Here is a 57,296-nt window from a genome sequence, read left to right on the forward strand (position 1 = left end):
TTTTTTGACTTTGTCAAAGTTCGCTAAAAAAGTTTTGTTTTGGTGAACCCCCTGCCCTTGGGTTCATGGACTGGGCATACATATGTATGGAGTGGCGCTCCCAGCAGGAGCCCCTGCATGGGAGCGCCATCTACCCAATGATGCATCACCTCATGCGCAGGGATAATCTGCGTCACTTCTGACTCTCACCTTCCCATGGCACTTATCACTCTGTTGAATGCGCAACTGGCTTATGGCCATGTTGCGCTGCTTGATCACACCGACTTTGCGCTCGAGGTCCAGGAACGCGTGGGGTTGATCGGGCGCAACGGCACCGGCAAGTCCTCGCTGCTGAAGATACTTGCCGGCCTTGAGAAGCCTGATGACGGCACCCTGCAAATCCAGACCGGGCTGCGGGTGGCCTATGTGCCCCAGGAACCCATTCTGGATCTGCAAAGCTCGGTGTTCGAAGCCGCCAGCCTGGGCTTGGCCGATGCCCAGGCCGCGCGCGATCTCTATCTGAGTGGTGCCGACGGCCTGGATCTGGACGCCCTGCAAAACCGCATTGAGGCGCTGGACGCCTGGAACTGGGAACAACGGGTGGAGGAAACGCTGCACCGGCTGCATCTGGAGCCCGATGTGCGGGTGGGCGAACTCTCCGGTGGCAACAAAAAGCGCGTGGCACTGGCCCAGGCGCTGGTGAGCCGCCCGGATGTGCTGCTGCTGGACGAGCCGACCAACCACCTGGATCTGGACAGCATCACCTGGCTGGAGGATCTGCTGCTGGAATACCCCGGCAGTGTGGTGACCATCAGCCATGACCGCGCCTTTCTGGACCGGGTGGCCACGCGCATGGTGGAACTGGACCGCGGGCGCCTGCTGAGCTACCCCGGCAATTTCGCGCAATACCAACTGCTCAAGGAAGAACAGCTGGCGCAGGAAGCGGTGATCAACGCGCGCGCCGACAAGCTGCTGGCCCAGGAAGAGGTGTGGATCCGCAAGGGCGTGGAAGCGCGCCGCACCCGTGCGCAAGGCCGGATCACCCGCCTGGAGCGGCTGCGTGCCCAGCGCGAGCAGCGCCGCAACACCCTGGGCAGCGTGAAGCTGGAGGTGGCCAGCGGCAACGCCAGCGGCAAGATCGTCGCCGAGCTCGACCGCATCAGCAAGTCGTTCCCGGGCGCGGACGGCGGGCAACGCACCGTGATCCGCGATTTCACGGCCACCATCCTGCGCGGCGACAAGATCGGTCTGATCGGGCCCAACGGCGCGGGCAAGACCACTTTGCTGAAGATCATCCTGGGGGAACTGGCGCCCGACAGCGGCACCGTGCGCCAGGGCAGCAAACAGACGGTGGCGTACTTTGACCAGATGCGCGACCAGATCGACCTCGACGCCACGCTGGAGGATTTCATCAGCCCCGGCAGCGAGTGGATCGAGATCGGCAACAAGCGCACCCACGTCAAGAGCTATCTGAGCGACTTCCTCTTTTCCCCGGCCCGCGCCAACGCGCCAGTGCGCACCCTCTCGGGTGGCGAACGCAATCGATTGCTGCTGGCCCGACTGTTCGCGCGCCCGGCCAACGTGCTGGTGCTGGACGAACCGACCAACGATCTGGACATCGATACCCTGGAGCTGCTGGAGGACCTGCTGCAGCAGTACGAGGGCACGGTGTTCCTGGTCAGCCACGACCGGCGCTTTCTCGACAACGTGGTCACCAGCACACTGGTGTCCGAGGGCGAGGGGCGCTGGCGCGAATACGTGGGCGACGTGCAGGACTGGTTGACCCAGTCGGCCCGTGCCGAGGCCTTGCAGCGCGATCGCACGCCGGCGGCCACCACGTCCGGTCCTCCTGCAACGCCCGCACCCGCCAAAACGCCCAGCGTTACGGCCAAACCGAAGCTGAGTTACAAGGAGCAGCGCGAATTCGATGCGCTGCCCGCGCGCATCGCCGCGCTCGAAGCCGAGCAAGGTGACATCGACCGCGCTCTCGCCGACGGTCAACTTTTTGCCACGGACCCCGCACGCGCCGCTCAACTTGGCGCCCGGCATGCCGATATCGAGACGGAGTGGCTGCAGGCTCTGGAGCGCTGGGAGGCGCTCGGCGGCAGCTGACGCCTTTCGTGCCAGGACCGCACGCAGCCCGTCTTTCATGCCCACGACGCCCCAACGCATCGCTCAGGATCTGCAGCGCGCACGCCAGGAACTGCTCGCTGAGCGCGAGCGCACCCAGCAGCTGTTGGCCGAGGTGGAACGCCAGAACCACGAGCTGGACCAGTTGCGCAGCTCGGTGCACTGGGAGTCCAACAGCCGTCTGCTGGCCGAAGAAGCACTGGACGCCACCAAGTACCGCCTGCAGCTGGCCGTGGACGCGGCCGGCCTCGCCTTGTGGGACTGGCAACTGCGCTCGCCCCAGGTGTACCTGACCGCGCGCTGGGGCGAGATGCTGGGCAACGTGGCCATGGACGGCTACTGGGACACCACCGCCTTGCTTGAACTCGTGCACCCGGACGACCGCGGACTGGTGCAGACCGCCGCGCGCCACCTGCGCACCGGGCGGCGGCAGCGCGGCGTGGTGCAGTACCGCGTGCGCACCGCCGGCGGATGGCTCTGGATCGAGAGCCATGGCATGGTCACGGAGCAGGACGCCACGGGGCGGCCGCTGCGCCTCATGGGCACACACGCGGACATTGGCGAGCGCAAGCGGGTGGAAGAAGCGGGCGTGCGCGCCCGCGAGCTGGCCGAGCAAGCCAGCCGGGCCAAGAGCGAGTTCCTGGCCAACATCAGCCACGAGGTGCGCACCCCGCTCAACGCCCTGATCGGTCTGACGCGCCTGCTGATCGACTCCCCGCTCAACCCCGAACAGACGGGCTGGCTCGACCTGATGGACAAGTCGGCCCACGCCCTGCTGGACCTGCTCAACGATGTGCTGGACCTTTCGCGCATCGAAGCAGGCAAGCTGCCCATGGAAAACGTGCACTTCCTGCTGCGCGACACGCTGCAGGAAGTGAGCGCTCTCTACGGTGAACAGGCGCATGCCAAATCGCTGGGCTGGAGCCTGCTGCTGGCACCCGATCTGCCCGAGCGCATGCAGGGCGACCCGGGGCGGCTGCGCCAGGTGCTGGGCAACCTGCTGTCCAACGCGCTGAAGTTCACGCCGCGCGGCGGGCGCATCGCGATCACCGCGCGCGTGCTCGCCGCCAGCGCGACGGCGCCGCAACGCTTGCGGCTGCAGGTGCAAGACAGCGGCGTGGGCATTGCCCGCAAGCACCAGGCCAGCATTTTTGACGCGTTCACCCAGGCCGACGCCTCCACCGCGCGCCGTCACGGGGGCAGCGGGCTCGGTCTGGCCATCTGTTCGCAGCTGGTCAAACTGATGGGCGGCAGCATCGAACTGGTGAGCGAGCTGGGCCAGGGCAGCTGTTTCACCGTGACGCTGCCCATGGGCAACCCGGCCGCAGATGCCGGGCCACAGAGCGCACCGATGGAACTGAGTGGGGTGGCGCAAGCCGGGCGGCGTTTTGCCGGGCTGTGTGTGCTGTTGGCCGAGGACCACCCGGTCAACGAGCTGCTGATGCAACAGTTGCTCACGCGTCTGGGCTGCACAGTGCGACTGGCGCGCGAGGGGGAACAGGCCGTGGCGCAGTGGGAACAGGGCGGCGTGGACCTGGTGCTGATGGACGTGCAGATGCCCGGCACCAACGGTCTGCAGGCTGCCCAGCGCATCCGCGAGCTCGAAGCCAGCCGGCGCGTGCGCCGCACCCCCATCGTCGCGGTGACGGCCAACGCCATGCCGGGCGACCGCGAGGCCTGCCTGGCCGCCGGCATGGACGGCTACATCCCCAAGCCGGTGAGCCCGCAAACCCTGATCCGCACCATGGACGAGGTGCTGATGCGTGTCTCGGGTGTGCTCAGCGACTGGCACGAGGCCGTGGAGCTGGCGCCCGATCCGGCCGCCGCCACCGGTGCGGCGCCCGCAGGGCCGCTCGATCTCGACGCGCTGCGCCGCCGGCTTGACGGCGACGACACCACCCTGTGCCAGCTCGCGCTGGCCATGCGCAGCGACCTCGGCGAACGCCTGCAGCAGCTGCAACAGGCGCTGCAGGCCCGCAACGCCGACCTGGCGGTGGCCCACGCCCACGGGCTCAAGGGTTCGCTGGGCAGCATGACCGCCGAGCGCGGTGCGCGCCTGGCCAAGGGCCTGGAGCTGGCGGCGCGCTCGGGCGACTGGCCGCTGTTTGGCCGCGTGCTGCCGCTGATGCAGGCCGAGGCGGAACGCATCGACGCCACCCTGTCGGCCCTGCTCAGTGCTGAGCCACCAGGCGACTGAAGACGCGCCAGAAGGCCGCGTCCTGCGTGGTCGCGAAATTGATGCGCATGAGCGTGCTGGGCGCGCGCGCGGCGTGGAACAAGGCGCCGGGCGCGAGCAGATAGCCCTCGTCCAGCATGCGCTGCGCCAACACATCGGTGTCCACGCCGGTGTCCACCCAGCCAAACAGGCCCGTGGGTTCGGCCGCGAAACGGCAGCCCGCCGCCAGCGCCAGCTTCACGCTGCGCGCACGCGCCGCATCCAGCCGGGTGCGGATGCGCTCGGCATGGCGCCGCAACTGCCCCTGCTCGATGCACAGCGCCAGGGCCTTCTCCAGCAGGGCCGGCGTGGTCAGCGTGGCCAGCAGCTTGGTGTCCAGCAAAGGCTCCACCAGGGCGGGCGGCGCGGCCAGGAAGCCTATGCGCCAGTTGGGCGCAAGGATCTTGGCGAAGCCGCTGACGTAGATCGTGCGCTGCAGCCCGTCCAGCGCACTCAGGCGCGTGGCGTGTTCGGGCGCGATGTGGCTGTAGGTGTCGTCCTCGACGATGTGGAAGTCGTGCTGGTTGGCCAGCTGCAGCACACGGTGCGCGCTGCCGGGCGAGAGGCAGTAGCCGGTGGGGTTGTGGAACACGCTCACGCTCACATAGAGCTTGGGCTTGTGCACCTCGCAGTACTTTGCCATCACCTCCAGGTCGGGGCCGTCGGCACGGCGCGGCACGGGCAGGATGTGCATGCCCAGCGCCGAGAGCCGCGCGAACTCCACCGCCCAGCCGGGCTCCTCCACCATCACCGGATCGCCCGCGCGCAGCAGCGTGCGGCTGACGATGTCCAGCGCGTGGGTGGCGCCCACGGTGGTGATGATGTGTTCGGGCGCGGTGAGCACGTTCAGCGAGGCCAGTTTCTTGGCCAGCACGCGGCGCAGCCCGCCGTCGCCCAGCGGCTCGCCGTATTGCAGGGAAAAGTCCTGCAGCGCGCGCGTGCCCGTGACCTTGCGCACGGCCGCCGGCATGAAGGTCGATTCGAGCCACTCGGGCGGAAACACGCCCATGCCGGGCTGGGGCTTGTTGCTGATCTTGTGGAACATGCCGCGGATCAGCGCGGTGGCGTTGACCGGAGGCGCATTGGGCCCGGGGCCGCGCATGGCCATCCAGTGGGCGGTGTTCCAGTTGGCCGCCGCGATGCCCGCCTGTCCGGGCTCGAGCCCCGTCTGCGTGGCCTGGTCCGCGCGCTCCGGCGCCGACTCCCGCACGAAAAAGCCGCGGTTCTTGCGCGCCTCCACCAGCCCCTGCGCCAGCAACTGGTCGTAGGCGGCCACCACGGTGGATGGGCTCACGTCGTGCTGCAGCGCGCACTGGCGCACCGAGGGCAGGCGCGCACCGGGCGCCATCAACCGGTTGCGGATGCGCTCGGCGAAACGCGTCGCCAACTGCTCGGTCAGGGACTGCGTGGAAGACTTCATCAACATGGTGGCGCATCCTGGGGGGCGTGTCTGTACTGTCACGACGAACCATACAGTTGGTCGTCTGCACTGGTTAACTGTACTGATTGTGTACTGCTTTGAAAGATTACATTGAACCCCATCGATTGACAAGACCGACCGAACCACCGCCCCACCCCGCCCATGAGCGCCTCCGAGCTGACCGCCCTGCTGCTGTTTTGCACTGCGATGAGTTTTTCGCCGGGGCCGAACACGACGCTGTCCACTGCGCTGGCGGCCAACCTGGGCCTGCGGCGCGCCCTGCGCTTTTGCCTGGCGGTGCCCGCGGGCTGGACCCTGCTGATGCTGGCCACTGGCCTGGGGCTGGGCGCGCTGATCACCGGCGTGCCGGCGCTGCGCTGGGGCGTCACGCTGCTGGGCGTGGTCTACATGCTGTGGCTGGCCTGGAAGCTGGCCGGCGCGGGGCAGCTTTCGCAGGTGGACGCGTCGCGCCTGAACGTGGGCTTCTGGCAGGGCGTGGGCCTGCAGTTCCTGAACATCAAGGCCTGGATGCTGGCGCTCACGCTCACCGCGGGCTGGGTGGTCAACGCGGCCGGGCAGCCCGCGGACAACCCGGGGCAGCGCCTGGCCATCATCTGCGGCGTGATGGTGGGCTTCGCCTTCAGCAGCAACTTCCTCTACGCCCTGGTCGGCTCGCTGCTGCGCCAGTGGCTGGCGCAGGGCCGGCGCCTGCTGTGGTTCAACCGTGTGCTGGCCCTGGTGCTGGTGGTCACGGCCCTGTGGATGCTGATGGTGGGAGCGCAGCAAGGGGGCCGGCCATGAATGCCGCCCAGGAAAAGGAAGCCCTGCTCTGGGGGTTGGTGGGCGTGGCCCTGTTTGCCGCCACGCTGCCGATGACGCGGCTGGCCGTGGGCAGCGCCGAGGCGCCGCAGCTCTCGCCCTGGTTCGTCACCTTCGGGCGCGCGGCGGTGGCGGGCGTGTTGTCCTTGTTGTATCTGTTGTGGCAACGCGCCCAAGGGCAGCTCAAGGTACCGCGAAAGGCCGAGTGGCCGCTGGTGGGCATGACCGCGTTTGGCGTGATCGTGGGCTTCCCGCTGTTTCTGGCGCTGGCGCTGCGGCACGTGCCCAGCACCCATGGCGCGGTGGTCACGGCGCTGCTGCCGCTGTCCACGGCCGTTCTGGGCGCGCTGTGGTTCCGCCAGCGGCCCTCCCCCGGTTTCTGGGCCTGCGCGGTGCTGGGCAGCGGGCTGGTGCTGGCCTACATGGTGTGGCGCGCGGGCGGGCTGTACCTGGGCGCGGCCAACATCTACCTCCTCATCGCCATGACCACGGGCGCCTTTGGCTACATCGGCGGCGCACGCCTCACGCCGCGGCTGGGCGCCGAACAGGTGATCTGCTGGGTGCTCATGAGCAGCCTGCCGCTCACCCTCCCGATGGCCTGGCTGTTTGCGCCGGCCGACGTGGCGGCCATCGCGGCCGTCAGCTGGTGGGGTTTCGTCTATGTGGCGCTGTTCTCCATGTGGATCGGCTTCTTCGCCTGGTACCGCGCGCTGGCGCTTGGCGCGGTGCGCGTGAGCCAGATCCAGCTGGTGCAGCCGTTCCTGAGCCTGCTGTTTGCCGTGCCGCTGGTGGGCGAACGGCTGGACGGGGTGACGCTGGTCTTCGCCCTGGCGGTGATCGCCACCGTCTACGCCGGGAAAAAGATGCCCGTGCACCAGAAGGTTCCCGCATGAACGCCGCCCGGCCGCTCCGAAGTCGCTCAGCGCCGGCCGGGTTCGCGGTGGGTATCGAAACCTGCGTTTCCGTGAGGGACTGAACATGCAGCTGCACCACATCCCTTTTGACACCACCGATTGGTCGTCCCTGCCACGCGAGGAAAAAAGCGCCCAGGCCGGCCAGGCCTTCTGGCGTACCCGGCAGCTGGGCGACGTGCGCGTGCGCATGGTCGAATACACCCCCGGCTACGTGTCGGACCACTGGTGCACCAAGGGCCACATCCTGCTGTGCCTGAGCGGAGAGCTGCACACTGAGCTGGAAGACGGCCGCCGCTTCACGCTGACACCCGGCATGAGCTACCAGGTGGCCGACAGCGCCGAACCGCACCGATCCAGCGCGCCTCAGGGCGCCACCCTTTTCATTGTTGATTGACTGAACGACCGAACGACCGGAGATGCACATGAAACCCAACGATCTGCCCATGGCCAACCCCTGGACCCTCGCGCGCCGCGCCGAGCGCATGAACCCCTCGGTGATCCGCGAAATCCTCAAAGTCACCGAGAAGCCCGGCATCATCAGCTTCGCGGGCGGCCTGCCCTCGCCCAAGACCTTCCCGGTCGACGCCTTCGCCGAGGCCTGCGCCCAGGTGCTGCGCACCGACGGCCGCGCCGCCCTGCAGTACGCCTCGAGCGAAGGCTATGCGCCGCTGCGCGAGATGATCGCGGCCCAGTTGCCCTGGGACGTGGACCCGGCGCAGGTGCTCATCACCACCGGCAGCCAGCAGGGCCTGGACCTGGTGGCCAAGGTGCTGATCGACTCGGGCAGCCGCGTGCTGGTGGAGACGCCGACCTACCTGGGTGCCCTGCAGGCCTTCGCCCCGATGGAGCCGGAGGTGGTAAGCGTGGCCAGCGACGCCGAGGGCGTGGACGTGGACGACCTCGAGCGCAAGACCGGCCACGGCGCCGAGCGCGCCCGCTTCCTCTACGTGCTGCCCAATTTCCAGAACCCCACCGGCCGCACCATGAGCGAGGCGCGGCGCCAGGCGCTGGTGGAGCGCGCAGCGGCCATCGGCCTGCCGCTGGTGGAAGACAACCCCTACGGCGACCTGTGGTTCGACCAGCCGCCCCCGAAGCCACTGACCGCGCGCCACCCCGAAGGCTGCATCTACCTGGGCTCGTTCTCCAAGGTGCTCGCGCCCGGCCTGCGGCTCGGTTATGTGGTCGCGCCCAAGGCCATCATGCCCAAGCTGCTGCAGGCCAAGCAGGCAGCCGATCTGCACAGCCCCAGCTTCAACCAGCGCATGGTGGCCGAGGTGCTGAAAGACGGTTTCCTGGAGCGCCACGTGCCCACCATCCGCGCGCTGTACAAGCGCCAGTGCGCCGCGATGCTCGATGCGCTGAAGACCGAAATGGCCGGCCTGAACGTGCAGTGGAACTCGCCCGATGGCGGCATGTTCCTCTGGGTGCGCCTGCCCGAAGGCATGAGCGCGGTGGAGCTGCTGCCCAAGGCGGTGGATAAGGGCGTGGCCTTCGTGCCGGGCGCCGCGTTCTACGCGAGCGAACCGGACCCGCGCGCGCTGCGCCTGTCGTTCGTCACCGCCAGCGTGGAGCAGATCCACATCGGCGTGGCCGCGCTGGCCCAGGCGATCCGGGAACAACAGCAACCAGGCTGAGCACCATGCTGCGCATCTGGGGTCGCCTGAGTTCGATCAACGTGCGCAAAGTGGTGTTGTGCGCGCAGCTGCTCGGGCTGCCGTTCGAGCGCACCGACGCGGGCCTGAGCTTTGGCGTCGTGGACACGCCGGACTACCGCGCCTGGAACCCCAACGGCCTGGTGCCGCTGCTGCAGGACGGCGACTTCACGCTCTGGGAGTCGAACGTGATCGTGCGCTACCTGTGTTGCCGCGAAGGCTCGGCCCTGTACCCGCAGGACCTGCAACAGCGCTTCAACGCCGAGCGCTGGATGGACTGGCAGCAGACCACGCTGAACCCGGCGGGCAGCCCCGGCTTCAAACAGTGGATTCGCACGCCGGCCGCGCAGCGCGACCCGAAGGTGATCGCCGCCTCGGTGGCCGCCACCGAGCCGCTGTTCCAGCAACTCGACGACCACCTCGCCCTCCACGCCTTCATGGCGGGCGACGCGCTCACCATGGCCGACATCCCCATCGCCTGCGAAGTACACCGCTGGTGGGGCCTGCCCCAGCCGCGCCCGGCCTGGCCCCACCTTCAACGCTGGTACGCGCACTGGCTGGCCCACCCGGCCAGCCGCGGCGTGCTGGACCAGCCTTTGTCCTGACCCTGGAGACACCCCATGCAGCAACGCCCGTTCAAACAGGTGGACGTGTTCACCACCACCCCCTACCGCGGCAACCCGCTGGGCGTGGTGCTCGATGGCACCGGCCTGTCGGCCGCCGAGATGCAGCATTTCACCAACTGGACCAATCTCTCGGAATGCAGCTTCCTGCTGCCGCCCACACCCGAGGGCGCGGCCGCCGGCGCGGACTATCGCGTGCGCATCTTCTGCCCGGGCCGCGAGCTGCCGTTCGCCGGCCACCCCACGCTGGGCAGTTGCCACGCCTGGCTGGAAGCGGGCGGTGTGCCGCGCGCTGAACACGTGGTGCAGGAATGTGGTGTGGGCCTGGTGCGGCTGCGGCGCGATGGTCAACGGCTGGCGTTTGCGGCGCCGCCGCTGATCAAGAGCGGTCCACTGCCCGAAGAAGACGTGGCGCTGATCGCGCGCGGCCTGGGTGTGGCGCGCGGCGACATCACCGCCCACGCCTGGTGCGACAACGGACCGAACTGGCGCGGCGTGATGCTGCGAAGCGCCGAGCAGGTGCTGGCCCTCCAGCCCGACGGCGCGGTGCTGGCGGGGCTGGACATCGGCGTGGTGGGGCCGCGCGGCAAGGTCGGCGTGGTCGGAGCCCACGACGAACACGACACGCAGTTCGAAGTGCGCGCCTTCTTCCCCGGCAACAACGGCCTGTGTGAAGACCCGGTGACCGGCAGTCTGAACGCCGCGCTCGCGCAATGGCTGATCGGCGCCGGCCTGGCGCCCGAGCGCTACGTGGCCGCGCAGGGCACGGCGATGGCGCGCGAAGGCCGCGTGCACGTCGAGCGCGAAGCCAGCGGCAGCATCTGGGTCGGCGGCGCCTCCGTCACCTGCATCGCCGGGCACGTGACGCTGTGAGCGCACAGCCACACGCCCAGATCGACCACCTTGTGGTGGCCGCGCGCACGCTGGACGAGGGGGTCGCCTGGTGCGAAGCCACGCTGGGCGTGACGCCCGGCCCGGGCGGGGAACACGCGCTCTTCGGCACGCACAACCGCCTGCTGCGGCTGGCCTGCGCGAGCGCGCCGCGCGCCTACCTGGAGATCATCGCGGTGAACCCGCAGGCCACACCGCCGCGTCTGGCCGGGCGCAAGCGCTGGTTCGACCTGGACGACCCAGCGCTGCAAGAGCGGCTGGCGCAACACGGGCCGCAACTGGTGCACTGGGTGGCCAGCGTGCCCGACATCGAAGCGGCCCACGCCCGTCTGCAGGCGCTCGGCATGGGGCGCGGCCCGGTGATCGGCGCCTCGCGCCCCACACCGCAGGGCCTGCTGCAATGGCGCATCACCGTGCGCGACGACGGCCAGCGCCTGTTCGACGGCGCGCTGCCCACGCTGATCCAGTGGGGCGACACACACCCGGCCGCGTCCATGCCCCACAGCGGCCTGACGCTGCAAGCCCTCACCCTCGCCCACCCCGAAGCGCCGCGGCTGCAGCAAGCGCTGGTCGCGGTCTGCCTGGACGGTGTGGCCGTGGCGCCGGGCCCGGCCGCGCTCACCGCACAGCTTGACACGCCCCAAGGCCCGCGCACCCTCGCCTCGCTGTTCTGACGCCTCCCTTTTTCAATTTATGCCCCATACCCTGCCCACCCTTGCCGACATCGAAGCCGCCACCCGGGTGGTGTACCGCGAATTCCCGGCCACGCCGCAGTACCGCTGGGCCACGCTGAGCCAGCGCCTGGGCGCGGACTGCTGGATCAAACACGAGAACCACACCCCCGTGGGTGCGTTCAAGATCCGCGGTGGCCTGACCTACTTCGACCAGCTCCGCCAGCGCGGCGAACTGCCCCGCGAGGTGGTCAGCGCCACGCGCGGCAACCACGGCCAGAGCATCGGCTGGGCGGCGCGCACGCACGGCGTGGCCTGCAGCATCGTGGTACCGCGCGGCAATTCGCTGGAGAAAAACGCGGCCATGCGCGCGCTGGGGGTGAACCTGATCGAACACGGCGCCGACTTCCAGGAAAGCCGCGAACACGCGATGCGGCTGGCCGCCGAACGCGGCGCGCACATGGTGCCGAGCTTCCACAAGGACCTGCTGCGCGGCGTGAGCACCTACTGGTGGGAGTTCTTCAAGGCCGTGCCGCAGCTCGACGTGGTCTACGTGCCCATCGGCCAGGGCTCGGGCGCGTGTTCGGCCATCGCCGCCAAGCTCGCCCTGGGCCACCAGGCCCGCATCGTCGGCGTGGTCAGCGCGCACGCCACCACGTATGCGGACTCCATCGCGGCCGGTCGCGTGGTCGAAGCGCCCGTGACCACCGAACTGGCCGACGGCATGGCCTGCCGCGTGGCCGACGCCGACGCGCTGGCCGTGCTCGCACCGCACCTGGACCACATCGTGCGGGTGACAGACGACGAAGTGGCCGCCGCCATGCGCACCCTCTTCGCCGACACGCACAACCTCGCCGAAGGCGCCGGCGCGGCGGCTTTCGCGGCCGCGTGGCAGGAAAAGGAAACCCTCCAGGGCCTGAGCGTGGGCGTCAGCCTGAGCGGAGGCAATGTGGACAGTGCCATGTTCGCCAAGGTCCTGGCCAGCACCAACTGAAAACCGGGACCCTCCGGCGCGAAAGGTCCGAACCGGGAACGCGGCGGAACTGGCTTTGCCAGGCCGCTCGCGTTGCCCCCCCGGGGCGGTGACCCGCCCTTAGGCGGGGCGCGGGGGGGACACCAGCCGTGCCACCACCTCGCAGAACGCCTCCACCGCGTCGGTCTTGAACACCACCTCGCGCACACCGGCGGCCACAGCCTCGGCCTGCAGCTCGTCGGTGATGTAGCCCGAGGCCACGGCCACCGGCAGGTTCGGGCTGAGCGCCAGCACCGAGCGCGCCACGTCCAGCCCCGACATGCCGGGCATGTTGTAGTCGGTCATCAGCAGGTCGAAGGCGGCGGGCTGCTCGCGCACCGCGTCGATCGCCAGCTTCTGGTCGGTGAAGGTCGTCACCTTGTAGCCGCGCCGCTCCAGCAGCCGGCGCACCAGGAACACCAGGGTGTCGTCGTCATCCAGGTACAGGATGTGGCGCTGGTCTGAGATGAGGTCGTCGGCCATGGCGGGGATCTCCACTGAAGAGGGTAAGGGCGGCTCGCTGTCGCCACGGTGCTCTGGCGCCATTGTGCCGCCATCCGGGCCCGATCCACCGCTGGCGGCCGGGGTCGTTTGCAAGGCCGGCTCGGTGTGCGGCGCGGCCGGGAAGTACAGCATGAAGGTGGTGCCCTCGCCGGGCACGCTGTCCACCTGGATCGCGCCGCCGTGCGCCTGCACGATGCCCAGCACCACCGGCAGCCCCAGCCCGGTGCCGCTGCCCACCGCCTTGGTGGTGAAGAAGGGTTCAAAGATGCGGTTGCGCGTGGCCGCGTCCATGCCGCAGCCGTCGTCCGACACCATGACGCGCACGGCGCCGACGCCACGGACCGCGCCGCTGCGCACCAGTTCGGCGGGCAGGCTGGGGTCGCCCGGGGGCACGGTGTCGACCCGGAATTCGATGCGCCCGGGCTGGCCCTTCAGGGCGTGCACCGCGTTGGTCCCCAGGTTGAGCAGCACCTGCCCGATCTGGGTCGGGTCGGCCTGGATGTCCGGAGTGCCGGTGGCGAAGCTCTGCACCAGCTGCACCTGCGAGGGTGTGGCCGCCCGCAGCAGGCTGCAGGACTCGGCCAGGATGTCGCCCACGCAGACCGGTTTGCGCTGCATCGGCTGCTGCCGGCTGAAGGCCAGCACCTGGCGCACCAGCTCGCGGCCCCGGCGGGCCGCGGCGCTGATCTCGTGCAGGCTCTCGCGCGCCGGCGCGCCCGGCGGCAGGTCCTGGCGCGCCAGATCGGCGTTGCCCAGGATGGCGGCCAGGATGTTGTTGAAATCGTGCGCCACGCCCCCCGCGAGCGTGCCCAGCGCCTCCATCTTCTGCGACTGGGCCAGTTGCTGTTCGAGCGCCTGCTGGTGCCACTGCGCCCGGCGCAGCGAGGTGATGTCCACGAAGGTGAACATCACGTGCCGCAGGCCGCCGATGGCGTCGTTTTCCGGGTAGGCGTTGCACAGCGCCCACTGCGTCTGCGCGCCATCGCCCGACTGCACGCCCAGGATCACGTCGGCCACCGGCTGCCCGGTGGCGAGCACGCGTTCAAACGGCACCTCATGGCGCGGCATCGGCCGCCCGTCTTCGCGCAACAGCCGCCAGTCGGGCGCCAGCGGATCGGGCATCGCCGAATGGGCCTCGCACTCGCTCCAGCCCAGAAAGCGCCGCGCCGCGGTGTTGACGCTGGCCAGCGTCTGATCGGGCCGGAACACCATCACGCCGGCGCCCAGGTTTTCGATCAGCGCCCGGGAATCGGCCTCGCGGATCTGCAGCACCTGCCGCGCGCGGTCGCCCTGCTGCTGCAGGCGCAGCGTGACCAGCGAGCTGAAGATCACCAGGCGCAACAGCACGTCGATCATGGTGGCCAGCAGGAGCACGGGCACCGCCGGGCTGGTGCGCTCGCCCGTGGGGCTGACGGGCAGGAACCAGACGCCCACCGCCAGCCCGATCAGCGCCACGAGCTTGAACCAGGTGACCCAGCGCAGCACCTGCAGTTCCAGGGTGCGGTGAAAGGGATCGAAGCGGCGGATGTCACGCAAGGCCACACCGGCGATCACGCCCCCCGCCACGGAAAACAGGGCCTGGCGCGCCGCCATCGAGTCCCAGACCGAGGTCAGCAGCAGATTGCCAACGAACACGGCCAGCAGGGCGGCCAGCACCGGCCGCAGCGCGTAGGGCTGCCCCAGGTAGCTGCGAAGTCCGACCCACAGGAACGCCCCGCTGGCGACGAACGCGGTGTTGGCCACGCCAAAGGTGAGCAGCTCAGGCCCGTCGGGTCGCAGCCCCAGCCCCACCGAACCCAGGGCCGAGAACAGCCCGGAAACCGTCCACCAGCCCGGCCCGCCCACGGAAGGGTGGCGACGCGATTGGGCAAAAAATGCGGCGGTTGCCAGCCCATCGACGCATAGCCGAAGTGCCAGGATGGTCAGCAGATCAAGTTGCATGGAGGGTGGGCAGGTTTCTCGTGCTCCCATTGAAGCACAGGGCCTCCGGGTCTAACGCCCGATCTGCCCGGCATCTGCCCTGCTTTTCCGGTGCGACGCCCCGCCCAGGGGTCTGTGCCTGGTGGCGCGGGCCGGCAGTCGCTGCCGGGACAAAGCCCGGGCCCCGGCCTCCACCAGAATGCCGCCATGGGAACGCTATACCTTGTGCGCCACGGCCAGGCCTCCTTTGGCGCCGACGACTACGACCAGCTCAGCGCGCTCGGCCAGCGGCAGAGCCTGCGGCTGGGCCAGTACTGGGCCGAGCGCGGCCTGCGCTTTGACGCGGTGCTCACCGGCACGCTGCGGCGCCACGCGCAGACCTGGGCCGGCATCGCCGACGGCGCCAGGCTGGACGCGCAGGCGCTGAGCTGGCCCGGTCTGAACGAATACGACAGCGAAGCAGTGGTCCGCGCCGTGTTGCCCCATGGCCGGGATGCGATGCTGGGCGACCCGCACACGCCCGAGGGCTATCGCGCCCATTTCCGCCTGCTGCGCGACGGCCTGGCGCAGTGGATGGCCGGCACCGTGAGCCCGCAGGGCATGCCCAGCTACACCGATTTCGTGCGCGGCGTCACCAGCGCGCTCGACCATGTGCGTACCCAGCACCACGGGCAGAAAGTGTTGATCGTCTCCAGCGGCGGGCCGATCGCCACGGCGGTGGGCCATGTGCTGGGCCTGAGCCCCGAGGCCACCATCGACCTGAACATGCGCATCCGCAACAGCGCCGTGACCGAGTTCCAGTTCAGCCCGAAGCGCCACACCCTGCTGACCTACAACACGCTGCCGCATCTGGACGGAAATCTGTACGCGGACTGGATGACGTACGCCTGAACGCTCCCCTTGCGCCGCTTCGCGGCTTCCCCCCCAGGGGGACCACACCGTTGGCCCGGCGAAGCCGGTTCCTCGGTGTGTGCTGGATGAACGCCCGTGCGCCGGATGGCGTCCGGACAACCGTCGAATCAGTTGAACGCAGTCTTTTCGTGCAGCGTGTCGGGCGGCAGGCGGTCGATTTCGCCCAGCAGCTGCGCCAGCGCGCGCCCCGCCGCGTCGAGCACCGCGCGGCCCTTGTCGGCGCTGGCGGCGCCCGCGTTGCCCACGGCACCGCTGGCGTTGTAGTCCTGCATCATCCAGCCGAGCTTGGCGCTCCGGCCATTGCCCAGGATGGGGAACTGCTGGGCGCGGTCCTGCGAGCTGGAGCGGAAATAGCCGGCCTGGTCCATGTGCACCCGAGCGGGCGACAGCGCGAGCATGAGCGCCGTCTCGATCTCGCCGGCGTGCACGCCGAAGCGGTGCTCTTCGGCGCTGAAGAGCGCGTTCACGTCCTGGCCCTGCACATCGGTCAGCGGCAGGTTGAACCAGCTCACGCTGTAGACCAGCATGCCCAGCCGCGCGCGCAGGTCGCGCGCCACCAGGTCCATCGCCCCCACCTGGCCGCCGTGCGCGTTGAAGAGCACCAGCTTCTTCACCCCGCTGGCCGCCACGCATTCGCCGATCTCGGTCCACACGCGCAGCACGGTCTCGGCCTTGAGCGTGAGCGTGCCGGGGAAACGTGTGTGCTCCGGCGAAAAGCCCACGGCCTGGGTGGGCAGGAACAGCGCCGGCAGATGCGGGGCGATGTGCGGCAGCGCGGCGGCGATCACGCCGTTGACAATGTCGGTGTCCACCGACAGCGGCAGGTGCGGGCCGTGCTGCTCGGTCGCGGCCACCGGCAGCACCGCGATGGCGCGCGCCTTGTCGAGCGAGGCGAAGTCGGCGGTGCTCAGGTCGGACCAGTGGCGGGGGTGGGATGTCATGGTCGGCATATTAGAACGTGTTGGCCTTTCTTGGGGCGCGCGCGCCGGGCCCACTGAAAGGCGCTCGGTAAGATGCGCCGCATGACCCAAGACCTCTTCCGCCAGGACGCTTACCTGCAGCACTGCGGCGCCACCATCACCGCCGTGAGCGAACACGGCATCGTGCTCGACCGCAGCGTGTTCTACCCGCTGGGCGGCGGCCAGGCCGGCGACGCCGGTGAACTGCGGCTGGCCGATGGCACAGCCATCACCATCGCCGACACCCGCAAGGGCAAAGATGCCGAAGGCCGGCCCACGGCCGACATCGTGCACGTGCCAGCGCCCGACCAGGAAGCGGCCCTGGCCAAGGCCACCGTGGGCAGCGCGGTCACCGCCCACATCGACTGGGCGCGCCGCCACCGGCTCATGCGCTTTCACACCAGCACCCACCTGCTGTGCCACCTCGTGCCGGTGCCGGTGAACGGCTGCTCCATCACGCCGGACGCCGCGCGCCTCGATTTCCACATGACCGACCCGCTGGACAAGGACGCGCTCACCGCGGGCCTCGCGGCGCTGGTGGCCGCGGCCCACCCGGTGACCATCGGCGCCATCACCGACGAAGAGCTCGACGCCAACCCCGCGCTGGTCAAGAGCATGAGCGTCTCGCCCCCACGCGGCAGCGGCAGCGTGCGCACGGTGCGCATCGGCCACACCGACCTGATCGACCTGCAGCCCTGCGGCGGCACGCACGTGGCCAACACGGCCGAGATCGGCCGGGTCGTGGTCACGAAGATCGAGAAAAAATCGGCCACCACGCGCCGCGTGGTAATAGGACTCGCCGACTGATTTTTCCGGAGAAAGGCCGATCCGCCGCCGGGCCGCCCCAAGGCGGATCAGCCCCCTCGGGGGGCAGCGACCCGTGCAACGGCGGAGCGTGGGGGCCACAGACCCATCGCCGGGCCGCCCCAAGGCGGATGGAATCTACCGGTACATCCACCCCCTGGACCAGGGCAGCGCCTGCGCGCTCTGCCCGGCCGGGCGGCACAAGACCTGGTAGATCGCCACCTCGTCGTGGTCAAACGCCCAGGCGCACCCCGCGAGGTAGATGCGCCAGATGCGCCAGCGCCGCTCGTCCACCAGGGGCTTGATGCGCTCGGTGTTGGCCTCGAAGGCAGCGCTCCAGAGTTCGGTGGTGCGCATGTAGTGGCGGCGCAGGTTCTCCACGTCGAAGGCTTCCAGCCCGCCTTCCTGCAGCGTGCGCAACACGGTGCTGATGTGCGGCAGCTCGCCGCGCGGGAACACATAGCGGTCGATGAAGCGGCCACCGCCAAAGCTCGTTTCGCCGTCCATCGCGTCGGTGCTGGTGATGCCATGGTTCATGGCCCAGCCGTCAGGCTTGAGCAGCGCGCGGATATGGCCGAAATACGCCGCCAGGTTGTCCAGCCCCACATGTTCGAACATGCCCACGCTGGTGATGCGGTCGAAGGGGCCGTCGCTCACGTCGCGGTAGTCCTGCAGCCGGATGTCGATGCGGTCTTCCAGGCCGGCCGCCCGCACCCGCTCGCGCGCCAGTTCGAACTGCTTTGTCGACAGCGTCACACCCACGCACCGCGCGCCAAACTTCTGCGCCGCGCGCAGCACCAGCGCGCCCCAGCCGCAACCGATGTCGAACAGGCGCTGGCCCGGCTGCAGGCGGATCTTGGTGAGGATGTGGTCGATCTTCTTGACCTGCGCCTCATCCAGCGTCTCGTCGCCGTTCTCGAAATAGGCGCACGAATACACCATGCCCTGGCCCAGCCACTGGGCGTAGAACTCGTTGGACACGTCGTAGTGGTACTGGATGGCCTCGGCGTCGCTCTCGCGCGTGTGGCCAAAGCGCCGGCGGATGCGCCCGAGCAGGCCTTTTTCCGGCTCGGCCGTCTCGGCCAGCCGATGCGCCACCGCCAGAATTTCGGACAAGGACCCGTTCACGTCGATCAGGCCTTCCACATAGGCCTGGCCCAGCGTGTCCAGACCGGGGTCGATCAGCAGCGGCAGGGCCGAGGCATCGCGCACGAGGATCTCCACCTGCGGCTCCACGAAGTCGCCCAGCGCCAGCGCCGAACTCCCGGCGTCGCCCCAGCGCAGACGCACCGGCAGGTTGGCCTGAGTCTTCACCCGCTGCGCCCAGGGCTGCAGCGCACGCTCCACGATCGATCCCATGCACGCACCTCCATGCAAGTCAAACCATGTGCCGAAAGCCGTCTTTTACCGAAAGTGACCCTGTCTGTGAACCCTGTCACGAAAATGGCCCTGCCCGAGCGCCGGCCAAACGCCGCCCGCGCGCAACAACAGCGTTGCCTTATATTGGTGCAGATCGGGGCGCCCCATGAACGCACGGCGGTGTGGAACTTGAACGCGCCCGCGCCCTCATACTTCCACGGCCCAGCCGGCCCGCCTGGCCCCCACCCTCACCCGCTCCCCCTCGAATGTTTCCGAAATCCCTGCCATTGGCCGTCGCGGCCACCCGCCGCCTGACGCTGCTCCTGCTGTGGGCGCTGTGCCTGCCGCTGGCGGCCCAGGCCCAAAGCCTGCTCTCGGGAACCCCCGCCCAGACGACGGCGCAGACCGACCAGGTGCGCGCCGAACTGCTGGCCCACGCTCCCGACGGCGCGGGCCCGGGAAAAACCGTCTGGGTCGGGCTGCAGCTCAGCCACACGCCCGAGTGGCACACCTACTGGAAAAACTCGGGCGACTCGGGCCTGCCGACCCAGTTCGAATGGACCCTGCCCCCCGGCGTGACGGCTGGCGACATCGCCTGGCCCACGCCGCGCAAGTTCCCGCTCGGCCCGCTGGCCAACTACGGCTACGACGGCACGGTGCTGCTGCCGGTGCCGCTGACCATCGCCCCCGGCTTCAACGGCAGCCACCTGGAGGTGCAGCTCTACGCCACCTGGCTGGCCTGCCGCAAGGAATGCATTCCCGAAGAAGGCCGGTTCACGCTGCGCATCCCGGTGCAAGGGTCCACCGGCCTGCACGGCGCGGTGTTTGACACCGCCTTCGCCGCCGCCCCCCAAGACCAGCCCGCCGCCGACAGCGCCCTGCAGCCCGAGACCGGCTTCCTCAAGGTGTCGCTCACCGGTCTGCCCGCGGCCTGGCGAGGCCAGACGCTGGAATTCTTCCCCGAGACCGCCGGCCTGATCGAACCTGGCTCCCCCTGGACCCAGGCCTGGGAAGGCGAGCGCTGGAGCGCCCGCCTGCCGCTCTCGCCACAGCGCAGCGAAAGCCCGGACCGGGTGCCCGTGGTGGTGGCCCAGGCCAGCCCGCCCGGTTCGGGCGCAGGCAGCGCCGGCGTGCGGCTCGACGTGCCGGTGCAAGGCGCCTGGCCGGCCGTCGCGGCCCTGCCCGTGGCCGTGCCCGACGCGCTGCAGGCTGCGCTGAACGCCAACGCGGCCCGCGCGGCCGGTGCGCCGCCGCCCGCCAGCGGCTCGCCCATCAGCCTCTGGGCCGCGCTCATCGGCGCGCTCCTGGGCGGCATGATCCTCAACCTCATGCCCTGCGTGTTCCCGGTGCTGGCCATCAAGGTGCTGGCGTTCGCCAAACACGCCGACGACCGCGCCGCCCACCGCTCCCACGGCCTGGCCTACACCGCCGGCGTGGTGCTCTCCTTCCTGGCACTGGGCGGCCTGTTGCTCGGCCTGCGGGCCGCGGGCGAACAGCTCGGCTGGGGCTTCCAGTTGCAGAGCCCCGGCGTGGTGGCCGCGCTGGCCGTGCTCTTTACCCTGATCGGCCTCAACCTCGCCGGCCTGTTCGAGTTCGGCAACGTGCTGCCCAGCCGGCTGGCCAGCCTGCAGGCCAAAAACCCCACCGCCGATGCCTTCCTCACCGGCGTGCTCGCCACCGCCATCGCCTCGCCCTGCACCGCGCCTTTCATGGGCGCCTCGCTCGGCCTGGCCATCGCCCTGCCCGCCTTGCAGGCCCTGGCCGTGTTCGGCATGCTCGGCCTGGGCATGGCCCTGCCCTACCTGACCGCCAGCTGGTGGCCGGCCATCGCGCGTGCGCTGCCGCGCCCCGGCGCCTGGATGGACACCTTCCGCCGCGGCATGGCCTTTCCCATGTTCGGCACCGTGGTCTGGCTGCTCTGGGTGCTGGGCCAACAAAGCGGCATCGACGGCGCCGCCGCCCTGCTCATGCTGCTGGTGGTGCTGGCGCTGCTGGTGTGGGCGCTGGGCCTGCGCGGCAAGAGCCGCGCGGTGCTGGCCGGGCTCTCGCTCGCCGGCCTGCTCTGGCTGAGCTGGGCGGTCGGCCCCAACGTGACGCGCCTGCAAGACGCCAGCCCCGGCGCGGTGGTGGCCACCACCGTGGAGGGCCTGAGCTGGCAGCCCTGGAGCCCCGAGCGCCAGGCCACGCTGCTGGCCGAGGGCCGCCCGGTGTTCGTCGACTTCACCGCCGCCTGGTGCGTGACCTGCCAGTACAACAAGCGCACCACCCTGGCCAACGCCGATGTGCTGGGCGACATGGCCACGAAGAATGTGGCCCTGCTGCGCGCCGACTGGACCCGCCGCGACCCCGCCGTCACCGCCGCGCTCGCCAGCCTGGGCCGCAACGGCGTGCCGGTCTACGCCATCTACAAGAACGGGCAGGCGCCGCAGGTACTGTCCGAAGTGCTGGGGGTGGACGAAGTCCGGGCAACGCTGCAGAGCTTGTGATCCGCGGAACCGGGGGGGCCACCGAGAGCGCCCCGGCCACGAGCTACTTCCGGGCCAAGAACCAGGCGACCAGGGCATTGGCGTGGCCGTGACCCAGCCCATGCCCGGTCTTGAGGTAGCTCACCAGCTCCATGTGCTTGAGCGGACCGGCCTGCGTCAGGACCTCCATCCAGCGGGCGATGGGCTTGCCATACGTCTTCTCGATGGATGGAAAGTAGGACGCAGGGCCCTTCACCACGTCTTGGTTTGCCATGTGGACTCCTTTCAGTTGTTGTGGCGGGGCGAAAGGAGCGCGCCGTTCAGATGCACCTGCGCGGCACCGGCAGGTGGCCTGGGCTGACGGGCTCCGTCACCACGACGAAACTGGGGGCGGAATTTCGACAGACACAGCGAGAGCATCGAAGATCGCCAAACCGGCGATCCGATTGAACTCATCGGCCTTGCAGATGCCGACCGACTGCTCAATGGTGCCAGCGAACGTGACTTGCTCCGAGGTGACGGAGATGGCGAGAACGGCTGTTTGTTCCGGGGGCGACAAACGCTGCCATGGCTTGAGTGCGATAGAGGAAGTCACGAGGGAAACAGATATCAAATTCCGAATGGTTGAGTAGCGGACACATTGGGAATTCGACATCCATTCTCAGAGGGCACGGGGTCAGGTCGGAGGTTTTTCAGGGCTCACCTGAATGCCGTACTCTTCACACCACGCACGCAGCCTGTCCTCCGTGGCTTGGTTCTCAAAGGCATACCATTTTCAAGCACATCACGCGACTCCAGATAGCCCTTGAATCGACCGTAGGCCCCTCTGCGGCGAAAGAAGTCCGCGCACCTGTCGTATTCGCCTGGCAACTCCTGAGCGACAAAGGCCAGCACCAGCTCACGCCCGAGATCGAGTTCGTTCTTGTGGTGGGGCGTGGCGAGATAACGGCTGGATGTCTCGAGGGCGGTAGGCGGTTCGTCTTCCAGCTCGATCATGCTCGACTCCAAATGAAGGGGCTTCCAACATGTGCAACAAGCCGTCTATACTGAAAAAAATAGCTGGGGGGAAGCATGGGTCAGTCCGTCAGTGTCCACACTTTTTTGAGGGGAATAGGCATGAAGAAGGCTCGTTTCAATCCAGCAATTCTTATCCTCGCGATTTTCGCGTCGACAGCCGGCTCGATGGCGCAAGCGCAGGCGACCCGCACTTGGGTGTCCGGTGTGGGTGACGATGTCAACCCCTGTTCCCGCACGGCCCCGTGCAAGACCTTTGCGGGGGCCATCTCAAAGACCGCCACGAATGGCGAAATTTCGGTTCTGGATCCGGGTGGATATGGCGCCGTGACGATCACCAAGTCCATCACGATTGATGGGAGCAAAGGCGCCGGATTTGGTTCGATCCTGGCTGCGTCGACCAACGGCATCAATATCAACATCACGGATGTGGCTGACACCCGAAAAACCGTGATTCTGCGCAACCTATCAATTAACGGCGGCGGCAACGGGCTGAAGGGCATCAATATCCTGGCGGCGGCAAAAGTGATCATCGCGGATAGCCAGATTTTTGGTTTTAATGGAAGCCCAGGCGTAGGCATCCATGACACGCGCGCCGGCGGCAAGCTGATTGTTTACGGCACTGAAATCAGCCACAATCTAGGAAGCGCGCTTCTGATGCAACCCACGGCTCTGGTCACGGCGGCGCTTGATCGCGTGCAACTTAGCGCCAATAACAACTCGGGAATATTTGCGGGAAACAATACTCGAGTCACGATCAGCGATTCCGTCGTTGCTGGCAACATCTCACACGGCTTGTTCGCGGACGGCACCGGAATCATCAACTCCGACAATGTGCGCATATCAAACAACGGCGGCACAGGTGTCATTACCACCGGCGGAGGGACCATTCGCCTCTCCAATGCCGTTGTGACGAACAACGGTGTCGGCTTTAGCAATGGCGGAACGATCAACACTTTCACACCCAGCAGCAACAAGATCATGGGCAACACCGGTGCGAATGTCGGAGCGCTTACACCAATAGCTCAGCAGTAAAGCGCGACGACTGACTGATTCAGTTTCTCAAGGGCCAGCCGGTTTTCGGCTGGCCCATTGTTTTTGTACTTCTGCCTGAAGGTCGCGATAGCGAGGGCGGCAGAGTTTAAAGACCTCCCGGCAAACGCTATCGGTAGCCAGACACCCATCTCTGGCGAAGAAGAACAACAGCAACAGCTCCAACCGCAAGCGCAGCCATCCCGATCAGCGGATTCAACAACAAGAGAGCCAAATATCCAAAAATGAAGCCTGCCGACAAATAAAGTGTGCTCTCTTTCTTGAATTCTGCCCAGATGGCAATGCCTATCGCCCACGCGGCCAACCACCAGACATGCAGGCGCAGGAATCCAACCGCGTTCGCATCGTTAACGGAGGTTATGTACGCTGGGGTCAGCATCATTTGTCGCGACTTGTCTGGCGCCCTGACAACACCAAGATGGTCCAACACATTGAGGACGACTGGGTGAGCAGTTGGATCAAAGATGCTGTATCTATCGATCTCAAATACCACCACGGCGGCAACCAACGACAAGGCACCCAACCATAACGACGTTGCTCCAAATTGATGACCGTTTCGCATGGTTCCTGGTCCGTTGAATTAAGCTAACCGCGTGAGGTGGCAGTTCTGCTTCCGAATGGGCAGTGTAAGTTTCAACCGCCGACCCGGGCAATGCCGGGTGCGAGTCGACGGGTTTGTTGCCAGCGGCTCACCACGCCGGCATGTCTGCATGTCGGCCCCGCCTGAGCCAGCGCAAACCGCCCGCCCACCCCAGGCGGGATAATCCCTGCTTCCCATCAGACGACCGCACCGGATACCCCCATGAGCTTTGCCCCCTTGCAGAACGACACTTTCCTGCGCGCTTGTCTGCGCCAGTCCACCGAGTACACGCCTGTGTGGCTGATGCGCCAAGCCGGGCGCTACCTACCGGAATACCGCGCCACGCGCGCCAAGGCGGGCAGTTTCATGGGGCTGGCGACGAATGTGGACTACGCCACCGAGGTGACGCTGCAGCCGCTGGAGCGCTATGCGCTGGACGCGGCCATCCTGTTTTCCGACATCCTGACCGTGCCCGACGCCATGGGCCTGGGGCTGTCGTTTGCGCTGGGCGAAGGCCCGAAGTTCGAGCGCACCGTGCGCACCGAGGCGGACGTGGCCGAGCTGGCCGTGCCGGACATGGACAAGCTGCGCTACGTATTCGACGCGGTCACCAGCATCCGCAAGGCGCTCAATGGCCGGGTGCCGCTGATCGGTTTTTCGGGCAGCCCCTGGACGCTGGCCTGCTACATGGTGGAAGGCGGCGGCTCGGACGATTACCGCGCGGTGAAGACGCTGATGTACAGCCGCCCGGACCTGATGCACCGCATCCTGGCCGTGAACGCGGACGCGGTGGCGGTCTACCTGAACGCGCAGATCGAGGCCGGCGCACAGGCGGTGATGATTTTTGACAGCTGGGGCGGCGTGCTGGCGGACGGCAAGTTCCAGGACTTTTCGCTGGCCTACACCCAGCGTGTGCTGGCACAGCTCAAGCGCGAACACGAGGGCGCGACCATCCCCCGCATCGTGTTCACCAAGGGCGGCGGCCTATGGCTGGACGACATGAAGGACATCGACTGCCATGCGCTGGGGCTGGACTGGACGGTGAACCTCCAGAGAGCGCGCGCGCTGGTGGGCGAAGGCCCGGGCGGCAAGGCGCTGCAGGGCAACATCGACCCGAACGTGCTGTTTGCCCCGCCAGCACAGATCGAGGCCGAGGTGGCGGGCGTGCTGGAGAGTTTTGGTGCCCCCCACCAGGGCCCGGACGAAGGCGCCACGCACATCTTCAACCTGGGCCACGGCATCAGCCAGCACACGCCGCCGGAACACGTTTCGACCCTGGTGGACGCGGTGCACACGCTCTCGCGGCGCCTGCGGGCGCAGGGCTGAGCCCGGGCCGCGCGGCGGGGCTGGGGCGGCGGAACCACCGTCATACCCCGGTCACAATGCCGACCGTCCGCAGCGGCCATAGCACAAAACCAGCGGAAAAGAGAACTTGACAGCCATTACTTATGCACAAATTTTGTGCTGCGGTGCGCCAGAAGCTCCAACCCGGGAAAATCGCTGAGGTAGCCGCTACAAGTTTTGCAAGTCATTGATTTCATTGGGTTTTGATTTTTGCTTTTTTTCCGGGCAGTTTAAACAAACCCTTGATTTTCAAGGGCTCCCGGCGCGCTCACACCAACTATCAACAAAGTTATCCACAGAAAATCTGGACAGTTGAGGAAGCGACGTCAAATCAACGACTTACATCGCTTTTCTGCAGTTCGGCTGAGGAAGCACCCCTAACCATGGCTTTTTGGCCCAGCGTGATCGTGGCCACCCCGGCCCACAGCGGGGTGGGTGCCAGTCTGACGTACCGAAGTGAGTTGTTGCTCGCGCCGGGCGCGTTGGTGCGGGTGCCGCTGGGTTCGCGCGAGGTCCTGGGCGTGGTCTGGGATTGCCCGACGCAGCCGCCCGAGGGTCTGACCGAAGCGCAGACCAAGGCGGTGGCCAGCGTGCTGGACGGCCTGCCGCCGCTCAATGGCAGTTGGCGACAAGTGGTGCGCTTCGCCGCTCAGTACTACCAGCGCAGCCTGGGCGAGGTGGCGCTGGCCGCGCTGCCGCCCCAGTTGCGCGAGCTGGGCAACGACCAGCTCGCGCGCCGGCTCAAACGCCGCGCCAAGGCGCTGGCGAGCGCCGCGCCGGCAGCGGAACCGGACACCACCCTGGCGCGGCCCGGAGGCCACGACCTGAGCGCCGAGCAGGCCGAAGCGCTGCAGGCCCTGGCCACGGCCACAGCGCCGGTGCTGCTGTACGGTGCCACCGGCAGCGGCAAGACCGAGGTGTACCTGCGCGCGACGCAGCAGGTGTTGCAGGCAGGCGCCCACACCCAGGTGCTGGTGATGGTGCCCGAGATCAACCTCACGCCGCAGCTGGAAGCGCGCTTTCGCGAACGCTTCGAGCCCGCGTTTGGCGCCGGCTCGGTGGTCTGCCTGCACAGCGGCATGACGCCGGCGCAGCGGCTCTCCAGCTGGCTGGCCGCCCACACCGGCAGCGCGCGCATCGTGCTGGGCACGCGCATGGCGGTGTTTGCCAGCCTGCCCGGGCTACGGCTGATCGTGGTGGACGAGGAACACGACCCGAGTTACAAGAGCCAGGAAGGGGCGCGCTATTCGGCGCGCGATCTGGCGGTGTACCGGGCAAAGGTGGAGAGCGAGGCGCTGGCGGCCGGGGCGGCGGCACTTCGCTCGGGCCCTCCCCAGTCCCCTCTCCCAGGGGGAGAGGGGACTGGGGAGGGAGAGGGAGAAAAACCGCGCTGCCACGTCTTGCTCGGCTCTGCCACGCCCTCGCTGGAGAGCTGGCACGCGGCGGACCAGGGGCGCTATGTGCGGCTGGCGATGCCGGGGCGCATTGGCGGCGGCTCGCTGCCGCGCCTGCGCCTGGTGGACATGAACCACCAGCCCAAGGGCGCGGTGCTGGCGCCCCCGCTGGTGGCGGCCATGGGCGAGCGCATCGCGCGCGGCGAGCAGTGCCTGGTGTTGCTGAACCGCCGGGGCTACGCGCCGGTGCTGGCCTGCCACGACTGCGGCTGGAAGAGCGGCTGCCCGCACTGCAGCGCCTACCGCGTGTTCCACAAGCTCGACCGCACCCTGCGCTGCCACCACTGCGGTTTCACCGAGCGCGTGCCGCGCGCCTGCCCGGACTGCGGCAACCTCGACATCTCACCCGTGGGCCGCGGCACCGAACAGATCGAAGAACAACTCGCCGGCCTGCTGGCCGACGTGAAACGGCCCGACGGCAGCCCCGCGCGCGTGGCGCGCATGGACGCCGACTCGACCCGGCTCAAGGGCAGCCTGGAAATTCAGCTCGCCGCGCTGCACAGCGGCGAGGTGGACGTGCTGGTGGGCACGCAGATGATCGCCAAGGGCCACGATTTCCGCCGCATCACGCTGGTGGCCGGCATCAACGCCGACTCGGCCCTGTTCGCCAGCGACTACCGCGCGCCCGAGCGCCTGTTTGCCCTGCTCATGCAGGCGGCGGGCCGCGCGGGGCGCGACGCGGCGCAGAGCGGCGCCGCCGAAATGTGGGTGCAGACCTGGTACCCGCAGCACCCGCTGTTTGCCACGCTGAAAAAGCACGACTACCCCGCCTTCGCCGCCGAGCAATTGATCGAACGCGAGCAGGCCGGCATGCCGCCCTACGGCTTCCAGGCGCTGCTGCGCGCCGACGCGCGCACGCAGCAGGTCGCGCAGGCGTTCCTGAACATCGCCGCCGAGCAGGCCGCCGGCCTGCCACTGCGCGACCAGATCACCCTCTACCCCGCCGTGCCGCTGACAATCCAGCGCGTGGCCAACGTGGAGCGCGCGCAGATGCTGGTGGAGAGCGCCTCGCGCGGCGCGCTGCAGCGCTTTCTGTCGGCCTGGCAACCGGTGCTGCACGGCTGCCGCAGCGCGCCCGAAGCCCGCGGGCTGGTGCGCTGGGCGGTGGACGTGGACCCGCTGTCAATATGACACCCCCCGCGCCGCTTCGCGTCACCCCCCAGGGGGCGGCACTGGCCGCCTGGCAAAGCCAGTTCGGCGGTGCCCTGGAGGGGCCTCTTCCAGCGCCTTTTTGAGAGCTCTTCTCCATGGCCCGCAAACCCAAAGCAACACCGCCACAGCAAGCGCCCGACGCCGAAATCGAAGAACCGTCCAGCGCGCCGCGCATGAAGATGAACACGCCCTGCGCGTGGGACGGCGACACGCTGGTGGTCAACATCCTGGGCACACCGGCCGCCAAGCGCGACGCGATCGGCAAGACCAAAGGCCACCAGCTCAAGGTGAGCGTGACGGCCACACCGGTGGCGGGCAAGGCCACGGATCACATGGTGAAGTTCCTCGCGGAGGAATTCGACGTGCCGGTCAAGGCCATCACCGTGGTGTTCGGCCGCTTCAACGTCAACAAACAGCTGCGCATCCTGGCGCCGAAGAAGATCCCGGCGGTGCTGGCCAAGGTGCTGGAGGACTGAAGCCCCCGGCCAGTGTCACGGGCGTTTCATGAAGACCACCCAGAATCTGGCCTGTGCTTGATGTCCGACACACAACGGACGGCATACCCGGCCACCCTCGCGGTGGCCGATCCATTGGGACCTAGCGGTATCAGCGCCGTTCTTGGATGAGCCATCGCGGCTCAGCCCGCCGCACCGGCGCTCAGGTGCAATCGCTTGGTCAGCGGAAGCCAGACGTTGGGGTCGGGCAAATCACCACCCAGGGCAGCAAAAAAGGGGGCCGCGATGGCCGCCCTCCCTTTCCAACGAGCCCTGACGTCAGCGCGTGAAGGTCTGCGGCGCCGCCGCCCCCATGTCGCCGCCCGGCAGCGCCAGCGTGCTCAGCGGCTTGAGCTCGGCCGCGTCGTACACCGCCAGGTTGTTCCAGGTGCCGCCCAGGTACACCTTGCTGCCGTCCCGGTTCATCGAGACCGTGTAGTGCGAGTGCGGGATCTCCGCCGCCTTGAGCAGCTTCTTCTGCTTGACGTCGTATTTCGCGAGCCGGTTGAGCACGCCGAACATCAGGTTCGGGTCCTTGGGCGAGCGCACGCCGGTGAAGTAGATCTCGGTGAAGGGCGCGAAGTCGCGGGTCTCGGTCTTGCCGGTCTTGAGGTTGATGTTGAAGTAGCCGTAGATCCAGTCGGCCGTGGCCGGGTCGTCGGTCTTGCCCTTGAACTTCGCCGTGGTGTAGAGGATGGTGAAGTCCTCGGCGGCGTTCTTCAGTGGCCAGACGCTGAGCACGTCGGGCGGCGCGTAGCGCGGGCGCTTCCAGTTGCGCGAGGGGATGGCGACGGTGTGCTGACCGGTCTGCGGATCGAACTTGTAGATGTCGGGCCCGACCATGTAGAGCGAGCCGTCGTGGCCGGTGGCCATGACCGTGACCTGGCGCGGCGCGGGCATGGTGCGCAGCGGCTTGGCGCCCTCGCCGGCCAGCGCGTCGTACACCGCCAGCCGGGGCTGGCCGACGCGGTAGTGGTCGGGGTTGAGCGTGGTCGGCGTCTGGATCACATACAGCTGCTTGCTGTCGTTGCTCAGCGAGAGCGCGAACAGCGCCTTGGCGCGCTCGTCGGCCTTCTGCGACATCTTCGCGTGGAACACCACCTTGCAGCTGTCGAGCGCGATGCCGTGCACCTCGTCAAAGCGGTTGGTGATGAGGTAAGCCGTGGCCTTGTCGGGCGACATGACCAGGGTGGCAGGGCCGACCGAGCCGGGCACGGCGCAGGTCTTGAACAGGCTGTCGGTCTTGAGGTCGACGACGTGCAGGTTGTCGGGGTAGTTGCCGACCACCAGGTACTCGTCGCCCGGGACCAGGGGCTTGTCGGCGTTGAGCGGTGCGGCGTGCACGGCGGCGGGCGCAAGGGTGGCCAGCGCGAGGGCCCGCCACGCGGGGGCAAAGGTCTTGTTCATGCGGGTTCTCCGGTGGCGGGTCACTCGTTGGGGAAGACGGAGCCGAGCTTGCGCCAGTCGTCCTTGGTGCTGGCGGTCTGCTTGCCCCAGTCCGGGTAGGTGTTCATGGTGTCCGGCACCTGGGCCGGCCACCAGCAGGGATCGGCGCAGCCGTAGAGGTCCGCCTCCATGGGCTGGCACAGCGAGGCGACGCCGCCGAAGGCGTCGACCTCCCAGCCTGGGTCGAAGGTGGCGGTGCAGCCGGCCACGCTCTGCATGGCAACCACGTCTTCGACCTGGTTCTGTTCGGCCGCCTGGTCCAGCAGCTGGGCCTTCTGGTTGATGGCTTGGAGGTGTTTCATGTCAGTGCACCTTTCGCGGTGAGATGAAGCGGTCGATGAAGGACGGGTTCTTGGCCATGATTTCGCTGTAGACGCCGATGCCAAAGTCCACCCAGTCGCGCATGAGTTCGCAGTAGTGGTAGGTCGGGTGGATCGGGTCCTGGTAGCGGGCGTAGCTCTCGTGGTAGCAGCCGCCGGCGCAGAAGTTGCGGATGCGGCAGGTCTCGCAGCCGGTGCCGCTGCGGTCCAGACGCTGGTCGAGGAACTCACCCAGCGCCTCTTTTTCGATGCCGGTCTTGACGTCGCCGAAGGTCGGCAGTGAGGAGCCGGTGAAGCGGTGGCAGAGGTTGAGGCCGCCTTCGTGGTCCACCGCCAGCATCTTCAGCCCTGCGCCGCAGGGCAGCGCCTTGCGCTGGCCTTCGTGCAGGTCGGTGATGAGCTGGTGCAGGTTGGAAAAGCCGGTGGTGCGGCCCTGCAAGGCTTCGCTCAGATACCGCTCACCGAGGCGCTTGAAGCCGGCGAAGACCTCGTGCAGCTCGTCCACCGAGAGGTTGAAGGTGTCGATGTCGCCCGAGGTTACAGGCGCAAAACCGACCTCGGCAAAACCCAGCTCGTTGAACAGGTGGTCCCAGATGCGCTCGACCTCGGTGGTGCCGTGGGTGAGCGTGACGCGGGCGCCGATGGGGCGCGCGTTGTAACGGGCCAGCAGCTTGCGCGCCTTCTCGCTCACCGTGCGGTAGGTGCCCTTGCCGCCCACGGTGCGCCGGTTGCGGTCGTGGATCGCCTCCGGGCCGTCCATGCTGATCGAGAGGCCGAAGCGGTGCTCGTCCAGCCAGTCGACGATCTCGTCGGTGAGCAGCGTGGCGTTGGTGGTCATGACGAAGTCCACCTGCTTGCCCAGCTGGGCGAAGCGCGCCTCGCAGTAGTCCACCACCGTGCGGATCAGCTTGATGTTCGACAGCGGCTCCCCGCCGAAGAAGACCACGCTGAATCGCTTCTCGTTGGGCGACTCGGCCAGCATCAGCTCGATCGACTGCTGCGCGGTCTCCAGCGACATGCGCCGGCCCTTGTCGGGCGTGTCGAGGTCTTCCTTGTAGCAGTAGGTGCAGCTGAGGTTGCAGCCGGTGTTGACGTTCAGCACCACGGTGTTGATCGCCAGGTTGCCCAGTGTGGTGACCGGCTTGGCGGCGGGCTTGGGGCGGCCGTCGCTCAGCAGGTCCAGCGTCAGCAGTTCGCCGACGGTCTCGCGCAGGTCCTGTTCGTCGAACCGGCCGCGCAGTTGCTGCACCAGTTGGTCGGCCGAGAGGGATTCGGCGCGCACCCGCTCCAGCACGGTGTCGGTCATCTCATCGATGCCGTACAGCGCGTTGGTCGGGATGTGCAGCATCATCGTGCGCTCGCCCACCCGCACCTTGTGCAGGTTGTGTTCGCGCAGGCTCAGGATCTCACTCATGTCTGTGCTCCTTGTGGTGTGCGCTCAGGGCAGCGGCGGGTTGTTCCAGCGCTGCACGGTCACGATGAAATGGCCCTTGCCGGTCAGCGTCTTCTTGCCTTCGTTCACCGTCGCCACCGCATTCAGGTTGCCGGCGTTGTTGGTGCTCATGCGGCGTTTCGGGTTGGGGCCGGCGCCGGCCGGCGTGAAGATGCCGGTGTCGGCGTCCATCAGGCCCGCGAACTCGGCGTCGCGGTCTTCCTTGGCCACCTCGTTGAAGGGCTCGACCGACCACCTGGCGGGCACCGGACCGATGGCCCAGTCGTCCTTGGTGCCCTTCTTGCCGTCGCGCCCCACCGAGTGGGCGATGGCCTCGAAACGGCCCTGCACCACCGGCGTCGAACCGCCGTTGCCGCCGATGCGGCCGACCGCGTACTCGGGCGCCACCTTCACATAGTCGATGCGGTCGAACACCGCCAGCGGGCTGCTCGTCGCGCCGACCTGGAGCGTCTTCACCCCCTTGGCCGACGACTTTGCCGCGCTCACCTTGAGCACCAGTTGGTTCGCATCGCGCGAGACGGTCTCGGTGAGCGTCAGGCCCCTGGGCAGCTTCACGTCGCCATCGAGCCCGGTGCCGACGATGCGCAGCGTGGCGGTCTCACCCGCCCGGATGAGCGCCGGCTGCACCGCCAGGACCGTGGTGCCCGCGCCCTGCCGGGCGGCGCTGAGGTCGCCACCGCTGGCGTCCTGCTCGCGCTCGTACATGCGGCCGCTGGCGCGGTCGCCGTCCAGCGCCAGCACCTGGCGCATCTTCACGCCACCCACGTCGAGGTCGGCGCGCCATTCGTAGCCGGTGTAGACCAGGGCCGCGCCGCTGCCCTTGAGCGGGCTGCCATCGGCCCAGGTGCCCTCCAGCTCGACCGCATAGCGGTCGGCCGCGCTGCCCGCCGCCACCGTCATCACGCCCGCGTAGTCGCCCTTGCCGGGCCAGCGGCCGGCCACCGTCCAGCGGCCCACCGGGCTCACGGGCGCCCTGGCCTTCCAGTCGTTCCAGGCCTTGGACTCGTAGGGGTAGGTCTTGGCTAGGTAGGGCACCATCTCTTTCAGCGCGATGCCCAGCCAGTCGCGGTCGCGGCCGCCGGCCTGGTATTCGGTGGTGGGGAACTGACCCAGGTGGAAGTGCACCAGGTGCTCCCACTCGGCCATCGGCCGGCGCTGCAGCTCGACCCGCGCACCGGAGTGGCAGCGCGCGCACATCTGGCCGAACAGCTCGGTCTTGTGCTGCTCGATGGTGTTCAGGCGCCGCTCCATCGCGAAGCGCGCACCCTGGGTTTCGGACGGCGCCAGGCCCTGGGTGTCGGCCAGGTGCTTCACCACGGTGCGCACCTCCTCGGGCGAGAGCGGCGCGTTGTGCATGGTGCGCATGCGCGTGACCGTCATCAGCCAGCCCTCGGGCGACTTGCGCTGCTGCAGGCGGTTGACCTGGTCGCCCACCTGGGTGTGGCAGGTGACGCACTTGCTGTTGATGATCTCCTGCGCAGTGGCGGCGCCCGCGGCCGGCGTTGCCGCCAGCCACGCCAGCGCCGCGCCCAGCGGCAGCAGCGACCTGAGTGTCTGTGTCCAGTTCATGGGGGTTCTCTCCTCGCAAAGTCACCGCCTTCTGGCGGCGTGCGACTCACTTTAGGGAGATTCCCGATGGCGCCGTATCCACTTTTGGCAAACGCTTGCGCACCTGCCCGGCGGCATGTTTTTTGCACCGCAGCACAGGCGCGCACCACCCGCGTGCAGATTCCGCCCCACGAATTGCGAGTCGCCCCATGAACCGGTTCCTTGGACATCCCACCCCGCGCATCGCCGGCGCCGACGCGGTGGACGTGCGCGTGAGCGACACGCACGACGCCGACGAACAGGCCGCCTGCCTGACCGACTGGGGCCAGTGCTACGAGCAGATGAGCCACGGCAGCTTCGACGGCCACTTCGAGTCCTACCGCTTCGACGGCATCGAAATCTTCCGCGAAGACACCAACCAGGTGGTGCAGCAGTACGGCCAGCCCCAGGCGGGCACCATGACGCTGGCGACGCTGCTGGACACCAGCGAGGACGGGCGCTTCTGCGGCACCCCGGTCACCACCGACCACTACTTCTTCCTGCGCGGCGGCCGGGAGTTTCACTTCCGCACGCCGCAGCGCGTGACCCTGGCCGCGGTGACGGTGGACCTGGAGCGCTTCGGCGCCTACTGCCAGCGTGTGGGCGAGCTGCCGCCGCCCGGCGCCTGCGTGGACAACGGCCTGATCCGCAAGGGCGCGCAGGACGAGCTGGGGGGCGTGCTCACCAGCCTGATGCAGAGCCTGCGCCACTCGCCCGACATGCTGCGCCACGACACCCTGCGGCGCTGCCTGGCCGAGGGCCTGCACAGCACCGTGCTGGGCCTGTGCGGACCGACGGAGAACACCAGCAAGGACCTGACCGCCTGCACGCGGCAGTACGTGGTGAACAAGGCGCGCGACTACATGCGCGAGCACGTGGACGAGCCGATCACCGTGAGCGACCTGTGCGCGCACATCCGGGTCTCGCGCCGCACGCTGCAGTACTCGTTCCAGGACGTGCTGGGCACCAACCCGGCGCGCTACCTGCGCAACATGCGCCTGAACGGAGCCCGGCGCGAGATCCGCCGCCAGACCGACGAGCGCGCGCCGGTGGCCGACATCGCGGCGCGCTGGGGCTTCTGGCACCCCTCGCGGTTCGCGTCGGAATACAAATCGCTGTTCGGCGAGCTGCCGTCGGCCACGCTCAAGGCCGCGGTGCGGCACTGAGCGGCAAGACCGCGGTTCAGCGCCAGCCCTGCGCGCGCATCCAGCGCAGCGCAGCCTGGGCCCGCCCGGCGTCGCCACCGAGCAGCGGCGCCAGCGCCTGGGCCTCGCGCCCCGGCGCGGCCTGCGCGGCGCGCCACAGCGGTGCGATCTCCACCCCGTCCACGTGCCAGATGCCCAGCGGCTGCTCGGCGGTGACGACCACCTCGGCCAGGCGGATGCGGTCGCGGTCCACCACCGGCCGTCCTTCGATGTGCGGCGGCGCGTTGCCTGCTGCGCCATGGGCGGGCAATGCATCTGGCCAGGCGCGGCGGGCGGCCCAGAAAGGTTCGTCGGCCCAGCGCGCTTCCTGCGCGTAGAAGTCGCGCCCGATGCGCGCGAAGCGCTGGAACAGGCCCTGCACACGCTCTGTGTGGAAGCGCCGCGCGTGCGGCGCGTCGGCCGGGTGGTTCAGCAGGGTGTGCACCACCATCGGCGCCTGCAGCGCCGACGAGAGCGACTGGAAGATGCCGTTGCCCGACAGCGGATCGGCCGCCATCGCGGCGTCGCCGACGCGCAGCCAGGTGGCGCCACAGACCTCGGGCGCCAGCACGGCGCCGCTGGTGCGCGCCAGCGCGTGCACCTCGGTGGCCGCGGTATCCAGAAACGGCAAGGCCGCGTCGACCGTGGACAGCCGTTCGCGGACGAAAGCGCCCAGCTGCGCGCGCTGCGGCAGCGCGATGGCCGACGGGTCCACAGTGAGCTGCAGCGCCACGGCGCCACCCGGCAGCCGCGCGCACCAGGCCCAGCCGCCGGGCAGGCTCTCCACCGCCGAGCCGGCCTCGCCGCCCGGCGCCCCCTGGCCGCGCCAGAGCAGGGCCACGGTCTCGGGCCCGCGGCTCACGCCCTGCGGCGGGTGCGGCGCGAGGCGGCCGCGCGCCTCGACCACGAAGCGGGCGCGCAGGGTCGTCGGCTGGGTCTCGTCGGGGCGCTGGATTTGCAGGGCGTGGCCGTCGTCGCCGTGCTCGCCGGGCGTCCAGCGCATCACCCGCTCGGCGATGCACTCGACGCCGTGGTCCTGCAGCTCCTGCCAGAGCATGCTGTCGAAGGCGGCGCGGTCGACCAGGCGTTCGCTGTTGAGCGCAGTGGTGGCGCCGGCCCAGGTGGCGCGGCGCAGCGAGGGTTCGGCGATGGCAGCCAGCGCCGCCTCGATGCCCACGCCGCGCAGGCCGGCGACCACGCGGTCGGACACGCCTTCGATGGCGTCGAAGGCGCGCGGCACGCCGACCACGGTGACGGCGTGGCCGAGCCGGCGCAGGCCCAGCGCGACGGCAGCGCCTGCCGGCCCGCCGCCCAGCACCACAATGCCGCGGTCGATCCGCGTCACCGCGTTCTCCGCTCGGGGCCGTGAAAGGCCGCGCTGGCGACCAGCGCCTGCCAGATCGCTTCGCGCGTGGGCGCCACGCCTGCAGAGAGCAGCGCCGCCACACGCCCGCTCAGGTGGGCGCAGCCCAGGCTCGCCCCGGCGTTGGCGCGGTCGCCGTCGGGCGGCAGCACGCAGGCGCCGAAGTCGGCGTGTGGCAACAACAGCGCCGAGTGCTGGCCGGGCGCGCAGCGCGCGTCGCCCATGGCGCGGATCGCGCCCGGGTATCCCGCCGGATACACCGGCTCGCCACGCGCGGGGGTGGACGCGATCAGCAGACGGCCCCTGGCCATGGCGCGTTCGCAGGCTTCCCGCAGTGGCGGGTGGTCCTGCCGCACGCCCAGGCTCAGGTTGATCACGGTGGCGCCCTCGTCCACCAGCCAGTCCACCGCGCGCGCGACCGTGGCCATGTCGGTGCGCAACGCCTCGCCGAACACCTGGGCCACCACGAAGCGGGCGCCGGGCGCCAGCGCGGCCATGGCCTGCAGGGTGCGCGCGCCGTGACCGAGGCGGTCCATCGCGTCGCCACCGCCGGTCACGAAGCTGCGCGCCGCGAGCACCCGGTCCTGCAGCGCCAGCGGCCAGCCACTGTCGACCACGCCCACGCGCACCGGCTCAGCCATGCGGGGCCTCCGCGTCCTCGCGCGTCTGCACCTCGATGCGCCCGCCGGCCAGGTGCAGGCGCAGCGAGCAACCCGCCCAGGCGCTGGGCCGGTGGCTGACGATCAGGCGTGTGCGGCCCGCGAAACAGGTGTCGATCTGCGCCAGGATCTGCGCCTCCATCGCCTCGTCCAGCGCCGAGGTGGCCTCGTCCAGCACCAGCACCGCCGGGTCCTGCAGCAGCGCTCGCGCGATGGCGATGCGCTGGCGCTGGCCGCCCGAGAGCGTCTGGCCGCGCTCGCCGACGGTGGTGTGCAGGCCCTCGGGCAGCGTGGCGATCCAGTCGGACAGACCCGCGCGCTGCGCCGCCTGCGCCACCGACGTCTCGTCGGCGTCCGGGCAGGCGTAGCGCAGGTTCTCCAGCAGCGGCGCGCGGAACAGCACGATGTCCTGGCTCACCACGGCCACCGCGCGGCGCAGGTCGGCCAGCGCGAGCTGCCGCAGATCGACGCCGTCGAGCGTGACCGCGCCGGCCTGCGGGTCGTGGTGGCGCAGCAGCAGGTCGATCAAGGTGCTCTTGCCTGCCCCCGAGGCACCGGTCAGGGCCACGCAGGCGCCCGCCGGAATCACCGCACTCGCGCCCGCCAGCACCGGCTCGCCGCGCCCGGGGTGGGCGAACACCACACCGTCCAGCCGCAGCTCGCCGCGCAGCGGCGACGGCAGCGGCCTCGGTTCGGCCGGGTCGCTCACGCCCACCGGTTCGTCGCGCAGCCCGGCCACGCGCTCCAGGCTCACGCGCACCTTCTGCAGCCCCACGTACCAGCCCAGCAGGCTGTTGACCGGTCCGCTGGCCATGCCGAGGTAGGTGGAGAACGCGACCAGCGAGCCCAGCGCCCACTGGCCGTCGATGACCCAGGCGCCGCCGATGAGAAAGGCCAGCGCGCGCGTCCAGGCCGTGAGCTGGCCCGGCACCGCATGGGTCACGAACTCGATGATCTGCAGCCGCAGCAGCGACGAGAGGTAGCCGGCGTGCAGCCCGTCCAGCCGCCGCGCCTCGCGCGCCTCCTGCCGGCTGGCCTGCACGAACTTGAGCGCCGGCAGCACCTCGACGAAGAAGCTGGACACATCGCCCGAGCGCTCGCGCAGCGAGCGCGCGCCCTCGGCCACACGCGGGCGCATGCGGCGCAGCCACCACCACTCCAGCGGCAGCAGCAGCGCCACCAGCAAGGTCAGCTCCCACGACAGCCAGAGCATCCAGCCCACCGCGCCCACCAGGCCCAGCAGGTTGGACAGCACGGCGAACAGGCTGTCAACCGCGAAGCGCCGGATCTCCGCCATGTCGCCGTCCAGCCGCGACATCACGTCGCCTGTGCGCCAGCGTGCCCAGAACGAAGGCGAGAGCCGCTGCAGGTGGGCGAACACATCGTGCCGCAGGTCGAACAGCACCGCGGCAGAGAGCCTGGTGTGCAGGTAGCGGTTCAGCCCCGCGAGCAGCGTCGCCGCCAGACCGGCCAGCAGCATGAAGAGTGCCGTGGTCCACAGCACCTCGTGGCTGCGCGCAATCAGCCCGTCGTCGATCAGACGCTTGACCAGCAGCGGCTGCAGCAGCACCAGCGACGAAGCGATGACCGACAGCACCAGCACACCGCCCATGGCCCGCGCGCGCGGCCGCACGAAACCGAACAGCCACGCCCAGTGCCGGCGCTCGCCTTCAGGGCGCCGCCGAGCGAGCCAGGGAGCCAGCAGGCCGAACATGAAGGCATGGTGGCACAGGAGGTTCGATGCACCCAAGCGGCTGTCGCGGCCAGACAGCAACTGCAGCGGTTTGCCAAAAGTGGCTACCCAGAAAGCAGAAAGACAAACCCCTCCGCAAGGGAGGGGGAGTGTTCGAGGGCACCCGAGGAACCGGCTCCGCCGGGCCTCAGGGTGCGTCCCCCTCCCGCCGCAGGCGAGAGAGGGGGAAGCGGCGTCAGCCGCGCAGGGGGTGCTTAGAGGCTCATCACCTTGTTCCAGGCCGCCACGAAGTCCTTGACGAACTTCCTCCCGCCGTCGTTCTGCGCATAGACCTCGGCGATCGCGCGCAGCTGCGAGTTGGAACCGAAGGCCAGGTCGACGCGGGTCGCAGTCCACTTCACGGCACCGCTCTTCCGGTCGCGGCCTTCGTAGGCGTTGTCACCCGTCGGCTTCCAGGCGGTGGACATGTCCACCAGGTTGACGAAGAAGTCGTTCGTCAGCTGGCCCGGGCGCTGGGTGAACACCCCGTGCTTCGAGCCGCCGTGGTTGGCGCCGAGCACACGCAGGCCACCGACCAGCACCGTCATCTCCGGTGCGGACAGCGTGAACAGTTGCGCCTTGTCGAGCAGCATCTCTTCGGGCGAGACGCGGAAGGCCTGCTTGCGGTAGTTGCGGAAGCCGTCGGCCACCGGTTCGAGCACGGCAAAGGACTCCACATCGGTCTGCTCGGCCGTGGCGTCGGTGCGTCCGGGGGTGAAGGGCACCTCCACCGTGTGGCCCGCCGCCTTGGCCGCCGCTTCCACGCCAGCGTTGCCCGCCAGCACGATCAGGTCGGCCAGCGACACCTTCTTGCCGCCCGCAGCGCCGGTGTTGAAGCCGCGCTGGATTTCCTCCAGCACGGCCAGCACCTTGGCCAGCTGGGCCGGCTGGTTGGCCTCCCAGTCTTTCTGCGGCGCCAGGCGGACGCGGGCGCCGTTGCTGCCGCCGCGCCGGTCGGAACCGCGGTAGGTGGAGGCCGAGGCCCAGGCGGTGGAGACCAGCTCGCTCACCGACAGGCCCGAGGCCAGCACGCGGGCCTTGAGTTCCTTCGCGTCGGCGAGGTCGATCAGCGGGTGGTCGACGGCGGGCACCGGGTCCTGCCAGATCATGTCTTCGGCCGGCACTTCGGGGCCGAGGTAGCGGCTCTTGGGGCCCATGTCGCGGTGGGTCAGCTTGAACCAGGCGCGGGCGTAGGCGTCGGCGAACTCGTCCGGGTTCGCGGCGAAATGGCGCGAGATCTTTTCGTAGGCCGGGTCGAAACGCAGCGAGAGGTCGGCCGTGGTCATCACCGGCGGGTGCTTCTTGCTCGGGTCGTGGGCGTCGATCACCATGTCTTCGGGTTCGACGTCCTTGGCGCGCCACTGAATGGCGCCGGCCGCGGTGGTCATCTGCTCCCACTCATATTTGAAGAGCACCTTGAAGTAGCCCATGTCCCATTGCGTGGGGTTGGGTTTCCAGGCACCCTCGAAGCCGCTGGTGGTGGCGTCGCCACCCTTGCCGCTGCCGTGTGCGTTGATCCAGCCCAGCCCCATTTCTTCGATGGGTGCGGCCTCGGGTTCGGGGCCGACCAGGGCCGCGTCACCGGCGCCGTGCATCTTGCCGAAGGTGTGGCCACCGGCCACCAGGGCCACGGTTTCGTAGTCGTCCATGGCCATGCGGGCGAAGGTCTCGCGCACGTCCTTGCCCGAGGCCACCGGGTCGGGCTTGCCATCCGGACCCTGCGGGTTCACGTAGATCAGGCCCATCTGCACGGCCGCCAGCGGGTTCTCCAGCTCGCGCTCGCCGCTGTAACGGCTGTTCGGCTTGTCGCTGGTGGCCAGCCATTCCTTTTCAGCGCCCCAGTAGATGTCCTCTTCCGGCGCCCAGATGTCTTCGCGGCCGCCGCCGAAGCCGAAGGTCTTGAAACCCATGGTCTCCATGGCCACGTTGCCGGCGAGCACGAACAGGTCGGCCCAGGAAATGGCGTTGCCGTACTTCTGCTTGATCGGCCACAGCAGGCGGCGGCCCTTGTCGAGGTTGCCGTTGTCGGGCCAGGAGTTCAGCGGCGCGAAGCGCTGGTTGCCGGTGTTGGCGCCGCCGCGGCCGTCGGCCGTGCGGTAGGTGCCGGCGGCGTGCCAGGCCAGGCGGATCATGAGGCCGCCGTAGTGGCCGTAGTCGGCCGGCCACCAGTCCTGGCTCTGGGTCATGAGGGCCGCCAGGTCTTTCTTCAGGGCCTGGTAGTCCAGCTTCTGGAAGGCTTCGGCGTAGTAGAAGTCCGGGTCCATCGGATTGGACACCGGCTGGTGCTGGTGCAGGATGGACAGGTTCAGCTGGTTCGGCCACCAGTCGGCGTTGGACTGGGCGCCGTGCGTGGCGCGGGCGCCGCCGGCGGCGTGGAAGGGGCACTGGGCTTCGGTGTTGGGGGTGCTCATGGTGGATCTCCTGCGGGTTGAACGGGTCCGTTCAGCTTGCGAGAGCCAGTGCCGCCAAACGCTCCATGCACTCTGCCACGAAGGCGGTGAAGGTGTCTTGGGTGTTCATGGCAGGGCTCCAGCAAGTGATCGAGCCCTCACTGTAGGTTTTACCTATCGATTTGACAACTTGATTATCTCTAGACAATCAATAGCCAATTGCTATTAACCTAAATCAACAGAGTGACCGCACCCGAGAACGTGAAAAAGGCCGCCGCGGTGGAGACCAGGATGATGCGGGCGATGCGCCCGTTGTCGGCGCCCAGGCGCTCGGCCAGCAGCGAGACGTTGCTGGCGCTCGGCAGCGCCGCCACCAGCACCATCACCGTGAGCGCGAAGGGATCGAGCGGCACGCCGATCTGGATCGCGCCCGAGCCCACCGCCAGCACCAGCAGCGGGTGCAGCAGCAACTTCATCAGCGCCACGGGCACGTAGTCCGACAGCGGCATCGGGTGGTTGGACTGGATCTGGGAACGCGCCAGCACCGCGCCGATGGTGAACAGCGCCACCGGCGAGGCCGCGTCGGCCAGCAACCAGGCCGTCTTTTCCACCGGACCGGGCAGATTGAACTGCACGGCCGAGGCCACGGCGCCCAGGATGATGGCCCAGGGCATGGGGTTGGCCACCACGCCGCGCAGGGCCTTTTTCGCAGCGTCCAGCATGGCGGCGGCGCCATGGCCCTCACCCTCGTCGAGCCGCGACAGCGCGATGCACAGCGAGCTGGTGATCACCATGTCCACCACGATCAGCACGATCACCGGCCCCACGCTCTGCGGCCCCAGCAGCGCGGCCAGCAGCGGCACGCCCATGAAACCGGTGTTGGGAAAGGCCGCGACCAGCGCGCCCAGCGACGCGTCGTTCCAGCGGATGCGCCGGTTCAGTGTCATGACGACGGCAAACCCCACCATTACCAGCGCACACAACAGGTAGACGCCGGCCACCGAGGCGTCCAGCAGCTGCGCGATCGGCGTGGTGGAGCCGAAGCGGTACAGCATGCAGGGCAGCGCGAAATACAGCACGAAGCCGTTGAGCCCGGGGATCGCCTCCAGCGGCAGCATGCGCCGGTGCGCCGCCACAAAGCCGCCCAGCACGAGCGCGAAGAAGGGAAAGGTGACGAGCAGGATGTTGAGCACGGTGCGCGATTGTCTCAGGCTGGTTCCCACCGGCCGGGCCTCAAGGTGCAAAGCACTGAGCTTCCAGCGACAGGCCCCCAATGCCCTAGGGCAGCGAGCCACACCCACCCTGCCGGTATCATCAATGGCTTCGCCCGTCCCGCTCCCGCCTCCCGATCGCCCGCATGTCCCACGGCCTGAACCTTGCCCAACTCGAAGCCGTGAACCACCTGGGGGGGCCTTGCCTGGTGCTGGCCGGGGCCGGTTCGGGCAAGACGCGGGTGATCACGCACAAGATCGGCCGGCTGATCCAGGCGGGCCTGGCGGCGGACCGCATCGCCGCCATCACCTTCACCAACAAGGCCGCGAGCGAAATGCGCGAACGTGCCGGCCAGTTGGTGGGCCGCGACGCCCGAAAAGTGCTGATCTGCACCTTTCACGCGCTGGGCGTGCGCCTGCTGCGCGAAGACGGCACGGCGCTGGGCCTGAAGAAGCAGTTCTCCATCCTCGACACCGACGACATCACCAGCCTGCTCAAGGACTGCGGCGGCACCACCGACGCGGCCACCGCGCGCGGCTGGCAATGGACCATCAGCGCCTGGAAGAGCGCGGGCATGAACTCGGCCCAGGCGCTGGCCGCCGCGAAAGACGAAGACGAGCGCGTCACCGCCACCATCATGGCGCGCTACGAAGAGCGCCTCACCGCCTACCAGAGCGTGGACTTCGACGACCTGATCAGCCTGCCGCTCAAGCTGCTGAGCGAACACGACGACGTGCGCGAGCGCTGGCAGAAGAAGATGGGCCATGTGCTGGTGGACGAGTACCAGGACACCAACGCCACCCAGTACGAGCTGTTGAAGCTGCTGGTGGGCGAACGCGCGCGCTTCACCGCCGTGGGCGACGACGACCAGTCCATTTACGGCTGGCGCGGCGCCACGCTGGACAACCTGAAACGGCTGCCGCAGGATTTTCCCGAGCTCAAGGTCATCAAGCTGGAGCAGAACTACCGCTCCACCAGCGCCATCCTGCGCGCGGCCAACAACGTGATCGGGCCCAACCCCAAGCTGTTTCCCAAGACGCTGTGGAGCGACCTGGGGGAAGGCGAGCCGGTGCGCGTGGTCGACGCTGACAACGAAGAACACGAGGCCGAGCGCGCGGTGGCGCGCATCCAGAGTCTGCAGGCCAGCTCGCAGCACAAAGAGTGGCGCGACTTCGCCATCCTCTACCGCGCCAACCACATGGCGCGCTCCTTCGAGCAGTCGCTGCGCCGGGCCAACATTCCCTACAAGGTCTCGGGCGGCCAGAGCTTTTTCGACAAGGCCGAGATCCGCGACCTTTGCGCCTGGCTGCGCCTGCTGGTCAACAACAACGATGACCCGGCCTTCCTGCGCTCGGCCACCACGCCCAAGCGCGGCATCGGCCACACCACGCTGCAGGCGCTGGGCAACTTCGCCACGCAGTACAAGATCAGCCTGTTCGACGCGCTGTTTTCCCACTCCCTCGGCACCGCCCTGCCCGCGCGCGCCGTGGCCACGCTGCACGAGTTCGGCCGCGCGGTGAACGACCTCGAATACCGCGCCAGACACACGGTGGGCCACGAGGCGGCGCGCGCCTTCCTCACCGAGTGGCTCAAGGACATCGCCTACGAAAAGCACCTGTACGACAGCGAAGACAACGAAAAGGTCGCGGCCGCGCGCTGGACCAACGTGATGGACTTCTGCGACTGGGTGGCCGGGCGCTGCGGCGGCAAGATCGAAGACGACGCTGGCATCCAGACCGAAACCGAACGCAAGACGCTATTGGAAGTGGTGCAGACCATCGCGCTGATCTCCACACTGAGCGAACGTGAGAAAGACCAGAACGTGGTGACGCTCTCCACGCTGCACGCGTCCAAGGGCCTGGAGTGGCCGCACGTGATGCTGGTGGGCGTGAACGAGGGCCTGCTGCCGTTCAAGATGGACGAAGAGCCCGGCCAGAGCGACGCCGCCGTCGAGAACATGGCCCAGCGCCTGCAGGAAGAGCGCCGCCTGATGTACGTGGGCATCACGCGCGCGCAGCGCACGCTGGCCGTGAGCTGGCTCAAGCGCCGCAAGAAGGGCCGCGAGAGCATTCCCGGCCAGGCCAGCCGCTTCATCAAGGAAATGGCGCTGGACCAGAACACCGTCAAGGAAGACCCGCGCGAAAAGCTGCGCGCACTGCGCGCCGAGTTCGCCCAGCGCGCCACCGAACAAGCCGCGCAGAAAGCGGCCGAAACCCCATGAAGCGACCACCAAGACCCCTTCGCGCCGGGCTCTGCCTGCTCGGTCTGGCCCTGGCCTGGGCGATGCCCGCCGCTGCGCAAACCCCGCCCGCCCAGCCCGCGCATGCGGCCACCGCCTGCCCGGCCCTGGACGAAGACCCGGCCCGGCTCCATGGCCTGTGGCAACTCACCCTCTGGCTGCCCGATGGCAGCGAAGCGGCCCCGGTGTCCACCGGCGCCCTGCTGTTCGAACGCCACCCCGACTACCCGGGCAGCGTGCGCGGCAACCTCAAGCGCTCCACCGAAGGCCACGACGTGCTGGCACTGGTGGCGGGCGACGTGAGCGACGGCGTGTTCAACCTCGACGAGTCGGCCGACGGCGTGGCCATGGACGCGGTCTGGACCGGCACCCCGCAAGACTGCGGACAGGCGATCAGCGGCATACGCCGGCCGGCCGAGGGCCGTGCACCCGGCGTACCGGTGCTCCAGTTTTCATTGCACAAAGCCCCCGGCGGACGCTGATCTCCCGCGGGTCGGGTGAAGGCGTGGCGGCACACGCACGCCCCACGGAAAACACTATGACAGCCATAGCTCGTTCCTATCGAGAACGGCCAACGGGTTGACCCCGATCAAACAACACCAGGGTTTACCCCCATAGAGTGGGCCCGTCACAAGCGACCGTCTGCGGACAGACACACCGCCACCTCTGCCGTGACTCTTCTGACACTCTGCAAAGGAAATACCTTGAAAACCACGACATCTCTCCCATCGGCCATGCGCAGCCTGGCCATCGCAGCGATCCTGGTCAGCGGCTCCGCCATGGCGCAGAACACCGAACCGGTGTCCCCCGTTCCCGCCCACAAGGCGGTGAATCCCGCCGCCGTGGAACTCGGCAAGAAGCTATTTTTTGATCCGCGCCTGTCCAAGTCCGGCTTCATCTCCTGCAACAGCTGCCACAACCTGAGTCTCGGCGGCACCGACAACCTGAAGACCTCCATCGGACACAACTGGCAACAAGGCCCGATCAACTCGCCCACGGTGCTGAACTCACGCCTGAACCTCGCGCAGTTCTGGGACGGCCGCGCCAAAGACCTGAAGGAACAGGCCGGCGGCCCCATCGCCAACCCGGGCGAAATGGCCTTCACGCACGAGCTGGCCATCGAGACGCTGAAGTCCATCCCCGGCTACGTGGAAGAGTTCAAGCAGGTCTTCAAGACCGACCGGCTCAGCATCGACGAGGTGACCACCGCGATCGCCGCGTTCGAAGAGACCCTGGTCACACCCAACTCGCGTTTCGACCAGTGGCTCGACGGGGACAAGAAGGCACTGACAAAGGACGAGCTTGCCGGCTACCAGCTCTTCAAGGACAGCGGCTGCGTGGCCTGCCACAACGGTCCCAACCTGGGCGGCAACTCGTTCCAGAAGATGGGCGTGGTGCAGGCCTACAAGACCGCCAGCACCGCCGAAGGCCGCAAGGGCGTGACCGGCAAGGACGCCGACCGCCTGAACTTCAAGGTGCCGACGCTGCGCAACGTGGAACTGACCTACCCCTACTTCCACGACGGTGAAGCCGCCACGCTGGCCTCCGCCGTGGACCTGATGGGACGCCTGCAGCTGGGCCGCGAGTTCAGCAAGGACGAGAACGCCAAGATCGTGGCCTTCCTCAAGACCCTGACCGGCCAGCAGCCCCAGATCGCGCTGCCGATCATGCCGCCCTCGACCGACAAGACGCCCAAACCCCGTCCGTTCAACTGAACGCAGGAACACGCCAGCCCCGCCGCCCGAAGGCGCGGCAACGCGCCTTCGGGCGGCGGGGTAACGGAAAAGGGCCGTAACGGCCGCGCCTGTTCGCCACAGGCGCGCGCTGTCACAATCGCGCTTCGTTGAGAGAAAGGCCCACAACATGTTTCGCTCCCTGTTGAAATCGAAAATCCACCGGGTCGCGGTCACGCACTGCGAACTGCACTACGAAGGCTCATGCGCCATTGACGAGAACCTGCTGGAAGCGGCCAACATCGTCGAGAACGAACAGATCCACATCTGGAACATCAACAACGGCGAGCGCTTCACCACCTACGCGATCAAGGGCCAGCGCGGCACCGGCATGATTTCCGTGAACGGATCGGCCGCACGCCGCGCCGCCGTGGGCGACCTGATCATCATCGCCGCCTTCGCCCAGGTGCACGAAGACCAGGTAGCCACGCACAAGCCGCAGCTGGTGTTCGTGGACGAGGCCAACCGCCAGATGGAACTGCGCCACAAAGTGCCCACCCAACAGCTCTGAAGAGGCCAGAAACAAAAAAGCCCGCCACCAAAAGGTAGCGGGCTTTTTCCTGTGTTTGGTGGCCTGGGACGGAATCGAACCATCGACACGCGGATTTTCAATCCGCTGCTCTACCAACTGAGCTACCGGGCCAAAGAGAAGCGGAAGTATAGCAGCTTCGCAGGCCGATTTTTCGGCCCGATGCCACTCAGAGTGCGCTGCGCTTGCTGCGGGCCAGGTCCACGCCGAGCTGCTTGAGCTTGCGGTAGAGGTGGGTGCGTTCCAGACCGGTTTTTTCGGCCACGCGGGTCATGGAGCCAGACTCCTTGGCCAGGTGGTATTCGAAATAGGCTTTCTCGAACTCGTCGCGCGATTCGCGCAGCGGGCCTTCGAGGTTGAACGAGCGCATGGACTGCGGGCCCATGTCCATCACCACTGGTTCGGGCAGGCTGCCACCGGTCATGGCGACTTCGACGGTGAGGTCGACCATGGGCAGGGCGCCGTTCTTGACGGGCGCCATCAGGCTGCTGGGCTTGGCCACCGCCTTGTTCAGGCCCAGGTCCACCGCCTTGAGCAGCTTTTGCAGGGTGATGGGTTTTTCGAGAAATGCGGTGGCGCCGATGCGCGTGGCTTCGACGGCGGTGTCGATGGTCGCGTGGCCGCTCATCATGATCACCGGCATGGAGAGCAGGCCGGTGCTGGCCCATTCCTTGAGCAGGGTCACGCCGTCGGTGTCGGGCATCCAGATGTCGAGCAGCACCAGATCGGGCCGCAACATGGCGCGCACGGAACGGGCCTGGGCGGCGTTTTCGGCCAGTTCGACCGTGTGTCCCTCGTCGTTGAGGATCTCCGAAAGCAGGTCCCGGATCCCCAGTTCATCGTCTACGACCAGAATAGTTGCCATGGCGTGCAGTGTGCCCCTCAGTACATGTTGTCAATTCGCAACTGCGAATGATAACGACACTTGCGCGCCCACCACCTTGCCGTCGATCAACAGATTGGACAAGTCGACCCGGCCACCGTGTTCATCCATCATTTTCTTGACCACGGCCAGGCCCAGCCCGGTGCCCTTGACCTTGGTGGTCACGTAGGGTTCGAAGGCGCGCTTGAGGATGTGTTCGGCGAACCCGGGGCCGTGATCCACCACGGACAGGCGCACCCAGTTGCCCTTGTCGGACAGGCGCGTGCGCAGCAGCACCTCGGCGCCGGGGTGGCCGGCCATGGCGTCCTGCGCGTTCTGCACCAGGTTGTGCAGCATCTGGCGCACCTGCTGGGGGTCGGCCTGCACCGGCGGGCAGTCGGGGGAGAGTTCGTGCCGCACCGGGACGGCGGCGTGGTCGTAGAGGCTCAGGATGTCACGCACCAGGGCGTTGAGGTCGGTGCGGGTGAGCTGGGCCGCGGGCAGGCGCGCGTAATCGCGGAACTCGTTGACCAGGCGCTTCATGGCATCGACCTGGTCGACGATGGTGCGCACCGACTTGTTCAGGATGGCCTGCTCGGGCGGCTGCACCTTGCCTTCGAGCTTCATGGCCAGGCGTTCGGCCGAGAGCTGGATCGGGGTGAGCGGGTTCTTGATCTCGTGCGCCAGACGCCGTGCCACCTCGCCCCAGGCCTGTGCGCGCTGCGCGGAGACCATCTCGGAGACGTCGTCGAACACCAGCAGGCGCTCGTTGTTGGGCAGCAAGGCGCCGCGGGCGATGAGGGTGATGCCTTCGTCGAAGGGCGTGGCGCCGTCGGCCCGGAGTTCGAACGACTGCTGCCAGTAACCGCCCTCGTGCGGGGTCTGCTCGGACAGGAAGCGCTCGAACTGCTGCAACACCCCCGAGGCAAAGGGCTCCAGCCCGGGCACGTCGACCAGCGGGGTTCCCAGGTGCAGGGCCAGGGGCGTGCGCAGGATGCGCTCGGCGCCGGGGTTGACGCTGTGCACCCGCCCTTCTTCGTCCAGCACCACCACGCCGGCGGTGAGGTTGTCCAGGATGGTCTGCAGGTTGCCGCGCGCCGCGTCGACCTGCGCCATGCTGCGCTGCACGTCGGCACGCGCGTCCGACAGGTCCTGCGTCATGCGGGCAAAGGTCCGGGTGAGCCCGGCGAGTTCATCGCGCGCGGCCAGCGAGCGCTTGGGGGCGAGGTTGCCGGCGGCCACTTCGCGCATGCCCTCGGCCAGCACGAGCAGGGGGCGCACCAGCTGGTTGCCCAGCAGCACCGCCAGCAGCACCGCGCCGAACACCGCCAGGAACAAGGCCAGCGTGAGCGTGCCGATGTACATGCGGCGCAGCCCCTCACGGGCCAGCGCCCGCTCCTGGTATTCCCGGTTCGCCTGTTGCACGGCCAGGGCGTCGGTCACCAGGGCGGCCGCCAGCGGCACGACCACCTGCAGGTACCGCGGCTCGGCATCGAAGCCAAACCCCGGGGAACTGACCAGGGCCAGCACCTTGATGCGGGCGCGCCCGGCGGCCAGCACGGCTTCGAGCTCGCCGTCGCCGCCTTCTTCCAGGCCTTCGATCTGCGCGGCCACCCGCACCGTGCGCAGGTTGCGCAGCTGCGCAAGGCTGGGGCGCTCGGGGTTGATGTCAAAGCGCGACTCCCCCGAACTGGCCAGCGCCTGACCGGAGGCGCCCCACAGCACCAGGTCGCTGGCCCCGAGTTGCTCGCGCAGGCGCTCCAGCGCCAGTACGGACGAGGCGTTGGGCACCCGGGCCAGGCCCTCGGCGGCCATGCGGGTCTTGCTGCTGACATCGGCGGTCAGGGTGTCGAGCGCGGTGCGCCCCAGGTTCAGGCCCGCATTGAGCGCGGCTTCCACGCGCACGTCGAACCAGCTCTCGATGGAACGCGAGACGAACTGGTAGGACACGGTGTAGATCAGCAACCCGGGCAACACCCCCACTAGCCCGATGATGCCGGCGAGCTTGACCAGCAGCCGGCTGCCGAACTTGCCCCGCTTCAACCGCATCGCCAGCCGCACCACCAGCCACAGGATGATCAGCAGCAGAATGGCGGCCACGGCCGCGTTGATCCCCACCAGCCAGGCGAAATTCTGCTCGTACAGCGCCCGGTTGCGGGTGGCCAGCGTGAGCAGGAACAGCAGCACCATGCCCACACCGGCGATGAACACCAGCGCCGCGGCGAACGCCCAGCGCGCCGGGGCGGTGCGTTTTTTCGGTGGATGGGTGTCGCTGGGGCTCACGGTGCAATGCCCTTCACGCTCAGCGCTGAGGTTCGGCCACGTCGGCTTCGTCTTTGTCGGACAGCGGTTCGGTGGATTTCTCGACTTCGACGTGTTCCGGCACGCGGAGTTCGCGCTGCAGTTCCACTGTCCAGTCGGGCTGGTTCACCATGCCGATCTGGAACGGGCGTGGCAGCAGCGACAGGTCGAGCCGGAACACCAGTTCGACGCGGTCGGCGCTGTCGGCCGCCGGGCCGTCCGCGATGTGCCAGCGCGAGATCCGCCCCACACCGGCCAGCGCCTCGGCCAGGGTGGCGTAGTTCTGGTGCAGGGCGTATTGCAGCCCCGCCCCGCCGCTGCCGGCCCCCGCATCGTTGGACAAACTCAAACGCCAGCGCCGCGTGAGTGGCTGATAGGCCAGGCGCAGCGTGCGCACGGTGCTGGCCACGCGCTTGTCGGTCCAGTACCAGCGCTTGCGGTACACGTCGGCCTGCCAGACGAAATACAGCGGCACCGACTTCTGCAGGGCGTCTTCGACCGCGTGCGCCGGCGAGAGCCCCAGCCGTGCCGACAGAAACAGCCCCTCGGGGGTGCGCTGCAGGGCCAGTTGCAGCGTCTCGGGTTCGCGGGCATGGGCCGACCAGGACAGCAACAGGGCCATCCCGCACACACAGACGAAGGTGCGCAGCCAGCGCCACACGGGGAGGGTCAGGGATGGGGTGTTCAGCGCGGGGTCAAGGCCGGGCCTTGTCGATGCGGGCGTAAAAGAATCCGTCGTATCCACCCGGAACATTCTCGTTGAACTCCCCATCCGCAATGACAGTTCCTGGCAGCAAATGGCCCGGCGAGGCCTGCAAGGCCGCGTCGGTGTGGCGCTCAAGGAACGCCTGGACCTGATCGGCCCCCTCGGCGCGAAACACCGAGCAGGTGCAATACAGCAATCGTCCGCCCGGCTTGAGCAGCGGCCACAAGGCTTCGAGCAACTGGTGCTGGATGGCCACCAGGGCGTCCACGTCGGCCGCGCGGCGCAGCCAGCGCACGTCGGGGTGGCGCCGCACGATGCCCGAGGCGGTGCACGGGGCGTCGAGCAGGATGGCGTCAAACGGCTGGCCGTCCCACCACACGGCGGGCTGGCCGGCATCGGCGCACTGCACCTCGGCGCTCAGGCCCAGGCGGCGCAGGTTGTCGTGGATGCGCACGCAGCGGCGTGCGTCCACGTCCAGTGCCAGCAGGTTCAGCTCGGCGCGCTCCAGCAGATGAGCGGTCTTGCCACCGGGAGCGGCGCAGGCGTCGAGCACGCGGTCGGCCATGCTCCACTCACGCCCCTCAAGCAGCAGGCCGGCGGCCATTTGCGCGGCACCGTCCTGCACCGAACAGTGGCCCCGGCCGAACCCGGGCAGCCGCTCGACGGGCTGCGGCGCCTCCAGCACCAGGCCGTCCTCACCGATGGCCTGGGCACTCAGGCCCATGGCCTGGAGCGCCTGCAGGTAGTCGGTCCGGCTGGTGCGGCGGCGGTTGATGCGCAGGACCATCGGGCCGGGCTGGTTGTTGGCCGCCAGGATGGCCTGCCAATGCCCGGGGTGGTCACGCTGCAGCCGCTCGATCCACCACATGGGGTGGTTCCAGCGCGCCACCGGCTGGCCGGCCACGTCGGCCAACAGCGCGTCCTTCTCCCGCAGAAAGCGCCGCAGGCAGGCGTTGATGAACGCCGCCTGGCGGTGGGTGTTGCGGTCCTGCCGGGCGGCGTCCACCGCCTGGTTCACCACGGTGTGCGGGGCGTACTGCAGGCCCACCCGCTGGCGCGCGCCCTCGGCATCACCGGCTTCTTCGGGCAGCAGCAGGGCCACTGCGCTGTGCAGCAGAGCCTGCACCGTGGCGTCGGGTTTGCGCTGCACCAGCCGGGTCACCAACGCACGCGCGCTGCCCAGGTGACGCAACACATGAAAAGTGAGCGCCTGCACACCGGGGCGCAGAGCCGTGCTCACCTGCGGCAGCACGTCGCTGAGCGAACGCCCCTGCTCTACCGCGAGCACACACAGCGCCGTCTGGTGCAGTTGCGTGGCCAGGCTGGGCGCGAGCCGGGGCTCAGGGCCCGGGCTGGGGGGCGAGGAAGGAGAAGTGGGGTGCGGGTTGCTCACATGGGCATCCATGTTGGGGTGGGCCGAGTGTGGGGCCAACGGCCTTCCACCCGCCATCCAGGGGTCAAATCAGGGTCCATCCCGGGTCGTCACCGGAGGCGCTGGCGGCCGGGGGTGGCGCCTCACTGGCTGGCGGGGGTTCGTCGTCGCGGGTCAGGGGCAGCGGGCCCATGGCGCGGCCGTAGATACGGCGGATGCGCTGCTCCAGCGTGGGGTGCGAATCGAGCCAGTGGGCCACGGCACCGGACTCGTTGGCCACCAGCAACATGTGCTGCACCATGGAGCCCACGCGCCGCGACACCACGCCTTCACTTTGCTGGCTCATGATCTTACGCAGCACGCCGCCCAGGCCGTCGCGGCTGCGGGTCCATTGCACGGCGCGGGCATCGGCGAGGTATTCGCGCTGGCGCGACACTGCGGCCTGCAGCGTGTGGCCGGCGAGCCAGCCCAGCCAGCCCGCGGCCATGATGGCCAGGCCGATCAGGGCCAAAGCCATGCGGCGGTCTTTTTCGTCCGGCTCCACCAGTTGCTGCCCCATGCGGTAGAGCATTTCCAGCCCGAACACCATGCCGATGAGCCGCATGTTGAGCCGGGTATCGCCTTCGCCGATGTGGCTGAACTCGTGCGCCACCAGGCCCTGGAGCTCCTCGCGCGTGAGGTGTTCCAGCGCACCGCGGGTGACGGCCACGACGGCGTCGTCCTCGTCCCAGCCGGCGGCAAAGGCGTTGATGCCCTGGTCGCGCGCGACCACCATGGCCAGCGGACGCTTCATGCCCGAAGAGATCGACATCTCGTCGACGATGTTGGAGAAGCGCTGCTCGTCAAAATCGCCCGAGGGCTGGGCCACGCGCGCGCCCATCTGCTCGGCCAGCCGCTGCCCGCCGCCACTGGCCAGGCGCGAGGTCTCCACCCACCAGCCACCGAGCACGAACAGCAACACCACGGCGGTGTTGACCGCGAAATAGTGGCGCGGGTAGCTCAGGTCGCCGGGGACCCAGAAACCCCAGGTCAGGCCCCAGGCCAGCGCCAGCGCGGCGTTGATCGCCAGCACCAGCAGCAGCACGGTGAGCACGAAGGCGAGCAGCAGCTTGCGGGTCTCGCCGCGCGCGTCGCGCTGAAATTCAAAGAAACGCACGGTGGCGCCCGGCGCAGGGGTGCATCAGAAAGCGACTTTCACCGCCTGGCGCTCGACGTCGCTGGTGGTGGACTCCAGCATGGACTGGGGCTGGAAGTTGAACAGCCGCGCCACGATCAGGGTGGGGAACTGCGCGGCCGCGTCGTTGAACTCCAGCACGTTGTCGTTGTAGGCCTGGCGCGCGAAACCGATCCGGTTCTCGGTGCTGGACAACTCTTCGCTGAGTTCGCGCATGGTCTGGTCGGCCTTGAGGTCGGGGTAGGCCTCGACCACGGCGAACAGGCGTCCGAGCGCCCCACCCAGCAACTGTTCGGCACCGCTCAGCGCGCCGAGCGCACCGGCATTGAGCGGACTGCCTGCGGCCGTCTGTTCGGCGGCCTTGGCCTGGTTGCGCGCAGCGATCACGGCCTCCAGGGTCTGCGCCTCGTGGGCCAGGTACTTGCGCGCGACCTCCACCAGGTTGGGAATCAGGTCGTAGCGGCGCTTGAGCTGCACATCGATCTGGCCAAAGGCGTTGGCAATCGCATTTTTCAGGCGCACCAGCCGGTTGTAGGCCCCCACGGCCCAGAAGAACACCAGCAGGCCCAAGGCCAGCAATACCCACAGCGTGGCAGACATGTTCTCAACTCCTTGTGTAGACGACCAGTACCCGCCTGACCCGGGTGGCCTTGCGCCGGCAGCCGGCCTCAGAGGGCGCCCGCAATATACCCCAGCCCATGGTGAGGGGCCCAGACCCAGGACAGGCCCACAGAAAAAACGCCCCCGGTCGGATGAGCGGGGGCGTTGGTGGGGCAGGCGGTGAGCCTGCCCGGGGTGGGGCTGGCCTTATTCAGCGGATTCGCTGGGGCTGGACGTGTCGGCCTGATCGGCCGCCAACGACAACGCATCGGCCTCGGCGATGGCACGGCGCTCTTCGTCGTCCATCTTTTCCTTGACCTTGCGCGCCTCGTGGTAGGCCATGCCGGTACCGGCCGGGATCAAACGACCCACGATCACGTTTTCCTTCAGACCACGCAGCTCGTCGCGCTTGCCCATGATGGCCGCTTCGGTCAGCACGCGGGTGGTTTCCTGGAAGGAAGCCGCCGAGATGAACGAGTCGGTGGACAACGAGGCCTTGGTGATACCCAGCAGCACGTTGCTGTAGACCGCGGGCAGCTTGCCCTCGGCGCGCAGCGCGTCGTTGGTGTTGAGGATCTCGGAACGCTCGACCTGCTCACCGGCGATGTAGTTCGAATCGCCCACGCTCTCGACCACCACGCGGCGCAGCATCTGGCGCACGATCACTTCGATGTGCTTGTCGTTGATCTTCACACCCTGGAGTCGGTACACGTCCTGCACCTCGTCCACGATGTAGCGCGACAGCTCTTCGATGCCCAGCAGGCGCAGGATGTCCTGCGGGTCGGCCGGGCCGTCCACCACGCTCTCGCCCTTGTTGACCACCTGGCCTTCGTGCACCAGGATGTTCTTTTCCTTGGGAATGAGTTCGTCCCAGATCTTGCCTTCCGGGTCGGTGATCTGCAGGCGAACCTTGCCCTTGGTCTCCTTGCCGAACGACACGGTGCCGGTCATCTCGGCCAGCATGCCCTTGTCCTTCGGGCTGCGGGCTTCGAACAGCTCGGCCACCCGCGGCAGACCGCCGGTGATGTCGCGCGTCTTCTGGCCTTCGACCGGGATGCGGGCGAGCACGTGGCCGGGGCCGACGTCCTGACCATCGCGCACTTCGAGCAGCGCGCCGATCTGGAAGCCCACCGTCACCGAGTGGTCGGTGCCAGGGATCTTCACTTCGTTGCCCTGGGCGTCGAGCAGCTTGACCAGGGGACGCACCACCTTGGTCGAACCGCGGTGCTTCGGATCGATCACCACCAGCGAGGACAGACCGGTCACGTCGTTGACCTGCTTGGCCACCGTCAGGCCTTCTTCCACGTTCTCGAACTTCACCTGACCGGCGAATTCCGTGATGATGGGTCGGGTCAGCGGGTCCCAGTTGGCCAGGATCGCGCCGGCCTTGATCTGCTGGTCGGCCTTGACCGCCAGGATCGCGCCGTAGGGCACCTTGTGGCGTTCGCGCTCGCGACCGATTTCGTCGTGGATGATGATTTCGCCGGAACGCGCGATCACCACCAGTTCGCCCTTGGTATTGGTCACATAACGCATGGTGGCGTTGAAACCAATGGAACCGCTGGACTTGGCTTCCACGCTGGAGGCTACGGCCGCACGCGACGCTGCACCACCGATGTGGAAGGTGCGCATGGTCAGCTGCGTACCGGGTTCACCGATGGACTGGGCGGCGATCACACCGACGGCTTCGCCGATGTTCACCAGGCCACCACGGCCCAGGTCGCGGCCGTAGCACTTGGCGCAGATGCCGAAGCGGGTTTCGCAGGTCAGGGCGGTGCGCACCTTCACTTCGTCCACGCCAGCGGCTTCCAGATCGTCGAGCATGTCCTCGTCCAGCAAGGTGCCGGCCGGCAGCAGGACCGCGCGGGTCTCGGGGTGGATCACTTCCTCGGCCGTGGTGCGGCCCAGGATGCGGTCGCGCAGCGACTCGATCACTTCACCACCCTCGACGATGGCGCGCATCAGCGTGCCATTGGTCGTGCCGCAATCCTGGCTGTTGACCACCAGGTCCTGCGTCACGTCCACCAGACGGCGGGTCAGGTAACCCGAGTTCGCGGTCTTCAGCGCCGTGTCGGCCAGACCCTTACGGGCGCCGTGCGTGGAGATGAAGTACTGCAACACGTTCAGACCTTCACGGAAGTTCGCCGTGATGGGGGTCTCGATGATGGAGCCGTCAGGCTTGGCCATCAGGCCGCGCATACCGGCGAGCTGGCGGATCTGGGCCGCGCTACCGCGGGCGCCGGAGTCGGCCATCATGTAGATGGAGTTGAACGACTCCTGGTCCACTTCCTTGCCATGGCGATCGGTGGTCTTTTGCTTGGCCAGCTGGGCCATCATGACCTTGGAGATCTCGTCACCGGCCTTGCCCCAGATGTCCACCACCTTGTTGTAGCGCTCGCCCGCGGTCACCAGACCGGAGGCGTACTGCTGGGCGATTTCCTTCACTTCCTTCTCGGCGCGGTCGATGATGGCCGGCTTTTCCTTGGGCACCAGCATGTCGTCCACGGCGATCGAGATACCGGCGCGGGTGGCCAGACGGAAGCCGTTCTGCAGCAGCTTGTCGGCGAACACCACCGTTTCCTTCAGCCCGCACTTGCGGAACGAGCTGTTGATCAGGCGCGAGATTTCCTTCTTCTTGAGGGCCTTGTTCAGCACTTCAAAAGGCAGGCCCTTGGGCAGGATTTCCGACAGCAGCGCACGGCCAACGGTCGTGTCCACCAGAGAGGTGCTGGGCACGAATTCGCCGGTTTCCTTGTTCTTGGCCCATTCGGTCAGGCGCACGCTGATCTTGGCGGTGATTTCCACCACGCCGTTGTCCAGGGCTCGCTGCAGCTCCAGCAGGTCGGCAAAGATCATGCCTTCGCCCTTGCCGTTGATGCGCTCGCGGGTCGCGTAGTACAGACCCAGCACCACGTCTTGCGACGGCACGATGGAGGGCTCGCCGTTGGCCGGGAACAGGATGTTGTTCGAGGCCAGCATCAGGGTGCGGGCTTCCAGTTGGGCTTCCACCGACAGCGGCACGTGGACGGCCATCTGGTCACCGTCGAAGTCGGCGTTGAAGGCCGCGCAAACGAGGGGGTGCAGCTGGATCGCCTTGCCTTCGATCAGGATGGGCTCGAAGGCCTGGATGCCCAGACGGTGCAGCGTCGGCGCACGGTTCAGCATCACCGGGTGCTCTTTGATCACCTCTTCCAGGATGTCCCAGACCACCGGCGTGCCGGCTTCGACTTCCTTCTTCGCAGCCTTGATGGTGGTCGCGATGCCCATGGCTTCCAGGCGCGAGAAGATGAAGGGCTTGAACAGCTCCAGGGCCATCAGCTTGGGCAGGCCGCACTGGTGCAGCTTGAGCGTCGGGCCGACCACGATAACCGAACGGCCCGAGTAGTCGACGCGCTTGCCCAGCAGGTTCTGGCGGAAGCGGCCGCTCTTGCCCTTGATCATGTCGGCCAGCGACTTCAGGGCGCGCTTGTTGGCGCCCGTCATGGCCTTGCCACGGCGGCCGTTGTCCAGCAGCGAGTCCACGGCTTCCTGCAGCATGCGCTTTTCGTTGCGCGCGATGATTTCAGGGGCCTTGAGTTCGAGCAGGCGACGCAGACGGCTGTTGCGGTTGATGACGCGGCGGTACAGGTCGTTCAGGTCGGAGGTCGCGAAACGGCCGCCGTCCAGGGGCACCAGCGGACGCAGGTCCGGCGGCAGCACGGGCAGCACGTCGAGCACCATCCACTCGGGCTTGATGCCCGATTTCTTGAAGGCTTCCAGCACCTTCAGGCGCTTGGCGTTCTTCTTGATCTTGAGCTCGGAGCCAGTCAGGTCGTTGCGCAGCTTCTCGATCTCGATGTCGAGGTCGATCGCCTGCAGCAGTTCCTTGATGCCCTCGGCGCCCATCTTGGCAATGAACTCGTCGCCGTATTCCTTGCGCTTGGCGTCGTAGTCGTCCTCGGACATGATCGCGAATTTCTTCAGCGGGGTCATGCCCGGGTCGACGATCACATAGGCTTCGAAGTACAGCACGCGTTCGATGTCGCGCAGCGTCATGTCCAGGATCAGGCCCAGGCGCGACGGCAGCGACTTCAGGAACCAGATGTGGGCGCAGG

At 68.1% G+C, this 57,296-nt stretch carries 46 protein-coding genes and 1 tRNA gene (1 of these 47 running past the window's edge); 22 read left to right on the forward strand and 25 right to left on the reverse strand.

Going from position 1 to position 57,296, the window contains the following annotated elements; genetic code table 11:
• Positions 1–195: 195 nt before the first annotated feature.
• Both HTA01S_RS23340 and HTA01S_RS23345 read left to right on the forward strand, forming a co-directional pair.
• Positions 196–2,091 (forward strand): ATP-binding cassette domain-containing protein, encoded by a 1,896-nt coding sequence (locus HTA01S_RS23340; RefSeq protein WP_068176009.1) that lies wholly within the window; start codon positions 196–198, stop codon positions 2,089–2,091.
• Positions 2,092–2,128: 37 nt separating this feature from the next.
• Positions 2,129–4,306, forward strand: coding sequence for an ATP-binding protein (locus HTA01S_RS23345; protein WP_068176012.1), 2,178 nt, complete (start codon positions 2,129–2,131; stop codon positions 4,304–4,306).
• Here the strand turns inward: HTA01S_RS23345 and HTA01S_RS23350 are convergent.
• Entirely contained in the window at positions 4,281–5,750 is a 1,470-nt protein-coding gene (locus HTA01S_RS23350) for an aminotransferase-like domain-containing protein (RefSeq protein WP_068176016.1), read from the reverse strand. The genes HTA01S_RS23345 and HTA01S_RS23350 overlap by 26 nt on opposite strands.
• A gap of 156 nt (positions 5,751–5,906) precedes the next feature.
• On the opposite strand from HTA01S_RS23350, the gene HTA01S_RS23355 reads away from it, so the two are divergent.
• The 8 genes from HTA01S_RS23355 (at position 5,907) to HTA01S_RS23390 (ending at position 12,308) form a co-directional block, all read left to right on the forward strand.
• Positions 5,907–6,545 carry a LysE family translocator gene (locus HTA01S_RS23355; protein WP_068176019.1) on the forward strand — a complete coding sequence of 213 codons (639 nt, stop codon included), beginning with the start codon at positions 5,907–5,909 and terminating at the stop codon, positions 6,543–6,545.
• Positions 6,542–7,456 carry a DMT family transporter gene (locus HTA01S_RS23360; protein ID WP_068176022.1) on the forward strand — a complete coding sequence of 305 codons (915 nt, stop codon included), beginning with the start codon at positions 6,542–6,544 and terminating at the stop codon, positions 7,454–7,456. The genes HTA01S_RS23355 and HTA01S_RS23360 overlap by 4 nt, the downstream gene beginning before the upstream one ends.
• An 85-nt stretch (positions 7,457–7,541) precedes the next feature.
• Positions 7,542–7,871, forward strand: coding sequence for a DHCW motif cupin fold protein (locus HTA01S_RS23365; protein WP_068176025.1), 330 nt, complete (start codon positions 7,542–7,544; stop codon positions 7,869–7,871).
• 28 nt (positions 7,872–7,899) lie between these two features.
• Positions 7,900–9,111: an aminotransferase-like domain-containing protein gene (locus HTA01S_RS23370; RefSeq protein WP_174545217.1), complete on the forward strand. Its 1,212-nt coding sequence runs from the start codon at positions 7,900–7,902 to the stop codon at positions 9,109–9,111.
• A 5-nt stretch (positions 9,112–9,116) separates the two neighbouring features.
• A complete protein-coding gene (locus tag HTA01S_RS23375; protein WP_068176029.1) occupies positions 9,117–9,734 on the forward strand; it encodes a glutathione S-transferase family protein in 618 nt (205 codons plus the stop codon).
• Between the two features lie 15 nt (positions 9,735–9,749).
• Positions 9,750–10,625: a PhzF family phenazine biosynthesis protein gene (locus tag HTA01S_RS23380; protein ID WP_068176034.1), complete on the forward strand. Its 876-nt coding sequence runs from the start codon at positions 9,750–9,752 to the stop codon at positions 10,623–10,625.
• Entirely contained in the window at positions 10,622–11,317 is a 696-nt protein-coding gene (locus HTA01S_RS23385) for a VOC family protein (RefSeq protein WP_068176039.1), read from the forward strand. The genes HTA01S_RS23380 and HTA01S_RS23385 overlap by 4 nt, the downstream gene beginning before the upstream one ends.
• 19 nt (positions 11,318–11,336) lie before the next feature.
• Entirely contained in the window at positions 11,337–12,308 is a 972-nt protein-coding gene (locus HTA01S_RS23390; protein WP_068176041.1) for a threonine dehydratase, read from the forward strand.
• Positions 12,309–12,407: 99 nt separating this feature from the next.
• Here HTA01S_RS23390 and HTA01S_RS23395 read toward each other — a convergent pair whose 3' ends face one another.
• Entirely contained in the window at positions 12,408–14,771 is a 2,364-nt protein-coding gene (locus tag HTA01S_RS23395) for a hybrid sensor histidine kinase/response regulator (RefSeq protein WP_068176043.1), read from the reverse strand.
• A gap of 186 nt (positions 14,772–14,957) precedes the next feature.
• On the opposite strand from HTA01S_RS23395, the gene HTA01S_RS23400 reads away from it, so the two are divergent.
• Positions 14,958–15,641 carry a histidine phosphatase family protein gene (locus HTA01S_RS23400; protein ID WP_068176046.1) on the forward strand — a complete coding sequence of 228 codons (684 nt, stop codon included), beginning with the start codon at positions 14,958–14,960 and terminating at the stop codon, positions 15,639–15,641.
• Positions 15,642–15,769: 128 nt separating this feature from the next.
• On the opposite strand, the gene HTA01S_RS23405 is transcribed toward HTA01S_RS23400, so the two are convergent.
• Positions 15,770–16,612 (reverse strand): creatininase family protein, encoded by an 843-nt coding sequence (locus tag HTA01S_RS23405; protein ID WP_068176048.1) that lies wholly within the window; start codon positions 16,610–16,612, stop codon positions 15,770–15,772.
• A gap of 72 nt (positions 16,613–16,684) precedes the next feature.
• Between HTA01S_RS23405 and HTA01S_RS23410 the strand changes: the two genes are divergently transcribed.
• Complete coding sequence (locus HTA01S_RS23410) at positions 16,685–17,428, forward strand: alanyl-tRNA editing protein (RefSeq protein WP_068176168.1); 744 nt, start codon at positions 16,685–16,687, stop codon at positions 17,426–17,428.
• Between the two features lie 135 nt (positions 17,429–17,563).
• Here HTA01S_RS23410 and HTA01S_RS23415 read toward each other — a convergent pair whose 3' ends face one another.
• Entirely contained in the window at positions 17,564–18,784 is a 1,221-nt protein-coding gene (locus tag HTA01S_RS23415; RefSeq protein ID WP_068176053.1) for an SAM-dependent methyltransferase, read from the reverse strand.
• A gap of 266 nt (positions 18,785–19,050) precedes the next feature.
• Here HTA01S_RS23415 and HTA01S_RS23420 point away from each other — a divergent pair, with 266 nt between their 5' ends.
• Positions 19,051–21,270 (forward strand): protein-disulfide reductase DsbD family protein, encoded by a 2,220-nt coding sequence (locus HTA01S_RS23420; protein WP_068176056.1) that lies wholly within the window; start codon positions 19,051–19,053, stop codon positions 21,268–21,270.
• 43 nt (positions 21,271–21,313) lie between these two features.
• Here the strand turns inward: HTA01S_RS23420 and HTA01S_RS23425 are convergent, their stop codons facing one another.
• From HTA01S_RS23425 to HTA01S_RS23435, 3 genes are all read right to left on the reverse strand, one after another.
• Entirely contained in the window at positions 21,314–21,523 is a 210-nt protein-coding gene (locus tag HTA01S_RS23425) for a DUF4287 domain-containing protein (RefSeq protein ID WP_068176058.1), read from the reverse strand.
• Positions 21,524–21,619: 96 nt separating this feature from the next.
• Positions 21,620–21,904 (reverse strand): hypothetical protein, encoded by a 285-nt coding sequence (locus HTA01S_RS23430; RefSeq protein WP_068176060.1) that lies wholly within the window; start codon positions 21,902–21,904, stop codon positions 21,620–21,622.
• Between the two features lie 44 nt (positions 21,905–21,948).
• A complete protein-coding gene (locus tag HTA01S_RS23435; RefSeq protein WP_068176063.1) occupies positions 21,949–22,245 on the reverse strand; it encodes a hypothetical protein in 297 nt (98 codons plus the stop codon).
• A gap of 120 nt (positions 22,246–22,365) precedes the next feature.
• On the opposite strand from HTA01S_RS23435, the gene HTA01S_RS23440 reads away from it, so the two are divergent.
• A complete protein-coding gene (locus tag HTA01S_RS23440) occupies positions 22,366–23,298 on the forward strand; it encodes a right-handed parallel beta-helix repeat-containing protein (protein ID WP_157572247.1) in 933 nt (310 codons plus the stop codon).
• Positions 23,299–23,425: 127 nt separating this feature from the next.
• On the opposite strand, the gene HTA01S_RS23445 is transcribed toward HTA01S_RS23440, so the two are convergent.
• A complete protein-coding gene (locus HTA01S_RS23445) occupies positions 23,426–23,878 on the reverse strand; it encodes a hypothetical protein (RefSeq protein WP_157572248.1) in 453 nt (150 codons plus the stop codon).
• Between the two features lie 240 nt (positions 23,879–24,118).
• On the opposite strand from HTA01S_RS23445, the gene hemE reads away from it, so the two are divergent.
• The 3 genes from hemE (at position 24,119) to HTA01S_RS23460 (ending at position 28,322) form a co-directional block, all read left to right on the forward strand.
• Positions 24,119–25,222: a uroporphyrinogen decarboxylase gene (hemE, locus tag HTA01S_RS23450; RefSeq protein ID WP_068176073.1), complete on the forward strand. Its 1,104-nt coding sequence runs from the start codon at positions 24,119–24,121 to the stop codon at positions 25,220–25,222.
• Between the two features lie 401 nt (positions 25,223–25,623).
• Positions 25,624–27,825, forward strand: a complete 2,202-nt coding sequence (gene priA / locus HTA01S_RS23455) for a replication restart helicase PriA (RefSeq protein WP_068176076.1) — start codon at positions 25,624–25,626, stop codon at positions 27,823–27,825.
• Positions 27,826–28,019: 194 nt separating this feature from the next.
• Positions 28,020–28,322 carry a DUF167 domain-containing protein gene (locus HTA01S_RS23460; protein ID WP_068176172.1) on the forward strand — a complete coding sequence of 101 codons (303 nt, stop codon included), beginning with the start codon at positions 28,020–28,022 and terminating at the stop codon, positions 28,320–28,322.
• A 297-nt stretch (positions 28,323–28,619) separates the two neighbouring features.
• On the opposite strand, the gene peaD is transcribed toward HTA01S_RS23460, so the two are convergent.
• The 4 genes from peaD to peaA are packed head-to-tail and all read right to left on the reverse strand — an operon-like array spanning position 28,620 to position 33,128.
• On the reverse strand, positions 28,620–29,747 hold the full coding sequence (gene peaD / locus HTA01S_RS23465) for a quinohemoprotein amine dehydrogenase subunit beta (protein WP_068176081.1): 1,128 nt from the start codon (positions 29,745–29,747) through the stop codon (positions 28,620–28,622).
• Positions 29,748–29,767: 20 nt separating this feature from the next.
• On the reverse strand, positions 29,768–30,088 hold the full coding sequence (gene qhpC, locus HTA01S_RS23470) for a quinohemoprotein amine dehydrogenase subunit gamma (RefSeq protein WP_068176082.1): 321 nt from the start codon (positions 30,086–30,088) through the stop codon (positions 29,768–29,770).
• A gap of 1 nt (position 30,089) precedes the next feature.
• Positions 30,090–31,520, reverse strand: coding sequence for a quinohemoprotein amine dehydrogenase maturation protein (gene peaB, locus HTA01S_RS23475; RefSeq protein ID WP_068176087.1), 1,431 nt, complete (start codon positions 31,518–31,520; stop codon positions 30,090–30,092).
• Between the two features lie 24 nt (positions 31,521–31,544).
• Positions 31,545–33,128, reverse strand: a complete 1,584-nt coding sequence (gene peaA / locus HTA01S_RS23480; protein WP_068176091.1) for a quinohemoprotein amine dehydrogenase subunit alpha — start codon at positions 33,126–33,128, stop codon at positions 31,545–31,547.
• 188 nt (positions 33,129–33,316) lie between these two features.
• Here peaA and HTA01S_RS23485 point away from each other — a divergent pair, with 188 nt between their 5' ends.
• Positions 33,317–34,312 carry a helix-turn-helix domain-containing protein gene (locus HTA01S_RS23485; RefSeq protein WP_068176092.1) on the forward strand — a complete coding sequence of 332 codons (996 nt, stop codon included), beginning with the start codon at positions 33,317–33,319 and terminating at the stop codon, positions 34,310–34,312.
• 16 nt (positions 34,313–34,328) lie between these two features.
• Here HTA01S_RS23485 and qhpG read toward each other — a convergent pair whose 3' ends face one another.
• The 5 genes from qhpG to HTA01S_RS23510 form a co-directional block, all read right to left on the reverse strand.
• The gene (gene qhpG / locus HTA01S_RS23490) at positions 34,329–35,675 is read right to left on the reverse strand and encodes a flavin-dependent monooxygenase QhpG (protein WP_245638187.1); all 1,347 of its coding nucleotides are present in this window, start codon (positions 35,673–35,675) and stop codon (positions 34,329–34,331) included.
• The gene (qhpE, locus tag HTA01S_RS23495) at positions 35,672–36,334 is read right to left on the reverse strand and encodes a subtilisin-like serine protease QhpE (protein ID WP_068176095.1); all 663 of its coding nucleotides are present in this window, start codon (positions 36,332–36,334) and stop codon (positions 35,672–35,674) included. The genes qhpG and qhpE overlap by 4 nt, the downstream gene beginning before the upstream one ends.
• The gene (locus HTA01S_RS23500; RefSeq protein WP_157572249.1) at positions 36,327–38,066 is read right to left on the reverse strand and encodes an ABC transporter ATP-binding protein; all 1,740 of its coding nucleotides are present in this window, start codon (positions 38,064–38,066) and stop codon (positions 36,327–36,329) included. Before HTA01S_RS23500 ends, qhpE begins: the two co-directional genes overlap by 8 nt.
• 233 nt (positions 38,067–38,299) lie before the next feature.
• A complete protein-coding gene (katG, locus tag HTA01S_RS23505) occupies positions 38,300–40,495 on the reverse strand; it encodes a catalase/peroxidase HPI (RefSeq protein ID WP_068176098.1) in 2,196 nt (731 codons plus the stop codon).
• A gap of 209 nt (positions 40,496–40,704) precedes the next feature.
• Complete coding sequence (locus tag HTA01S_RS23510) at positions 40,705–41,667, reverse strand: AEC family transporter (protein WP_068176100.1); 963 nt, start codon at positions 41,665–41,667, stop codon at positions 40,705–40,707.
• Positions 41,668–41,831: 164 nt separating this feature from the next.
• Here HTA01S_RS23510 and HTA01S_RS23515 point away from each other — a divergent pair, with 164 nt between their 5' ends.
• From HTA01S_RS23515 to panD, 4 genes are all read left to right on the forward strand, one after another.
• Positions 41,832–43,907 (forward strand): ATP-dependent helicase, encoded by a 2,076-nt coding sequence (locus HTA01S_RS23515; protein WP_068176103.1) that lies wholly within the window; start codon positions 41,832–41,834, stop codon positions 43,905–43,907.
• Positions 43,904–44,407, forward strand: coding sequence for a hypothetical protein (locus HTA01S_RS23520; protein ID WP_157572250.1), 504 nt, complete (start codon positions 43,904–43,906; stop codon positions 44,405–44,407). The genes HTA01S_RS23515 and HTA01S_RS23520 overlap by 4 nt, the downstream gene beginning before the upstream one ends.
• A 252-nt stretch (positions 44,408–44,659) precedes the next feature.
• Positions 44,660–45,640 (forward strand): cytochrome-c peroxidase, encoded by a 981-nt coding sequence (locus HTA01S_RS23525; RefSeq protein ID WP_068176110.1) that lies wholly within the window; start codon positions 44,660–44,662, stop codon positions 45,638–45,640.
• Positions 45,641–45,788: 148 nt separating this feature from the next.
• Positions 45,789–46,169 carry an aspartate 1-decarboxylase gene (panD, locus tag HTA01S_RS23530; protein WP_068176113.1) on the forward strand — a complete coding sequence of 127 codons (381 nt, stop codon included), beginning with the start codon at positions 45,789–45,791 and terminating at the stop codon, positions 46,167–46,169.
• A gap of 56 nt (positions 46,170–46,225) precedes the next feature.
• Here panD and HTA01S_RS23535 read toward each other — a convergent pair.
• From HTA01S_RS23535 to rpoC, 8 genes are all read right to left on the reverse strand, one after another.
• Positions 46,226–46,301, reverse strand: a tRNA-Phe gene (locus tag HTA01S_RS23535).
• A 55-nt stretch (positions 46,302–46,356) separates the two neighbouring features.
• Positions 46,357–47,052 (reverse strand): response regulator, encoded by a 696-nt coding sequence (locus tag HTA01S_RS23540; protein ID WP_068176115.1) that lies wholly within the window; start codon positions 47,050–47,052, stop codon positions 46,357–46,359.
• Between the two features lie 30 nt (positions 47,053–47,082).
• Positions 47,083–49,332 carry a sensor histidine kinase gene (locus HTA01S_RS23545; protein ID WP_068176119.1) on the reverse strand — a complete coding sequence of 750 codons (2,250 nt, stop codon included), beginning with the start codon at positions 49,330–49,332 and terminating at the stop codon, positions 47,083–47,085.
• A 19-nt stretch (positions 49,333–49,351) separates the two neighbouring features.
• Complete coding sequence (locus HTA01S_RS23550; RefSeq protein ID WP_157572251.1) at positions 49,352–49,972, reverse strand: DUF4390 domain-containing protein; 621 nt, start codon at positions 49,970–49,972, stop codon at positions 49,352–49,354.
• Between the two features lie 73 nt (positions 49,973–50,045).
• On the reverse strand, positions 50,046–51,461 hold the full coding sequence (rsmB, locus tag HTA01S_RS23555; protein ID WP_068176133.1) for a 16S rRNA (cytosine(967)-C(5))-methyltransferase RsmB: 1,416 nt from the start codon (positions 51,459–51,461) through the stop codon (positions 50,046–50,048).
• A gap of 52 nt (positions 51,462–51,513) precedes the next feature.
• Positions 51,514–52,584, reverse strand: a complete 1,071-nt coding sequence (locus HTA01S_RS23560) for a M48 family metalloprotease (protein ID WP_068176136.1) — start codon at positions 52,582–52,584, stop codon at positions 51,514–51,516.
• A 24-nt stretch (positions 52,585–52,608) separates the two neighbouring features.
• Positions 52,609–53,202, reverse strand: coding sequence for a LemA family protein (locus HTA01S_RS23565; RefSeq protein WP_068176140.1), 594 nt, complete (start codon positions 53,200–53,202; stop codon positions 52,609–52,611).
• 207 nt (positions 53,203–53,409) lie between these two features.
• Positions 53,410–57,296: the 3' portion of a DNA-directed RNA polymerase subunit beta' gene (gene rpoC / locus HTA01S_RS23570; RefSeq protein WP_068176142.1), read on the reverse strand. The gene runs 328 nt beyond the window's last position; only the last 3,887 of its 4,215 coding nucleotides appear in the window; its start codon lies beyond the right edge, outside the window; its stop codon occupies positions 53,410–53,412.

Source organism: Hydrogenophaga taeniospiralis CCUG 15921, from assembly GCF_001592305.1.
GTDB classification, from domain to species: domain Bacteria; phylum Pseudomonadota; class Gammaproteobacteria; order Burkholderiales; family Burkholderiaceae_C; genus Hydrogenophaga; species Hydrogenophaga taeniospiralis.

Bases quoted from the DNA above. Each gene is read 5' to 3' on its own strand.
- HTA01S_RS23550 (WP_157572251.1), bottom strand. From the start codon at position 49,972: ATGGCCCTGTTGCTGTCCTGGTCGGCCCATGCCCGCGAACCCGAGACG.
- HTA01S_RS23520 (WP_157572250.1), top strand. From the start codon at position 43,904: ATGAAGCGACCACCAAGACCCCTTCGCGCCGGGCTCTGCCTGCTCGGT.
- HTA01S_RS23405 (WP_068176048.1), bottom strand. From the start codon at position 16,612: ATGCCGACCATGACATCCCACCCCCGCCACTGGTCCGACCTGAGCACC.
- HTA01S_RS23340 (WP_068176009.1), top strand. From the start codon at position 196: ATGGCACTTATCACTCTGTTGAATGCGCAACTGGCTTATGGCCATGTT.
- HTA01S_RS23430 (WP_068176060.1), bottom strand. From the start codon at position 21,904: ATGTCGAATTCCCAATGTGTCCGCTACTCAACCATTCGGAATTTGATA.
- HTA01S_RS23400 (WP_068176046.1), top strand. From the start codon at position 14,958: ATGGGAACGCTATACCTTGTGCGCCACGGCCAGGCCTCCTTTGGCGCC.
- peaA (WP_068176091.1), bottom strand. From the start codon at position 33,128: ATGAACTGGACACAGACACTCAGGTCGCTGCTGCCGCTGGGCGCGGCG.
- HTA01S_RS23540 (WP_068176115.1), bottom strand. From the start codon at position 47,052: ATGGCAACTATTCTGGTCGTAGACGATGAACTGGGGATCCGGGACCTG.
- HTA01S_RS23360 (WP_068176022.1), top strand. From the start codon at position 6,542: ATGAATGCCGCCCAGGAAAAGGAAGCCCTGCTCTGGGGGTTGGTGGGC.
- HTA01S_RS23365 (WP_068176025.1), top strand. From the start codon at position 7,542: ATGCAGCTGCACCACATCCCTTTTGACACCACCGATTGGTCGTCCCTG.
- HTA01S_RS23350 (WP_068176016.1), bottom strand. From the start codon at position 5,750: ATGTTGATGAAGTCTTCCACGCAGTCCCTGACCGAGCAGTTGGCGACG.
- HTA01S_RS23370 (WP_174545217.1), top strand. From the start codon at position 7,900: ATGAAACCCAACGATCTGCCCATGGCCAACCCCTGGACCCTCGCGCGC.
- HTA01S_RS23445 (WP_157572248.1), bottom strand. From the start codon at position 23,878: ATGCGAAACGGTCATCAATTTGGAGCAACGTCGTTATGGTTGGGTGCC.
- HTA01S_RS23355 (WP_068176019.1), top strand. From the start codon at position 5,907: ATGAGCGCCTCCGAGCTGACCGCCCTGCTGCTGTTTTGCACTGCGATG.
- HTA01S_RS23415 (WP_068176053.1), bottom strand. From the start codon at position 18,784: ATGGGATCGATCGTGGAGCGTGCGCTGCAGCCCTGGGCGCAGCGGGTG.
- HTA01S_RS23380 (WP_068176034.1), top strand. From the start codon at position 9,750: ATGCAGCAACGCCCGTTCAAACAGGTGGACGTGTTCACCACCACCCCC.
- HTA01S_RS23410 (WP_068176168.1), top strand. From the start codon at position 16,685: ATGACCCAAGACCTCTTCCGCCAGGACGCTTACCTGCAGCACTGCGGC.
- HTA01S_RS23460 (WP_068176172.1), top strand. From the start codon at position 28,020: ATGAAGATGAACACGCCCTGCGCGTGGGACGGCGACACGCTGGTGGTC.
- HTA01S_RS23500 (WP_157572249.1), bottom strand. From the start codon at position 38,066: ATGTTCGGCCTGCTGGCTCCCTGGCTCGCTCGGCGGCGCCCTGAAGGC.
- HTA01S_RS23395 (WP_068176043.1), bottom strand. From the start codon at position 14,771: ATGCAACTTGATCTGCTGACCATCCTGGCACTTCGGCTATGCGTCGAT.
- HTA01S_RS23345 (WP_068176012.1), top strand. From the start codon at position 2,129: ATGCCCACGACGCCCCAACGCATCGCTCAGGATCTGCAGCGCGCACGC.
- HTA01S_RS23425 (WP_068176058.1), bottom strand. From the start codon at position 21,523: ATGGCAAACCAAGACGTGGTGAAGGGCCCTGCGTCCTACTTTCCATCC.
- HTA01S_RS23435 (WP_068176063.1), bottom strand. From the start codon at position 22,245: ATGATCGAGCTGGAAGACGAACCGCCTACCGCCCTCGAGACATCCAGC.
- rsmB (WP_068176133.1), bottom strand. From the start codon at position 51,461: ATGGATGCCCATGTGAGCAACCCGCACCCCACTTCTCCTTCCTCGCCC.
- qhpE (WP_068176095.1), bottom strand. From the start codon at position 36,334: ATGGCTGAGCCGGTGCGCGTGGGCGTGGTCGACAGTGGCTGGCCGCTG.
- HTA01S_RS23390 (WP_068176041.1), top strand. From the start codon at position 11,337: ATGCCCCATACCCTGCCCACCCTTGCCGACATCGAAGCCGCCACCCGG.
- priA (WP_068176076.1), top strand. From the start codon at position 25,624: ATGGCTTTTTGGCCCAGCGTGATCGTGGCCACCCCGGCCCACAGCGGG.
- hemE (WP_068176073.1), top strand. From the start codon at position 24,119: ATGAGCTTTGCCCCCTTGCAGAACGACACTTTCCTGCGCGCTTGTCTG.
- HTA01S_RS23515 (WP_068176103.1), top strand. From the start codon at position 41,832: ATGTCCCACGGCCTGAACCTTGCCCAACTCGAAGCCGTGAACCACCTG.
- HTA01S_RS23440 (WP_157572247.1), top strand. From the start codon at position 22,366: ATGAAGAAGGCTCGTTTCAATCCAGCAATTCTTATCCTCGCGATTTTC.
- panD (WP_068176113.1), top strand. From the start codon at position 45,789: ATGTTTCGCTCCCTGTTGAAATCGAAAATCCACCGGGTCGCGGTCACG.
- katG (WP_068176098.1), bottom strand. From the start codon at position 40,495: ATGAGCACCCCCAACACCGAAGCCCAGTGCCCCTTCCACGCCGCCGGC.
- HTA01S_RS23565 (WP_068176140.1), bottom strand. From the start codon at position 53,202: ATGTCTGCCACGCTGTGGGTATTGCTGGCCTTGGGCCTGCTGGTGTTC.
- qhpC (WP_068176082.1), bottom strand. From the start codon at position 30,088: ATGAAACACCTCCAAGCCATCAACCAGAAGGCCCAGCTGCTGGACCAG.
- peaB (WP_068176087.1), bottom strand. From the start codon at position 31,520: ATGAGTGAGATCCTGAGCCTGCGCGAACACAACCTGCACAAGGTGCGG.
- HTA01S_RS23420 (WP_068176056.1), top strand. From the start codon at position 19,051: ATGTTTCCGAAATCCCTGCCATTGGCCGTCGCGGCCACCCGCCGCCTG.
- peaD (WP_068176081.1), bottom strand. From the start codon at position 29,747: ATGAACAAGACCTTTGCCCCCGCGTGGCGGGCCCTCGCGCTGGCCACC.
- HTA01S_RS23525 (WP_068176110.1), top strand. From the start codon at position 44,660: ATGCGCAGCCTGGCCATCGCAGCGATCCTGGTCAGCGGCTCCGCCATG.
- HTA01S_RS23485 (WP_068176092.1), top strand. From the start codon at position 33,317: ATGAACCGGTTCCTTGGACATCCCACCCCGCGCATCGCCGGCGCCGAC.
- HTA01S_RS23375 (WP_068176029.1), top strand. From the start codon at position 9,117: ATGCTGCGCATCTGGGGTCGCCTGAGTTCGATCAACGTGCGCAAAGTG.